This window comes from Curtobacterium sp. MCLR17_059 (assembly GCF_003234665.1).
GTDB classification, from domain to species: domain Bacteria; phylum Actinomycetota; class Actinomycetes; order Actinomycetales; family Microbacteriaceae; genus Curtobacterium; species Curtobacterium flaccumfaciens.
Map to the genome: position 1 here is coordinate 1 of NZ_QKSU01000009.1, position 56411 is coordinate 56411.

Annotated in this window: 54 protein-coding genes (1 of these 54 running past the window's edge); 22 read left to right on the forward strand and 32 right to left on the reverse strand. The window is 70.7% G+C overall.

The window, feature by feature from the left end; all coding sequences use genetic code 11:
• Positions 1–398, reverse strand: a 398-nt coding sequence (locus DEJ12_RS12720; protein ID WP_111030362.1) for a co-chaperone YbbN, incomplete at its 3' end; no start/stop codon positions are given.
• A gap of 91 nt (positions 399–489) precedes the next feature.
• Positions 490–1242 (reverse strand): hypothetical protein, encoded by a 753-nt coding sequence (locus tag DEJ12_RS12725; RefSeq protein ID WP_146245602.1) that lies wholly within the window; start codon positions 1240–1242, stop codon positions 490–492.
• 91 nt (positions 1243–1333) lie between these two features.
• Here DEJ12_RS12725 and DEJ12_RS12730 point away from each other — a divergent pair, with 91 nt between their 5' ends.
• A complete protein-coding gene (locus DEJ12_RS12730; protein ID WP_258370626.1) occupies positions 1334–1561 on the forward strand; it encodes a DUF1653 domain-containing protein in 228 nt (75 codons plus the stop codon).
• A gap of 24 nt (positions 1562–1585) precedes the next feature.
• Here DEJ12_RS12730 and DEJ12_RS12735 read toward each other — a convergent pair whose 3' ends face one another.
• A complete protein-coding gene (locus DEJ12_RS12735) occupies positions 1586–3382 on the reverse strand; it encodes a hypothetical protein (RefSeq protein WP_111030273.1) in 1797 nt (598 codons plus the stop codon).
• Between the two features lie 30 nt (positions 3383–3412).
• On the reverse strand, positions 3413–3646 hold the full coding sequence (locus DEJ12_RS17845) for a hypothetical protein (RefSeq protein ID WP_111089906.1): 234 nt from the start codon (positions 3644–3646) through the stop codon (positions 3413–3415).
• Between the two features lie 295 nt (positions 3647–3941).
• Between DEJ12_RS17845 and DEJ12_RS12745 the strand changes: the two genes are divergently transcribed.
• From DEJ12_RS12745 to DEJ12_RS12770, 5 genes are all read left to right on the forward strand, one after another.
• Positions 3942–7439 (forward strand): TM0106 family RecB-like putative nuclease, encoded by a 3498-nt coding sequence (locus DEJ12_RS12745; protein WP_111030275.1) that lies wholly within the window; start codon positions 3942–3944, stop codon positions 7437–7439.
• 224 nt (positions 7440–7663) lie between these two features.
• Complete coding sequence (locus DEJ12_RS12750; protein WP_258370625.1) at positions 7664–9187, forward strand: AAA family ATPase; 1524 nt, start codon at positions 7664–7666, stop codon at positions 9185–9187.
• A gap of 1 nt (position 9188) precedes the next feature.
• Positions 9189–9617 carry a hypothetical protein gene (locus DEJ12_RS12755; RefSeq protein WP_111030277.1) on the forward strand — a complete coding sequence of 143 codons (429 nt, stop codon included), beginning with the start codon at positions 9189–9191 and terminating at the stop codon, positions 9615–9617.
• Positions 9618–9822: 205 nt separating this feature from the next.
• A complete protein-coding gene (locus DEJ12_RS12765) occupies positions 9823–10650 on the forward strand; it encodes a helix-hairpin-helix domain-containing protein (RefSeq protein ID WP_111030279.1) in 828 nt (275 codons plus the stop codon).
• The gene (locus DEJ12_RS12770) at positions 10647–11246 is read left to right on the forward strand and encodes a 4Fe-4S single cluster domain-containing protein (RefSeq protein ID WP_111030280.1); all 600 of its coding nucleotides are present in this window, start codon (positions 10647–10649) and stop codon (positions 11244–11246) included. The genes DEJ12_RS12765 and DEJ12_RS12770 overlap by 4 nt, the downstream gene beginning before the upstream one ends.
• 352 nt (positions 11247–11598) lie before the next feature.
• Here the strand turns inward: DEJ12_RS12770 and DEJ12_RS12775 are convergent, their stop codons facing one another.
• The gene (locus tag DEJ12_RS12775; RefSeq protein ID WP_111030281.1) at positions 11599–12285 is read right to left on the reverse strand and encodes a hypothetical protein; all 687 of its coding nucleotides are present in this window, start codon (positions 12283–12285) and stop codon (positions 11599–11601) included.
• Positions 12286–12868: 583 nt separating this feature from the next.
• Here DEJ12_RS12775 and DEJ12_RS12780 point away from each other — a divergent pair.
• Positions 12869–13726 carry a nuclease-related domain-containing protein gene (locus tag DEJ12_RS12780; protein ID WP_111030282.1) on the forward strand — a complete coding sequence of 286 codons (858 nt, stop codon included), beginning with the start codon at positions 12869–12871 and terminating at the stop codon, positions 13724–13726.
• A gap of 31 nt (positions 13727–13757) precedes the next feature.
• Here the strand turns inward: DEJ12_RS12780 and DEJ12_RS12785 are convergent, their stop codons facing one another.
• From DEJ12_RS12785 to DEJ12_RS12805, 5 genes are all read right to left on the reverse strand, one after another.
• Entirely contained in the window at positions 13758–14183 is a 426-nt protein-coding gene (locus DEJ12_RS12785) for an SseB family protein (RefSeq protein WP_146245601.1), read from the reverse strand.
• A 95-nt stretch (positions 14184–14278) separates the two neighbouring features.
• Complete coding sequence (locus DEJ12_RS12790) at positions 14279–15082, reverse strand: glucose 1-dehydrogenase (protein ID WP_111030284.1); 804 nt, start codon at positions 15080–15082, stop codon at positions 14279–14281.
• A 160-nt stretch (positions 15083–15242) separates the two neighbouring features.
• Positions 15243–15908 (reverse strand): GPP34 family phosphoprotein, encoded by a 666-nt coding sequence (locus DEJ12_RS12795; RefSeq protein WP_111030285.1) that lies wholly within the window; start codon positions 15906–15908, stop codon positions 15243–15245.
• Positions 15909–15985: 77 nt separating this feature from the next.
• On the reverse strand, positions 15986–16777 hold the full coding sequence (locus DEJ12_RS12800; protein ID WP_258370624.1) for an HNH endonuclease family protein: 792 nt from the start codon (positions 16775–16777) through the stop codon (positions 15986–15988).
• 53 nt (positions 16778–16830) lie between these two features.
• Positions 16831–20259, reverse strand: coding sequence for a DEAD/DEAH box helicase (locus tag DEJ12_RS12805; RefSeq protein WP_146245600.1), 3429 nt, complete (start codon positions 20257–20259; stop codon positions 16831–16833).
• Positions 20260–20381: 122 nt separating this feature from the next.
• On the opposite strand from DEJ12_RS12805, the gene DEJ12_RS12810 reads away from it, so the two are divergent.
• The gene (locus tag DEJ12_RS12810) at positions 20382–20579 is read left to right on the forward strand and encodes a hypothetical protein (protein WP_027465181.1); all 198 of its coding nucleotides are present in this window, start codon (positions 20382–20384) and stop codon (positions 20577–20579) included.
• Between the two features lie 116 nt (positions 20580–20695).
• Entirely contained in the window at positions 20696–21697 is a 1002-nt protein-coding gene (locus DEJ12_RS12815; RefSeq protein ID WP_111030287.1) for an AraC family transcriptional regulator, read from the forward strand.
• Between the two features lie 43 nt (positions 21698–21740).
• Here DEJ12_RS12815 and DEJ12_RS12820 read toward each other — a convergent pair whose 3' ends face one another.
• A complete protein-coding gene (locus tag DEJ12_RS12820) occupies positions 21741–23153 on the reverse strand; it encodes an amino acid permease (RefSeq protein ID WP_111030288.1) in 1413 nt (470 codons plus the stop codon).
• A 76-nt stretch (positions 23154–23229) separates the two neighbouring features.
• Here DEJ12_RS12820 and DEJ12_RS12825 point away from each other — a divergent pair, with 76 nt between their 5' ends.
• Positions 23230–23730 (forward strand): DUF427 domain-containing protein, encoded by a 501-nt coding sequence (locus DEJ12_RS12825; RefSeq protein WP_111030289.1) that lies wholly within the window; start codon positions 23230–23232, stop codon positions 23728–23730.
• Positions 23731–23823: 93 nt separating this feature from the next.
• Here the strand turns inward: DEJ12_RS12825 and DEJ12_RS12830 are convergent, their stop codons facing one another.
• The gene (locus tag DEJ12_RS12830) at positions 23824–24156 is read right to left on the reverse strand and encodes a hypothetical protein (protein WP_146245599.1); all 333 of its coding nucleotides are present in this window, start codon (positions 24154–24156) and stop codon (positions 23824–23826) included.
• A 90-nt stretch (positions 24157–24246) separates the two neighbouring features.
• On the opposite strand from DEJ12_RS12830, the gene DEJ12_RS12835 reads away from it, so the two are divergent.
• The 3 genes from DEJ12_RS12835 (at position 24247) to DEJ12_RS12845 (ending at position 25628) form a co-directional block, all read left to right on the forward strand.
• On the forward strand, positions 24247–24627 hold the full coding sequence (locus tag DEJ12_RS12835) for a hypothetical protein (RefSeq protein ID WP_071404200.1): 381 nt from the start codon (positions 24247–24249) through the stop codon (positions 24625–24627).
• On the forward strand, positions 24627–25097 hold the full coding sequence (locus DEJ12_RS12840) for a DUF6264 family protein (RefSeq protein WP_220034812.1): 471 nt from the start codon (positions 24627–24629) through the stop codon (positions 25095–25097). Before DEJ12_RS12835 ends, DEJ12_RS12840 begins: the two co-directional genes overlap by 1 nt.
• Before the next feature lie 96 nt (positions 25098–25193).
• A complete protein-coding gene (locus tag DEJ12_RS12845) occupies positions 25194–25628 on the forward strand; it encodes a hypothetical protein (RefSeq protein WP_071404198.1) in 435 nt (144 codons plus the stop codon).
• A 4-nt stretch (positions 25629–25632) separates the two neighbouring features.
• On the opposite strand, the gene DEJ12_RS12850 is transcribed toward DEJ12_RS12845, so the two are convergent.
• Together DEJ12_RS12850 and DEJ12_RS12855 are read right to left on the reverse strand one after the other, a co-directional pair.
• Positions 25633–26253, reverse strand: a complete 621-nt coding sequence (locus DEJ12_RS12850) for a hypothetical protein (RefSeq protein WP_071404197.1) — start codon at positions 26251–26253, stop codon at positions 25633–25635.
• A 305-nt stretch (positions 26254–26558) separates the two neighbouring features.
• Positions 26559–28013: an APC family permease gene (locus DEJ12_RS12855; RefSeq protein WP_071404196.1), complete on the reverse strand. Its 1455-nt coding sequence runs from the start codon at positions 28011–28013 to the stop codon at positions 26559–26561.
• 97 nt (positions 28014–28110) lie between these two features.
• On the opposite strand from DEJ12_RS12855, the gene DEJ12_RS12860 reads away from it, so the two are divergent.
• Positions 28111–28539, forward strand: a complete 429-nt coding sequence (locus DEJ12_RS12860) for a DUF6892 domain-containing protein (RefSeq protein WP_111023826.1) — start codon at positions 28111–28113, stop codon at positions 28537–28539.
• A gap of 49 nt (positions 28540–28588) precedes the next feature.
• On the opposite strand, the gene DEJ12_RS12865 is transcribed toward DEJ12_RS12860, so the two are convergent.
• The 3 genes from DEJ12_RS12865 to DEJ12_RS12875 are packed head-to-tail and all read right to left on the reverse strand — an operon-like array spanning position 28589 to position 31245.
• Positions 28589–29200: a uracil-DNA glycosylase gene (locus DEJ12_RS12865; RefSeq protein WP_111030292.1), complete on the reverse strand. Its 612-nt coding sequence runs from the start codon at positions 29198–29200 to the stop codon at positions 28589–28591.
• Complete coding sequence (locus DEJ12_RS12870) at positions 29197–30399, reverse strand: glycosyltransferase (protein ID WP_111030293.1); 1203 nt, start codon at positions 30397–30399, stop codon at positions 29197–29199. Before DEJ12_RS12870 ends, DEJ12_RS12865 begins: the two co-directional genes overlap by 4 nt.
• A gap of 9 nt (positions 30400–30408) precedes the next feature.
• Positions 30409–31245: a DUF429 domain-containing protein gene (locus DEJ12_RS12875; RefSeq protein WP_111030294.1), complete on the reverse strand. Its 837-nt coding sequence runs from the start codon at positions 31243–31245 to the stop codon at positions 30409–30411.
• A gap of 153 nt (positions 31246–31398) precedes the next feature.
• Here DEJ12_RS12875 and ligD point away from each other — a divergent pair, with 153 nt between their 5' ends.
• Positions 31399–32421: a non-homologous end-joining DNA ligase gene (ligD, locus tag DEJ12_RS12880; RefSeq protein WP_111030295.1), complete on the forward strand. Its 1023-nt coding sequence runs from the start codon at positions 31399–31401 to the stop codon at positions 32419–32421.
• A gap of 61 nt (positions 32422–32482) precedes the next feature.
• Here ligD and DEJ12_RS18065 read toward each other — a convergent pair whose 3' ends face one another.
• From DEJ12_RS18065 to DEJ12_RS12885, 3 genes are all read right to left on the reverse strand, one after another.
• Positions 32483–32626 (reverse strand): hypothetical protein, encoded by a 144-nt coding sequence (locus DEJ12_RS18065; protein ID WP_155896788.1) that lies wholly within the window; start codon positions 32624–32626, stop codon positions 32483–32485.
• The gene (locus DEJ12_RS18070; protein WP_163343780.1) at positions 32623–32784 is read right to left on the reverse strand and encodes a hypothetical protein; all 162 of its coding nucleotides are present in this window, start codon (positions 32782–32784) and stop codon (positions 32623–32625) included. The genes DEJ12_RS18065 and DEJ12_RS18070 overlap by 4 nt, the downstream gene beginning before the upstream one ends.
• A 143-nt stretch (positions 32785–32927) precedes the next feature.
• Positions 32928–33971, reverse strand: a complete 1044-nt coding sequence (locus tag DEJ12_RS12885; protein ID WP_111030296.1) for an ATP-dependent DNA ligase — start codon at positions 33969–33971, stop codon at positions 32928–32930.
• A gap of 203 nt (positions 33972–34174) precedes the next feature.
• On the opposite strand from DEJ12_RS12885, the gene DEJ12_RS12890 reads away from it, so the two are divergent.
• Positions 34175–35218 (forward strand): MBL fold metallo-hydrolase, encoded by a 1044-nt coding sequence (locus DEJ12_RS12890; RefSeq protein WP_181433172.1) that lies wholly within the window; start codon positions 34175–34177, stop codon positions 35216–35218.
• 21 nt (positions 35219–35239) lie between these two features.
• On the opposite strand, the gene DEJ12_RS12895 is transcribed toward DEJ12_RS12890, so the two are convergent.
• From DEJ12_RS12895 to DEJ12_RS12915, 5 genes are all read right to left on the reverse strand, one after another.
• Positions 35240–35872, reverse strand: coding sequence for an FMN-dependent NADH-azoreductase (locus DEJ12_RS12895; RefSeq protein ID WP_111030297.1), 633 nt, complete (start codon positions 35870–35872; stop codon positions 35240–35242).
• Positions 35873–36013: 141 nt separating this feature from the next.
• A complete protein-coding gene (locus DEJ12_RS12900) occupies positions 36014–37624 on the reverse strand; it encodes a putative Ig domain-containing protein (RefSeq protein WP_111030298.1) in 1611 nt (536 codons plus the stop codon).
• Positions 37625–37877: 253 nt separating this feature from the next.
• Positions 37878–39236 (reverse strand): hypothetical protein, encoded by a 1359-nt coding sequence (locus DEJ12_RS12905; RefSeq protein ID WP_111030299.1) that lies wholly within the window; start codon positions 39234–39236, stop codon positions 37878–37880.
• A 227-nt stretch (positions 39237–39463) separates the two neighbouring features.
• Positions 39464–41080 (reverse strand): hypothetical protein, encoded by a 1617-nt coding sequence (locus DEJ12_RS12910; RefSeq protein WP_111030300.1) that lies wholly within the window; start codon positions 41078–41080, stop codon positions 39464–39466.
• A gap of 167 nt (positions 41081–41247) precedes the next feature.
• Positions 41248–42150 carry a LysR substrate-binding domain-containing protein gene (locus tag DEJ12_RS12915; protein WP_111030301.1) on the reverse strand — a complete coding sequence of 301 codons (903 nt, stop codon included), beginning with the start codon at positions 42148–42150 and terminating at the stop codon, positions 41248–41250.
• Positions 42151–42255: 105 nt separating this feature from the next.
• On the opposite strand from DEJ12_RS12915, the gene DEJ12_RS12920 reads away from it, so the two are divergent.
• Both DEJ12_RS12920 and DEJ12_RS12925 read left to right on the forward strand, forming a co-directional pair.
• On the forward strand, positions 42256–45738 hold the full coding sequence (locus tag DEJ12_RS12920; protein WP_111030302.1) for a bifunctional proline dehydrogenase/L-glutamate gamma-semialdehyde dehydrogenase: 3483 nt from the start codon (positions 42256–42258) through the stop codon (positions 45736–45738).
• A gap of 247 nt (positions 45739–45985) precedes the next feature.
• On the forward strand, positions 45986–46426 hold the full coding sequence (locus DEJ12_RS12925) for a VOC family protein (protein ID WP_111030303.1): 441 nt from the start codon (positions 45986–45988) through the stop codon (positions 46424–46426).
• 5 nt (positions 46427–46431) lie between these two features.
• On the opposite strand, the gene DEJ12_RS12930 is transcribed toward DEJ12_RS12925, so the two are convergent.
• Together DEJ12_RS12930 and DEJ12_RS12935 are read right to left on the reverse strand one after the other, a co-directional pair.
• Complete coding sequence (locus DEJ12_RS12930; protein WP_111030304.1) at positions 46432–46875, reverse strand: thioesterase family protein; 444 nt, start codon at positions 46873–46875, stop codon at positions 46432–46434.
• Positions 46872–47480, reverse strand: a complete 609-nt coding sequence (locus tag DEJ12_RS12935) for a QsdR family transcriptional regulator (protein WP_071247243.1) — start codon at positions 47478–47480, stop codon at positions 46872–46874. Before DEJ12_RS12935 ends, DEJ12_RS12930 begins: the two co-directional genes overlap by 4 nt.
• Positions 47481–47539: 59 nt before the next feature.
• Here DEJ12_RS12935 and DEJ12_RS12940 point away from each other — a divergent pair, with 59 nt between their 5' ends.
• The gene (locus DEJ12_RS12940; RefSeq protein WP_111030305.1) at positions 47540–48721 is read left to right on the forward strand and encodes an acyl-CoA dehydrogenase family protein; all 1182 of its coding nucleotides are present in this window, start codon (positions 47540–47542) and stop codon (positions 48719–48721) included.
• Between the two features lie 39 nt (positions 48722–48760).
• On the opposite strand, the gene DEJ12_RS12945 is transcribed toward DEJ12_RS12940, so the two are convergent.
• Entirely contained in the window at positions 48761–50833 is a 2073-nt protein-coding gene (locus tag DEJ12_RS12945) for an alpha/beta fold hydrolase (RefSeq protein ID WP_111030306.1), read from the reverse strand.
• Positions 50830–51726, reverse strand: a complete 897-nt coding sequence (locus tag DEJ12_RS12950) for a patatin-like phospholipase family protein (protein ID WP_111030307.1) — start codon at positions 51724–51726, stop codon at positions 50830–50832. The genes DEJ12_RS12945 and DEJ12_RS12950 overlap by 4 nt, the downstream gene beginning before the upstream one ends.
• A 113-nt stretch (positions 51727–51839) precedes the next feature.
• Between DEJ12_RS12950 and DEJ12_RS12955 the strand changes: the two genes are divergently transcribed.
• Together DEJ12_RS12955 and DEJ12_RS12960 are read left to right on the forward strand one after the other, a co-directional pair.
• Positions 51840–52649 (forward strand): GAF domain-containing protein, encoded by an 810-nt coding sequence (locus tag DEJ12_RS12955; RefSeq protein ID WP_071247251.1) that lies wholly within the window; start codon positions 51840–51842, stop codon positions 52647–52649.
• Between the two features lie 41 nt (positions 52650–52690).
• Positions 52691–52876 (forward strand): hypothetical protein, encoded by a 186-nt coding sequence (locus DEJ12_RS12960; protein ID WP_027465208.1) that lies wholly within the window; start codon positions 52691–52693, stop codon positions 52874–52876.
• Positions 52877–52979: 103 nt separating this feature from the next.
• Here DEJ12_RS12960 and DEJ12_RS12965 read toward each other — a convergent pair whose 3' ends face one another.
• Positions 52980–54011, reverse strand: coding sequence for an NADPH:quinone reductase (locus tag DEJ12_RS12965; protein ID WP_111030309.1), 1032 nt, complete (start codon positions 54009–54011; stop codon positions 52980–52982).
• A 50-nt stretch (positions 54012–54061) separates the two neighbouring features.
• A complete protein-coding gene (locus DEJ12_RS12970; RefSeq protein ID WP_071247254.1) occupies positions 54062–54424 on the reverse strand; it encodes a helix-turn-helix domain-containing protein in 363 nt (120 codons plus the stop codon).
• A gap of 108 nt (positions 54425–54532) precedes the next feature.
• Here DEJ12_RS12970 and DEJ12_RS12975 point away from each other — a divergent pair, with 108 nt between their 5' ends.
• Positions 54533–55180 (forward strand): NAD(P)-dependent oxidoreductase, encoded by a 648-nt coding sequence (locus DEJ12_RS12975; RefSeq protein WP_111030365.1) that lies wholly within the window; start codon positions 54533–54535, stop codon positions 55178–55180.
• 177 nt (positions 55181–55357) lie between these two features.
• On the opposite strand, the gene DEJ12_RS12980 is transcribed toward DEJ12_RS12975, so the two are convergent.
• On the reverse strand, positions 55358–56411 hold the 3' portion of the coding sequence (locus tag DEJ12_RS12980; RefSeq protein ID WP_111030310.1) for an MFS transporter. Its footprint extends 269 nt past the window's final position; only the last 1054 of its 1323 coding nucleotides appear in the window; its start codon lies off the right edge, out of view — the gene reads right to left on this strand; it ends in the stop codon at positions 55358–55360.

A 56411-nucleotide genomic window follows, 5' to 3' on the forward strand; every position in this document is an offset into this window, starting at 1 on the left:
TGTGTATAAGAGACAGGGCCTCCGAAGCGGGTGTGGACCGAGCGGTCGGCGTCGAGCAGCAGGACCGTCGGGGTCTGCAGGACTTCGAAGCGGCTCGCGAGTTCGGGTCGCTCCGCGAGGTCGATCTCGATGCGGCGAACGCCCTCGTGTTGACCGGCGACGGCGGCGAGCAGCCGGCGCGTGGCCGGGCAACGAGCACACGTCGGCGTCGAGAACTGGACGAGGGTCGCGGCCGCGCCGTAGTCGTTGTCGAGCGCGAGGCCGTCTGCGTCCTGCCTCGACGACGTGGCGGTGCCCACCGGTCGGGCTCGTCCGGTCCGGTGGCGGAGCAGGAGACCGAGGACCGTCGCGAGCGCGAGGACCCCCACGAGCACGGCCACTGCGGTTCCGACGTTCACACGGCGACGATACGCCCGGCTGACGAACTGCTGTCGAACGTGACCGGATGTGACCGCGAGGTGTGCGCGTCTCGCCGGGCTTGGCGGGTGCTCAGCCCTCGGGGAGCGTGCGGACCCACTGCTCGAACGCGGCGGCGTCGTCGTTGCTGAAGACGGCGGAAGGCCGCGACTCGTCCTTCGCCGAGTGCAGGAAAAGCATGCCGTCGGCGATCCCCGGCGTCGCGTCGTCGAGGACGGACGACTTCGCCGCGACGCCCTTCCTGGTGAGGAAGGTCAGCTGTTCGCCGTTCGTCGATTCTGCGATCGCCGATTCACCGTCGAAGAACGAGGCGAGCTCCATCACCAGGAACGCGGTGGCCCCGTCCTGCGTGGTGAGGGCGACGGCTGGCTTCGTCCGGCTCTTGCCGAACGGATGCTCGACCACCGTGGCCGTGACTCCCGACCCGGTCCACGGTTGCACCTCGGTCAGGGGGAGCCTGGCGGCGACCCGCGCCGCGGGTCGTTTCCGCGGGAGGGCGGCCTGGAACAGCAACGACCCGATCACGACCGCGAGGAACCAGGCGTACGGCGAGAACGTCTTCGTCGCGATGAGGACGAGGAAGCCACCGAGGAACCCCGCCCCGACCAGGTTCGGCCACCACCTCGACTCCTGACGCAGGCCGAGCGGCCACACCACGGCGCCGTACACGAGTCCGACGACCGTGGGGACCCAGAAGGCCGAGGGGCGGATGACGCCGGCGTGGAAGTGCAGCCAGACGTCCACCCCCGCCATGACGACCGCCATCACGACGAAGAAGACGCGCTGTGCGCGACGGTCCCGCTCGCGCGTGCTCAATGTGGTCATGTCGTTCCCCCGTGGTGCTCGTTCCCCGTGCTGTTCAGTCAAGCAGAACGCGGGGTCGTGGTCCCTCCGCTCGCGCCGTACCCTCGGTCGGGTGACTGACGACGTGACCGCGGGCCGCTACCGACACTTCAAGGGCAACGACTACGAGGTGCTGCTCGTCGCCCGGGACGTCGAGACCGAGGAGCCCGTGGTCGTGTACCAGGCGCTCTATGGCGAACGCGGGCACTGGGTTCGCACGCTCGCCGACTTCACAGCACACGTGACACGTGACGGGTACGACGGGCCGCGGTTCGTGCGTGTCGAGACCGCACAGGTCTGAGCGCCCCAAAGACGTTCCTGCAGTTCAGTTGACTGGGTCGAGGCCGTGCTCTCGCATGTATTCGAGCGCTCGCTCGATCGCCAAGATTTTCCGCTGCAGCTCTTTGAGTGACGGTGCCGAAGGGTCCGAGAACTCATCGAGACGTTCGTGTTCTCGACGGACTTGACGCTCCGTCTCTGCGAGCGCTCGCCAGACCGCGGGATCTTGCTCGAGTCCGGCTTTTTGTCGGAGGACCACCGCGGTGAGCTGTCGGGTGACGATGGATTCGAGCGCCTCAGCGGAGGTGTCAGGGCTGGCGAGTCCGGCGGCGAGGCTGCTGCTGCCGACCGCGATGCCTCCGCCACCAGCTGCGATGAGGCTTCCAGCGGTGACGAGGCCGCCGATCATGCCGCCGGGGCCGAACGCGGCGAGGGCGCTCGTGACAGCGGCCGCTCCGACGACACCGGGCGCAGCCGCGAGTGCCAGCCCGCCAGTTGCGACCACCAGCGCTGCCGCACCGACGCCGATTGCGCCGAGCTTCCACCAGGCAGCACCACGGCCAGGGTTGAGCACGTTCTGAGCGGTTGTGGTGGCCTCGAGCACGAGATCTCCGAACGGACTCCCCAGACCTGACTCCGCAGCGAGGTCGCGCATCGCCTGTTGGCGGACCTTCTTCGAAACATCAATCTCGAACGGCCGCAGGACGTTTCCCGAAGTGAGCACGATGAGCGGGACGACCGCCGCGCTCCGGTCACGCAACGTGACGACGGGAGGCTCCGGAACGGCAGCGTGCACGTCGGCCAGGTCGAACGTGAGCTCAGTGATGCGCGCGGGGGCGGGGCGACCTTCGGCTGCGCGACGGGTCAACATGCCCTGCGCGACCGTGGATTGCACATGACGAAGGGCACCTTCGAAACGCTCGCGGTCGTCGCCGTCGAGCCCGTTCCGGAGATGCGTGGCGTACCGCAATGCGAGCAGGCCGAGCAGTTCAGTCTCATCGACCGGGGTGTCCACTCCGCGGGCAGCCGGCACGAGCTCCTGCGAGTGGGAACCGAAGAGTCCGAAGCCGATGGCAGTCGCGACGGCGGGGTCGCTCAGGTACTCGACCGCATCGTGGACGTGCACATTCGCTGCCGTCACGACTTGGTGGTCGAGGAGCCACGGGAACACCGATGACAGACCGCGGTGTGAGGCCACCGGGTCCAGGCGGTTCCAGAAGTTCACCCACCACCCCAGGTTCGTCGGCGGCTCGTCCATCGCATTGGTGAGGTCGTCGATCGAAAAACGTCGGCTCGCCAAGGGGCTGCCGATCGTGACCATCCCGACGACCTCGATCGCAGGCGGTAGCCGTCTGACGATGTCTGCCGCCACAACTGATCCCAAGCTGTGCCCGACAATCAGCAGCTGTCCTGTCTTGGGGAGCGCTTTGAGTACTCGGACGAGAACGCTTGCGCGGATGTCATCATGCTCCAGGTAGTTCCTGGCCTGTTTGAACTGCGGCAGCTCGGTCGCAGCCCCGATGACCGCCTCCGCCTGGTCGTAGCCCGTTCCGAGATCGTTCTGACCGACGCGGAACTCCATCGCCGCAGTTCGGCCTTCGAATTCCCGCCGGTTTCTCCGCGCATCCTCGCGCCGGAGTGGCTTGCTCGTGATCGGCGGGACACGATCGGCGTCGTCAGTGCCGTTCAGGAGGTGCGCGTAGCGCGGCGCAATGTAGGCGTCCGCTCCGATCGCCGGGTAGCCGAGGCGCACCAGTGCGCCCGAGAGGGCCACGCGCCAAGCGCCGTCAGGGTCTCCCTTCCCGACACCGTGGAGGAAGAGCAGGGTCGGGCGTTCTGGCATCTGTGTCCTCGCGGTCGTGGCTAGCCGCGGTCAGCCTACGGAGTCATGAGCGTCCGTCGGTGCGACAGCGTCCCGTCGGAAGACGTACACGCCGACGACTCGCCCGCTCGAGAACACCTGATCGAGCTGGTTCTGCGTGTTGCTGAGTGACGAGATCGACACCTTATGGACGTACCCGGTGTGCTGCAGCCGCCAACCGATCGCCTCGATGTCGCTGAGCGTTCGGCCGTCGTCGCTCTCGACGGGCAAGGAGAGCTCGAACAAGGCCTTCCCTGCGGCGAGTGCGAGTTCTGCGCGTCCGATCGGGGATTCGTCGTGACGTCGCTGTGCGGCTCGCTCCGCGTCCGTTGCCTTCTTCGCGACAGCCTGCGCTCGGGCTCGCTCCTTTTCCTCTGCGGTCTTGAACAACCCCACCGTTCAGCCCTTCGGTCCGTCGCGACGTCACCTGTCGTCAGCGGGACAGTAGCAGCAGCCCGCTCGTCGTTCGTGACGTCGATCGCCGACCGTGTCGGCGGCCGCCCCTAGGCTCGCAGGGCACCACACGAGACGGGGGAGCAGGATGCAGATCACGAGTGACGGTGGCGTCGTCCTCAGCCCCAGCGACTTGTCGACGTGGTCGGCCTGCGAGTGGGCGTTCCTCCGCCGCCTCGACGCCAAGCTCGGCCGCGGGGAGGCCCTGCCGGACACGCACGACGACATGCTCGAGCGCACGGCTCGGCTGGGGGACCAGCACGAGCTCGACTACCTCGACATCCTCAAGCAGACCCGCAACGTCGTCGAGTTCGACCGCCCCGCCCCGCCGGACTACGCACGCGCCGCAGCCGAAGCACGACAGGCCTTCGCCGACGGTGCCGACGTGCTGTACCAGCCGACGTTCCACGCAGCACCGTCCGCAGACGCCCCCGGCTTCATCGGCTTCGCGGACTTCATCATCCGCAACGACCGCGGCGAGTACGAGGTCTACGACACCAAGCTCGCCCGGCACGCCAAGATCAGCGCCCTGCTGCAGCTCGCCGCGTACGCCGAGCAGATGCAGGCGCACGGCATCCCCACCGGGCAGCAAGTGCACCTGGTGCTCGGCGACCGGACGACCACCACGCACGACCTCGCCGACATCGCGCCGGTGTACCGCACGCAGCGCGCCGAACTGCAGCGGGTCATCGCCGAGCGCATCGCCGCCGACGAGGCCCTGCAGTGGGGTGACCCGCGCTACTCGTCGTGTGGCCGATGCGCCGTCTGCTCCACACAGGTGGCCGAGCACCGCGACCTCGTCCTCGTCGCGGGCATGCGCCTCGACCAACGAGCGAAGCTGATCAAGCACGAGGTGCGGACGATCGACGACCTGGCGGTCCGCACCCGGGCAGTACCGGGCTTGTCCCGCGCGACGCAGGATCGGCTGGTACGTCAGGGGAGCCTCCAGATCGAGTCGGAAGACGCCCGACGGACGGGTGCCGACGCGCCGGGCCAGCCCGTGAAGCCGCGCTTCGAGGTCCTCGATGCCCGTGCGCTCGACGCGATCCCGGCACCCGACCCGGGCGACGTGTTCTTCGACTTCGAGGGCGACCCGCTGCACACCGAGGACGGCGTGCACTGGGGCCTCGACTACCTGTTCGGCCTGGTCGACGACCGCGCGGAGTTCACCGCGTTCTGGGCGCACACCATCCGCGACGAACGAGTCGCGCTGGAGCAGTTCCTCGAGTTCATCGAGGCCCGGCGACAGCAGTACCCGGGGATGCACATCTACCACTACGCGGCCTACGAGCGGACGCACCTGCTGTCGCTCGCCGCCCGGCACGGGGTGGGTGAAGAGGCCGTCGACGACCTGCTGCGTGCCGGCGTCCTGGTCGACCTGTACCCGATCGTCCGCAAGGCCCTGGTCGTCGGCAGCCACAGCTACTCGATCAAGAAGCTCGAACCGCTGTACATGGGCTCGGACCTGCGCGAGAGCAACGTCACGAACGCCGCGGACAGCATCACCGCCTACGTCGACGCGATCGAGGAACTCCGGAACGGCGACGCCGCCGAAGGGCAGCGGATGCTCGACCAGGTCGCCGACTACAACGCCTACGACTGCCGCTCGACCCTGCGCCTGCGCGACTGGCTCCGCTCGCTGCGTCCCGACGACCCCGATGCGGCCGACCCCGCGCTCGAGCTCGAGGTCCCGCCGATCCCCGTCGAGCGCGAGCCGAACCCGGTGTCCGTCGCGTTGGCCTCGCAGCTCGAGGACGTCGACGCCCTCGACCGCACCCCTGACCAGACCGCGTTGGCGCTCGCCGCAGCCGCGATCGACTACCACCGCCGCGAGGCCAAGACCTTCTGGCAGGACCACTTCGACCGCCTGCGGAACCCGGTCGACGACTGGGCCGACACGCGTGACGTCCTGGTCGTGGAGCGTGCGTCCGTCGAGCGCGACTGGGACACGCTGCCGCGTGCCCGTTCGCAGTCGCGGGAACTCCGGTTGTCGGGGACGCTCGCGCCCGGCTCGCGGCTCCGGCCTGGAGGCACGCCCCACCTGGTGTACGACGACCCACTTCCGCCATCGGTCGCCTCACCGGGCCCCGGGTCGAAGGGCGCGTCGTCGCGCGCCGTGATCGTGGACGTCTGGGACAACGGAGATGCCGTCGAGATCCTGCTGAAGGAGGGCCTGCCCGTCGGTGGCGAGCCGCACCATGAGTTCCCGGTGGCCCTCGCCCCGTCGGCACCGCCCCGAGCGAAGCCCCAGCCGGAGGCGATCGCCTGGTGGGGTCAGGCCGTGCTCGACGAGCTGCCGGCGATGCTGCCCGACCCGGCGCTCGACCTGCTGCGTCGGGTGCCCCCGCGTGGCCCGATCGTCCCGGTGCAGGGCGACGACACGGTGTCGGCGGTGGTGTCAACGTTGCTCGACCTCGACCGGTCGTACCTGGCGATCCAGGGCCCTCCCGGCACGGGCAAGACCTACGTCGGCTCGAACGTCGTCGCCCGGCTCGTCCGCGAGTACGGCTGGCGCGTGGGGGTCGTCGGGCAGTCCCACGCGACGTCGGAGAACTTCCTGGCCTCGGTGGTCAAGGCCGGCGTCCCCGCGGACCGGGTCGTGAAGGTGCCGAAGTCCGGCGCGACCGAGGACGAGCTCGAATCCGCAGCCTGGACCCCGGTGAAGAACGGTGCCGCGGTCGCCGCGTTCCTGTCCTCGTGCGAGGCCTCGGGCACCGGCGGTGTCGTCGGGGGCACGGCGTGGACCTTCGCGAACGAGTCGACGATCGAGCGCCGTTCCCTCGACCTGCTCGTGGTCGACGAGGCCGGGCAGTTCTCCCTCGCCCCGACCATCGCGTCGTCCGTCGCCGCCACGCGGTTGCTGCTGCTCGGAGACCCCCAGCAGCTGCCCCAGGTGTCCCAGGGCTCCCACCCGGAGCCCGTCGATGAGTCCGCGCTCGGCTGGCTCGCCGACGGCCAACACGTCCTGCCGCCCGAGTTCGGCTACTTCCTGGCCCGCACCCGCCGCATGGAGCCCGCGCTGACCGAATCCGTCTCGGCCCTGTCCTACGACGGGCAGCTCGCCTCGATGGTCTCCGGGCGGCACCTCGACGGCATCGACGCGGGTGTGCACCCCGTGCCGGTCCTGCACGCGGGCAACACGACGTCCTCTGCTGAGGAGGCCGCCCGGGTCGTCGCCCTCGTCGGCGACGTCGTCGGTCGCACCTGGACCGACGGTTCCGACACCCGCGCCCTGACCGACGAGGACGTCATCGTGGTGGCGCCGTACAACGCGCAGGGGGCACTGATCCGGCAGGAACTCGACCGCGCTGGCTTCACCGGCACCCAGGTCGGCACAGTCGACCTGTTCCAGGGACGAGAAGCCGTCGTGTCGATCGTGTCCCTGGCAGCGTCGAGCGCAGCGGACATCCCCCGCGGCCTCGACTTCCTGCTCATGCCGAACCGGTTGAACGTGGCGATCTCGCGGGCGAAGTGGGCGGCCTACCTCGTGCACTCGCCGGCGCTGACCACCGGACTGCCCCCGTCGATCGCGGGCCTGTCCCTGCTGTCCCGCTTCATCGAGCTCGTCGAGCCAGCACAGCGGTGAACCCAGCCAACGAACGCTAGGACGCGGAAAACCGCATCATTCGTTCGCCCCCGGTCTGGGGTGCGCGTCGCACTAGAGCAGAGCAATGGTTGTCCAATAACCTCCGAGCGTGGAAAGGGGACCTCGAATTGCAAGCTGACGGAGCCGTCTTCAGAACGAAGCTCATTGATCTCATCAGGGCGAGACATGCGGTCCTGCTGGTCGAGAGTCACGAGGCCGAGCGCGTGACCGCCGAGATCGAGCGCGTCGCACTCGCCAGCGAGCTGAAGCGTCCTCGGCAGGTCGTCCACTTCACCCTCTCGAAGGGGCTTCATGTGGCGGGCGAGCGCGGGAAGCCGCTTCCTGCGCAAGAGGGTCTCGCAGCCGCAATGGATGCTGCCGAGCCCACCATTTTCGTGTTCCACGACCTCCACCATTTCCTCGGAGCAGGCGGTCGTCCTGCCGAGCCCGGCGTCGTTCGCGCGGTACTGGACGTGGCCGCTCGTTTCAGAACCGGGGACGTGCCGCACACACTCGTGATCGTTGCTCCTGCGCTGGCACTCCCTGTCGAGCTGGAGAAGGCTGTGACGGTCGTGGATCTTCCGCTCCCGGGACCCGCCGAGATCGACGGCGTGCTCGAGGAGATCGTCGCGGCCAACCGAAACAGCATCACGGTCGCGTTGTCAGCGGAGGAGCGGCACCGCCTCATCCAGGCGGCGCAAGGCCTCACGCTCGGAGAGGCGGAGAACGCATTTGCACGCGCGATCGCCTCGGACAAGGTACTCGACGCAGAAGACATCAAGCTCGTGCTGGACGAGAAGCGGCAGACGATCAGGAAGTCCGGACTTCTCGAGTTCATCGCGCCGTCGCGAACGTTGGACGATGTCGGTGGGCTGGACAATCTGAAGCGTTGGCTCCTCAAGCGGAACGGAGCCTGGCTCGGTGAGGCCGCGGAGTGGGGGGTGCCCGCTCCGAAGGGTGTCCTCATCACCGGGGTTCCCGGATGCGGGAAGAGTCTGACAGCGACCTGCATCGCGAGCGCATGGGGGCTTCCGCTCCTGCGTCTCGATGTCGGCAAGATATTCGCTGGACTGGTGGGGTCCAGTGAGCAGAACATGCGAAAGGCCCTCAGCCTCGCCGAAGCAGTTTCGCCGTCCATCCTCTGGATCGATGAGATTGAGAAGGGGTTTGGCACCGGAGCGGGAGATTCCGGTACCAGCGGCCGAGTCCTGGGCACCTTCCTGACCTGGATGCAGGAGAAGGCGTCGAACGTCTTCGTGATCGCAACGGCCAACAAGATCGATGGTCTTCCGCCTGAGTTCCTCAGGAAGGGGCGTTTCGACGAGGTGTTCTTCGTCGACCTGCCCACCCGTTCTGAACGAGCCGACATTTGGAAGCTTCACATCGAGAGTCGCCTCCGCAGCGGTCCGAAAGCTGCTGGAGCCTTCACTCTCGATAAACATGCAGTGGACGAACTCGCAGCAGCGACGGACGGGTTCTCCGGCGCCGAGATCGCAGAGGCCGTCATTTCCGCGTGTTTCGACGCCTTCGCGGATCGTCGTGCAGTCGTCCTCGCTGACTTCGCACGGGCCGTTCGGAACACCGTCCCGCTCTCGGTGACGCAGGCCGAGCAGATCAGCGCCGTTCGCGATTGGGCGGCGACGCGTGCGGTCGCAGCCACACCACCGGAAACCGCGGCGCCGCTCTCGCCCGTACTCGTCACGCATTCCAACCAGTTGCCACGTGGCGGCCGAACGATTGAGTTCTGACATGAGCCTTGAGGTCCTCCTGATCCCGCTCGGCATCGCCGCCTACGGCGCGTGGCGCGAGAGTCGCAGCACCGACCTGTGCGAGAAGTGTCAAACGACGCGGCTCACTGATCAGCGTCTCCTCGTAGAGGCGGTCGTTGCCCTCGGATCGGCGCACGTCGAAGAAGGCGACGGCCGCGTGACCGGTACCATCGGCGCCAACACGTTCACCTTCCAGCGTGTCGGTGAAGTGTTCCTCGGTCGCATCGACGGTGTCGCTGATGATGTGACCGCAGCGTTCCTGGCCCACCTTGAAAAGCGGGTCGGGTCCATCGTCCAGGCGCGAAACGTAGAGCTCATCAGGGAGCGTGCTGCTCAGATGGGTTTGAACCTCGTGAGCGAAGTTGCAGCCGACGGTTCAGTGCAAATGGTCTTCGAGGAGCGCGCATGACAAAACGGATAGTCGTGACACTCGATGCCGACGGCTCGATCGTGAGCCGGGCCGCCGGGGTCTCGGGACCAGCGTGTCTCGACGAGATGAGCACTCTGACGTCTCTTACGCCGCACGCGGTTCTCCAGGAGTCCAGGTTGACGGCGGAGTACGAACAACCGGCAAGCGTCTCGGAAATCACTACGAGGAATCTTGAGGACCGGGCATGAACACCCCCGAGGAACGCCTTTGTTCGCGATCGTGGCGTCTCCGACACAGTTCGTGGGTTCTCTGGTCCGTTCTCACCTTCGGGCTGGTGAACGCTGTGGGCTTCTGGATTGTTGCCGCGAAGACGAAGCGTCTCGCTTGGATTCTCATCGCAGTGGGGTGGACGGTCATCGATGTACTCGTCTGGGTGCTCTCCTCCGTCGTAGACACGGGGACGAAAGCTGATCCATCAGATTCGATTGAATCGACCCTGGTTGGCTTGTTCGTCCTTGCAAACTGGGCTGGCGGGATCGTGCACGCGTTTCTTCTTCGGAAGAGTTGGCTGCGCTGGCGCGCACACCACCAGCCTGGAGCCTGGTACGCAAGCTCGGACCGGAGCGAAGGGGCCCCAACTCATCAGCCGATGCCGATGTCTCGCCAGCAAGCCGATTCCGTCCTGCGTAATCCCGAGGCAGCGGACTACCGCTTGCGGTCTGCGCCGCCCGCTCCGGAGGGCGGGGGAAGGCACGCGGACGCGCCGCCGTCGGGCGCTTGGCGACCTCCGCAGCCCGTCGACGTGAATCGAGCAGGCGTCGACGCTTTCCGCTCGTTGGGCCTCACGCCGCAAGACACACAGCACATCGTGCTCGCTCGTGATCGGCTGGGCGGCTTCAGGTCGAAGGATCAGCTGATGACCGCTGCCGGCCTGCCGCCGCATGTCTACCTCAACCTGCAGCACCTCCTTGTTCTCGGAAGCCAGATGCAAGGTGACCCATCGACTGCCGGGGCGGCGACCGAAACCCACGGTGGTCCCGGAGCGACCACCGGTCGACGGCTCGACCTTTGACGAGACTCCAGGTCGGGAGACTCCTGTCGGGAACCACCGCCGAGGGTCCTGGTCGGCGCACCGCTGTCTGGACACAGGGCTGTAGCATCCGTTGCGCCGGGTGTATCAACCCCCATTTGTTCACCACTCGTGGCGGGCGCGCGGTCGCAATCACGACCATCGTCGAAGCTGCACTCGCTTCAGGAGACGAAGGGCTCACACTCCTTGGAGGCGAGCCCTTTGACCAGGCCGAAGCCGTCAGCGAGCTGTCTGCAGCGGCCCGACGGGCAGGTCTCGGCGTAATCGCGTTCTCCGGGTACACCCACGCGGAGCTTGCAGCTCGTGTCGATCTCAGCAACGTGGACTTGTTGGTTGACGGACCGTACATGAAGGAGCGACCCGAAGGCCGCCGGCCGCTCGTGGGATCGGAGAATCAGCGATTCATCCACCTCACCGATCGGTACGTCGGGCAACTTCCGTGGTCGAACACAGTCGAGGTGCGAGTCGGACCGGATGGTTCGATCGACCTAGCCGGTTTCTTGCGTGACGACGATCTCGCTAAATTCTCCCTTGGCATCGGACGCCGCCGATTCGGAGGCGACGGTGCTTCGCGGTGAACTGATCCGGTCTCAGCCGGGCTAGAAGGCGGCGCACTGCGTGGCCGGAGAGTCAAGTTGCCACCGACTCATCGCTGCAACATCGGCGTCGATCTCCCTAGGACCCCGTGCACAGTGGCCGCGTGAAACTGTCTTTTCAGGCGAAGGATTCTTCGTCGGGTTCGACAGCGAGGTCCCCGATGCCGTGACGAGCGGCGCGAGGGCCTGGACCGCTCCTCCGTGCGAGCCTTTGCGGGCGGCTCACTCGCACACTTAACGGCGCCGACTACGGGGCTTCCGCCGTCGATCTCAGGGCTCTCGCTGTTGTCCCGCTTCATCGAGCTGGTCCACCCCCGTCGCTGAGCGGCGGGGATCATCCCGACTCGACGGTGCCGATGGTCGAGCTGTAGGTCGCCACCGCCCCGAACTGTGCTCCGATGATCGTGACGGTCCACGCGGTGCCGTCCGGGGCGACGGAGTACAGGACGCGTGCGCCATCAGGAACGGCAGCGAGCCCGGTGCCGTCGGGCAGGAGGATCCGCTCCGGCGCGGTCAGCCCGACGGACAGAGTCGACGGGTACGGACCGATGCCGAACCTCTGCTCCATGACGAAGGCGAGCGTGCCGGCGCTCTGTACGACGGCCGACCGCTCGGTCTCGACAGTCGCCGGAGCTGGCGGCGCGGCAGGTTCCGGCGTCGCTGCCGGAACAGCAGACTCCACCGGAACAGCGACGGCCGGGCGTTGCGGGACCGCAACCGGTCCGACGGCAGCGCTCCGGCCATCGAGGGGGAGCGAGAGTGCTGGCAGGTGGACACCGGTACCCGCCAGAGCAGACCCGATGACCGCGTAAGCCATGAGCGCCGTCCCGACGCTGCCGAGGATCGCACCTCCGCGACCGAACGCCCGCGCAGTGGCCGAGTCCCATCGTGCGGTCTTGATCGCCTGCACGCCGAAGACGATCGCCGAGATGCCGATCGTCGAGACGATGAAGCCCGTCTGGATCCCGGACTGTTGCGGCTCGACGAGTGCGACGACCACGCTGCCGAAGCCGAGCAGCATCGCAAGGGTCGCGAACGCCCAGGGCCTCGTGCGCCGGCGTGGCTTTGCATTCAGCAGCGGTGAGGGTGCGTGGAGTGTCGGCAGCCGGCGAGCACCGCTTCGCGAGGGTCCTGACGAGTACTCCGGAGGGGACCAATCTCGTGGTCCTGGACCGCCCAACGGCATCGTCGTCCCCCGTCCGCTCAGTACGACGGACCCATCTTGATCGGCTACGCCGACGTGAGCGATCCCCAGAACTGGGTTGACGGGCTGGCCAGGAGTGAAGGTGGCAGACCGCTACGATCACGCGGACATCGGCACAGGACGCCCCTCGGCCTCGGGCAGGACATTCGTCGGACGAGGCCGCAGGGATGGGCGGTCGCTGTCGGCACCGCGACCGTCATGGCGATCGTGGTGTCCGCGACCTGGGTGGTCGTCGCGGAGCATGCCGGATGAGTCAGCGCTGCGTGACGGTTCTGGTTCGCGAATACCGAGGATCGTGAACCAGAACCGTCAACCGCGAGAAACCATGGGCCCGCCCGCCGCGCTGTGACGCCAGAACGAGGGCTGGCCGGACCAGGCGCCGTCCTGGAACGGTGGAGGCATGGGGGAGCACACGATCACCGCGGACCGTCCGAGCCCGAAGGGAACGGCGCCGCTGACACTCCGCGCCCGCAAGCCCGGGTACGCCGTGATGCAGCAGTGTCTCGCGATCCAGGCCGACGGCCCCGCGCTGACGACCTGGCAGCGGTTCTGGGGGCACGACCCGCTCCGGCCGGAAGCCTGTTCGTGGTTCAAGGGGGCGATAGGCGAGCGGCAGGTCGCGGCACAGCTCGAGGAACTCGGCCCGGACTTCACGGTCCTGCACGCCGTCCCGGTCGGGGCGGGTAGCACGGACATCGATCACGTCGTCGTCGGTCCGACCGGTGTCTTCTCGATCAACACGAAGAACCACTCCGGTCGCGCGGTCTGGGCGGGCGGACGCACACTGATGGTGAACGGCCAGCGGACGCCGCACCTGCACCGCGCGCTGGCCGAGGGGGAGCGTGCGACTGCCCTGCTGTCGGCCGCAGCGGGCGGTCCGATCCTCGTGCAGCCGATCCTGGTGGTCGCGGCCGCCGAACTCCGGTTCGGCAAGAAGCCGCCGGCAGCCGCGGTCCTCGAGCCCGAGCGTGTGGGGAGCTGGATCCGCGGCCTCCCACGTGCGCACTCCGACGAAGCCGTGCGCTTCCTGTCGATGCTGGCGGAGGAACGGGGCACCTGGCACGTCGATGCCGTGGTCATCAACGACACACTCCGCCACGTCCAGCGCTTCGAGCGACTCGAACGCGAGATCGCCGACGCTCGCTCCCGCCGCAGCCTCATGCGCCGGGCTCGGGTCCTCGCGGTCCTGGCCGTTCCGGCGGGTGGTCTGCTCGGGTACTGGTGGGCCGTCGCTGTCGCGGCGATGGCGGCTGGCTGACGACGAAGGCTGCGCGCCTGTGACGGAGCGATCAGTCGTCGCTGGTCGGGACGCCGCTCTGCATCTGCGCCCGCATCTGGGCGAGGACATCGGCGTGCAGGAAGTTTGCCTCGGCCGCACTCGTGGGGTCGACCACGATGCCGAACTCCTCGGGGAGCGCGGACACGAGCTCGGACATCGGCACCGGACGCCCCTCGGCGTCGGGCAGCCCAGCGGCGAGTTCGCCCGGGTCGGTGAAGACCGGCACGAACGGCTTGTCCCGGATCATGACGTGGGCGACGCTGCCGGCCTCCGGGGTACCCGCCGCCTTCCAGGGGACCCACGCCGCGCTGCGCAGGAAGCCCGCAGGCGAGGCCGCCATCCTCCGTCGGAGTTCGGCAGCAGCGGTCGGCGGGGCCTTGTCGACGCCTCGGCCGAAGGCTGACCCGTTGGTCTGATCGGTACTCACACCAGCCATGCTGTCACGGTCGGCGGACACGGCGGGGCCGAGCCGCGCCTCCAGGCCGACGCCCGGCGCACGCGGACGTGCGCCGGGCGTCGGAGGTGACGGTCTCAGTACGCGGCCGACTGCCCGCCGTCGATCGGGACGACCGTGGCGTTGACGTAGGACGCGTCATCGGACAGCAGGAAGGCGACGACGGCGGCGATCTCGGGGGCCTCGCCGTAGCGCTTCGTCGGGTTGACCTGGATGAACTCCTCGGCGGCCTTGCGGGGGTTCTCCGCATCGAGCTGCTTCATCGAGTTCTCGACCATGGGCGTCCAGATGGCGCCGGGGGCGATGGCGTTGATGCGGATGCCGTAGCGGCCGTACTCGACGGCCGAGTTGCGGGTGAGGCCGACGACGCCGTGCTTGGCAGCCGCGTACCCGGACTGGTTGCCGATGCCGCGGATGCCGCCGACGCTCGCGGTGTTCACGACCATGCCGGAGCCCTGCTCACGCATGACCTTGAGCACCTTCTCGAGGCCGAGGAACACGCCGCGGAGGTTGATCGACACGACGCGGTCGAACTCGGCGGCGGTGAAGGACTCCGTGGGGTTCTGCTTGCCCTCGATGCCGGCGTTGTTGAAGAAGCCGTCGATGCGGCCGAAGCGCTCGGTGGTGGCGGTGACGTAGGCGTCGACCTGGGCCTCGTCGGACACGTCGGCGACGGTCGTCAGGACCTGCGCGTCCGGGGCGGCCTCGAGCACGGCGGTCTTCGTCGCCTCGAGCCCCTGCTCGGAGACGTCGACGAGGGAGAGCGCAGCGCCCTCGGCTGCCAGGCGGACGGCCGTCGCGCGGCCGAGGCCGGAGCCGCCGCCGGTGATGAGGACGACGCGGTCGGTGAAGCGGGTGGTGCCGGTGGTGGTTTCGGGCATGGTGGGAGGCCTCCTGAGGTCTTCGACGGTGAAGGGCTCGGGGTCCGCGGTGGGGCAGCGAGTCCGATCGATGCATCTGCATCGAGATGCCTAGACTACACCTGTCGTTTAACCGCGGAGTCAGCAGGCGTCCAGCACCCGCACCATCGCGCTGCCTGCCTCAGCTCGTGACGATCGAGGTCGTCGTTGCCATGGTCGCAGCCATGATCACGACGATCGTCGCGGCCTCGATCTGCTCGAGCACGGCCTTCACCGCCGGGCTCGCCCAGGTACCCGAGGTGATCCCCTTCACCAGGTCCTTGTCGACGGCGCCGAACTGCTTGCGCAGGGTGTTCGTCGCGTCGAGCAGGCCGATGACCGCGGCGGAGAACGGCGTGGGTCCTGCTCGGCCAGCCAGCACGTCCCCGATGCCGGAACGCAGCAGTGCCTCCGGGGCTCCGTCCCGCTCCGGGTGCTTCGTGGTGGGGAAGAGGCCGAGCGCCTTGCCCTGCTCGACGCTGATGATGCCCCTGGCGACGAGGCCGGCGAACACGTCGTCGCGCAGCCGCTGCTTGCCGAGTCGGCTCACCCACCACTTCGCCTTGCGCGGTGCACCGGATGCCGCGATCGACCCAACGACGCCGTCGAGCACCGGGTCGCCCGTGGCGGCGCCGTTGACGACGGTGACCAGCCCGCCCTGCAGCGAGAGGACACCGCGGAGTGCGAGGTCAGCGAGGACCGCGCCCGCGAGACCGGTGTCCAGCGTCTGCCCGTCGAGGGACTTGCGGCCGTCGGGCTCGACCTGCAGGAGCGCGAACGCCTGTGGGACCGTGAGTTGCTCAGCCATGCCCGCAGCCTGCCACGCGGGGCGGAGGTGCGCCGGGCCTCCGAGCCGACACCCAGCGGCGCCGGACCCGCCCGACGTCAGCAGGCGTCCAGCACCCGCACCATCGCGTCCCGTTCCGCCGGAGCCACCCACAGGTGGTACTTCGCCTTCACCGTGACCTGGTGCTCGATGTAGGTGCAGCGGAACGCCTTGTTCGCGGGGAGCCAGGTCGCCGCGTCGCCGGAGCCCTTCTGCGAGTTGGACCGGCCGTCGACGGCGAACAGGTTCACCGGGTCGTTCGCCAGCGCCTGCCGCTCGGCCTCGGTGAGCCGCTGCGCTCCGGTGCGCCAGGCGTTCTCGAGCGCGACGACGTGGTCGATCTGCACGAGGGTCGAGGTCGTGTTGCCGCGCACGAAGTCCACCGTCGCACCCGTGTACGGCGAGACGAGGGTGCCGGTGAGCACCTTGCAGCGGCCCTCGCGGGTGATGTCGGCGAGGTCGCGCGCGAGGACGTCGTTCCGGGTGTCGCACCCGTTGTGGTCGACGTCGAGCCAGGCGCTGCCGAAGTCACCGGTGCGGTCGTAGCCGGTGCCGGCTGCCTTGCCCTTGACGGGCAGGTCGGCGAGCTGGGTACGCGCGCGGACCGCGTCGGCGTCGGTTCCGCGGCTGACGGTCGGACTGGAGGCGGGGCTCGCCCCCGACGACGCCTGCTGCGGTCCGATCGTGGTCGTCTCCCCGGCCGTGGGACCGCCCGCAGCGGTCGTGCCCGCCGCGTCGGCGTCCGGTCCGAGGACACCGGTGGCGTCGAGGGCGTAACCACCCACGGCGAGGGCCAGGACGACGAGGACGGAGGTCAGGGTGATGCGGCTGCGGCGTCGACGGGACGTCATGCGGTGGGACTCCAGGTGGTGCGGGCGGAACGTGGTGCGGGTCGAACGGGGGATCAGGTCAGCAGGGAGCGGATGTCGTCGGCGGTCAGGTCGTCGGCGAACAGGGCGTCGTCGTCGATCATCGTGGCGAACAGCTCGGCCTTGCGGGCGGCGAGGGCGAGGACCTTCTCCTCGATGGTGTCCTCGGCGATGAACCGCTGGACGCTGACCGACCGGGTCTGCCCGATGCGGTGCGTGCGGTCCACGGCCTGGGACTCGGCGGCGGGGTTCCACCACGGGTCGAGGACGAACACGGTGTCCGCCTCGGTCAAGGTGAGCCCGAACCCGCCGGCCTTCAACGAGATGAGGAACGCCGGAGCGGTGCCCTGCCGGAAGCGCTCGATGACCTCCGGGCGCTTGCGGGTGGAGCCGTCGAGGTACTCGTAGCCGATGCCCCGGGCGTCGAGGGCGTCCGAGACCATCCGCAGGAACGAGGTGAACTGGCTGAACACCAGGGCGCGACGGCCCTCTGCTGCGAGCTGCTCGAGTTCGTCGAGCAGCAGGTCGAGCTTGGCGGAGGGGATCGGGGTCGATCCCGACGTGACGTCCGAGTCCGACGACGACCCGGACGACCCGGACGACACCAGCGCCGGCGACAGCGCGAGCATCCGCAGCAGCGTCAGCGACCGGAACACGATCATCCGGTTCTTCGACAGGTCGTCGATCAGGTCGAGGACCTTCAGGCGCTCCCGGTTCAGGGTGCGCTCGTACAGCTCCCGGTGCGCCGGGTCGAGCGTGACCCGGACCACTTGTTCCTGCTTCGGCGGCAGGTCGGCCGCGACGGCTTCCTTCGTGCGGCGGAGCATGAGCGGCCGGATCCGTCGGCGCAGCCGCCCGGTGAGCTCTTGCCGGGCCTCGCCGCGGAGCTCGGGCGAAGCGAGGGGCTTCACGTAGTCGTCGCCGAACCGGGTCCAGGTCGACAGCAGTCCCGGCGCGACGATGTGGAACAGTGCCCACAGGTCCGTCAGGCCGTTCTCGAGCGGTGTGCCGGTGATCGCGAACTTCACCGGTGCCTGCAGCTCCGAGGCCACACGGTGGGTCTGGGACTGCGGGTTCTTCACGAACTGGGCCTCGTCGAGCACCAGCGCCGACCACGGCAGGTCGGTCCAGGCGCGGGCGTCGAGCCGGAGCAGCGCGTACGAGGTGACGACGATGTCCGACGCAGCGGCGGTCCGGGCGACGAGCCCCGGGTCCTTCAACGACGTCGAGGTCACCGTCGCAACCCGCAGCGACGGCACGAACTTCGCCGCCTCGGCGGCCCAGTTGCCGACGACCGAGGTCGGTGCGACGACCAGGAACGGGGGCGCGTCGGGCTCCGCGGCACGGCGGGCGGCGACCATCGCGAGCACCTGCAGTGTCTTGCCGAGCCCCATGTCGTCGGCGAGCACCCCGCCGATGCCGTGCGTCACCAGGAACGACAGCCACGCGTACCCGGCGTGCTGGTACGGCCGCAGGTCGGCGTGCACGGTGTCCGGCACGGGGACGTCACCCGGGGGAGTCGCCCCGAGCAGCCCCGAGGCGATCGCCTGCCACCGCTCGTCGTGCGAGGTCTCGTCGGCCAGTAGATCGAACTCGGTCCACAGCCCGGCGTGCAGGGGCGTGACGGCGATCGGCTGGTCGGGCTCCCACTCGTCCAGGTCGCGGGCCTCGTCGATGAGTTCCTTGAGCCGGTCGAACGCGGGGTCGGCCAGCGACAGGTACGAGTTGTCGACGAGCTTGAGCCGTCGCTGCCGACCCGCGAGCGCGGTGAGCAGCGGCGTGAAGGGGATCTGCTTGCCGTTGACGCTGACGATGATGCCGAGGTCGAACCAGTCGTGCTTGTCCGACGGCATCGTCGTGACACGGATGTGCGGCCGCCCGCTCAACCGCTCGTAGTCGAGCCGCTCACCCTGCACGACCGTGCGGACGCCGAGCGACGGCAGCTCGGGCAGGAACTCGTTCGCGAACACCGCGACGTCGGCCCCGTCGATGGTGCCGTCCTGGAACCAGTCCAGTCCGCCACCGGGTCCGGCAGGGCGGACGGGAGGCCCGGCCTGCGTCACGTCGTCGGCCGGCGTCGTCGACGTGGTCGGCTCCACCGCCGCGGCCGGGTCCGCGACGGGAGTGTCGTCGGTGCCGGCCGGATCGTCGGCGGCACGGAGCCCGGACAGGTCGGGGAGCGGGCCGTGCAGGGACACGGGGTCCTTCCGGCCGTCGACGTGCCAACGCCAGTGCAGGTGCACGCGGTCGTCGGTGCGCGGGGCGCGGGCCGGCTCGAAGGTCGCGGTGAGCACGAGCTCCGGCGGGGTGCGCTCCGGCAGCTCCACCGAGCCGTCGGAACTGACCAGGCCGAGGGCACCGCGCAGCCGGGGTGACCAGTCGGCCAGGAACTCGTCGACCTCGGCGGTCGGCACGGTGATCCGGGTGCCCTCGACGAGCATGCGCCGCTGGTCCTCGGGCACCGGCGCCGGGGTCGGTGCGACGGCCACCGTGAACTCGGGGCTCTCGCGGAACACGTAGACGCCGTGGTCGCCGATCATCCGCGCCGCTCCGGGCACCACGGGCCGGCCGTCGAGCACGGCACTCGCGCCGATCACCACGGCGTCGTCGTGCCGGGCGACGTCGAGCAGCACCTGGGCCTGCGTGCCGAGCACAGCACCGCCTTCGCGCTTGCCGGTGACGAACGCGATGTCGAGCGCCGCTGCCTGCTGCAGGAGCGGCCAGAGCAGGGGGCTCCGGAAGTCGTCGAGGTGCAGCCAGTCGCTCTCACCCGGCAGGCCCGCGAGCTGCCCGGCGCGGTGCAGGGCGGCGAGCTGCAGGAACCAGGCGTGCTGCTCGGCACCGACGCCGAGCCGGTTCTGCGAGTAGGGGAGTGTGCCCCAGGTCAGCTGCCCGCGGACCCAGTTGCCGGCGTCGCTGCGGGTCACCGGCCGGACGCCGAGCCGCACGCTGCGGGACGGCGCCGGCAGGGCGCGGCCGGCGGCACGGGCGCGCGAGGCGAGCTTGGCGGGGACCGCGTCACGCAACTCGAACTGCAGTCCCATCCGGGTGCCCTGCGGGGTGGGCGCCCGCTCGTCGTCACCGGCGAGGCGGGCGAGGTCGTGCCTCCAGTCCGAGGGCGGCGGAGCCGGCGTTTCCGGACGTGGGCCGGCGTTCGCGGCGAGGGCGCGGGCGTTGATGGTGAGGAGCGCGGCCGCGACGTGCTTGCAGTCGCCGCCGAGCGGGCAGCTGCAGGTGCTGCGGACCGGGCGGACGAAGTCGCCGCGCGCCGGGGTGGTGTCGACGCGGAGTTCGTAGGGTTCGTCGGCGGTGCCGGACACGACCGCGGTGACCGTGCCGTCGTCGTCGTGCCAGGTGGCGTCGTCGACCAGGCCGGCGCGGACGACGTCGCGTGCGCGGCCGAAGGTCTGCGGCCCGACGAAGCGGATGACGTCGACGGCGTCGATCATCGGGGCAGCAGGCACGGGACCATCGTGCCAGTCACCACCGACGATCCCCGCCGCCACCCTGTGCGACGAACATCTGACAGGACTACCGTCCAACTCGGAGCGCGACGACTGCGGTCCACGGAACCGATTGGAAACGCATGCCGGACCGACTGCGGTGGGTACGCGACTCAGCCGACCACTGGAACGGGTGGATCGACGCCGAGGTCGTGTGCGACATCACCCGGACCGACACGTACACCGTCGATTCCCCGGACCACTCGTTGACCGGCGGGCACTCGTCCTTCGAGAGCGCGGCGGCCCAGGTGCACGGCTGGGTGCGCTGGACCGGCCGTTAGGCCGCAGAGCGCAGCCTGGTTGTACGACCACCCGCTGCTCCCTAGCGTGAGAGGGCAGGTCGGCAACACAACGCACGTGATCACACCGCTCTGCTCCAGGAGAGAGAGGTGTTCCCGTGACCGACACGACCGAGTCGCAGACGCCCGCTCCGGGGTCCGATCCTGCTGCACGCCCCGCCCAGCCACGTTCGCTCGTCGCCGTGGCCGGCCAGGACACCGACGAGGCCATCAGCTCGCTCGCCGGCATGTACGCGGGCAAGGCCTGGTACTCCCGGGCCCTCGACCAGGACTACTGGTTCAAGTACGTCGGTGTCGGTGACGAACGGCTGAGTGTCCGCCGTTCCCAGATGCACGGGTACCTGCGCGGTGACGTCGCCACCGAGGGTGAGGTCGTCGTCCAGTGGCTCGAACGCGGCGAGGCCCGCGTCGACGTCGGTCGCGACGAGGTCCGCATGCAGCCCGGCGTCCCGACGCTGTTCCCCGTCGAGCGCCGGTTCGAGATGGAGTACCAGGACTGGGACCAGCGCCTGGTGCACCTGCGCCGTGACCTGGTGCTCGACGTCGCCGCCGAGGACCACCTGGTCGACGGCACCATGGCGTTCGACACCACGACGACGCCTGACTCCGCAGCGCTGGGCCAGTGGCGGACCGCCGTGTCCGGCGCGCTCCGTGCGCTGCGCGAGGAGGGCGACGAGTCCCTCGCCTGGCACGAGGCGCAGCGTGACGTCGCCCGGGCCCTGTTCCGCATGTACCCGCTGCAGGCCGAACGGTTCCCCGCGGGCTACGGCACCCGCAGCGACGGACGGCTCCGCGCCGCGGTCGAGTTCATCCAGGCGCACGCCCACCAACCGCTCACCGTCGCCGACATCGCGCAGGCGGCGGGGCTGAGCATCCGGGGGATCCAGGAGTCGTTCCAGCGGGCGTTCGAGCGCTCGCCGATGACGTACCTGCGCGAAGTGCGGCTCGGACGGGTGCACGAGGAACTGCGGATCCTCGACCCGCAGGCGACCTCGGTGGCGGACGTCGCGCGGCGGTGGGGCTTCGCGCACATGGGGCGGTTCGCCTCGGTGTACGCGAACCGGTTCGGGGAGTACCCGCGGGAGACGTTGCGGCGCTGAGGGGCGTGGGCGTCGGCTGTGCTCGGCGCTTTGTGGCCTGTGCTCAGCGCTTCGCCGGCTCGGCGAGCTTGCTGTGCTTCCGCGAGTACCCGAAGTAGACGCCGAGCCCGATCGCGAACCAGATCGCGAACCGCACCCACGTCTCCCACTGCAGGAACGTGACGAGCCACAGCGACGCGATGACGCCGATGATCGGGATGACGGGCATGAACGGCAACCGGAACTGGCGGTCCAGGTCGGGCTGCCGGTAGCGCAGCACCACCACGGCCGAGCACACCACCACGAACGCGAGCAGGATGCCGATGTTCGTGAGCTCCGCGACGACACCGATCGGCAGCACCCCGGCCAGGATCGCCGACGCGATGCCGAGGATCCAGGTCACCCGGGTCGGCACGTGCCGCTTCGGGTCGGTCTTCGCGAACCACTTCGGCATCAGGCCGTCGCGGCTCATCGAGAACCAGACGCGCGAGGCACCGAGCATGAACGTCACCAGCACCGTGACGATGCCGACGATGGCACCGATCGCGATGACGTTGGCGACACCGCCGAGCCCGACCGACGCGAACGCCGACGAGAAGCCCGACGCCGGGTCGATGTCGGTGTACTTCTGCATCCCGGTGAGCACGAGCGTCGCCAGGACGTACAGCACCATCGAGATGCCGAGGGACAGCAGGATCGCCTTCGGCATGTGCTTGCGGGCGTCGGTGGACTCCTCGGCGGCGGTGGACATGGCGTCGTAGCCGAACACGGCGAAGAACACGGTGGCGGCACCGGTCATCACGCCGCCGAAGCCGAACGGGAAGTACGGGGAGTAGTTGGCGCTGTTGATGTGGAACACGCCGAGCACGACGATGAGCACGACGAGCGCCACCTTGATGCCGACGGCGACGAACTCGAACCGTGCGGCGCTCCGGATGCCGCGTGTGAGGACGAACGCGGTGAGCAGGCACAGCGCGATCGCGAAGACGTCGATCACGTGGCCGTCACCGGTGCCCGGGGCGCCGAGCATCCATGCGGGCAGGTCGATGCCGAACTGACCGACCAGGAACCCGACGTAGCCGGAGATGCCGATCGCGACCACCGCCACGATCGCCGTGTACTCGAGCAGCAGGTCCCAGCCGATGAACCACCCGACGATCTCGCCGAGCACCGCGTAGCCGTACGTGTACGCGCTGCCCGCCTTCGGGATGAGCCCCGCGAACTCGGCGTACGACAACGCGGCGGCTGCGCTCGCGACCCCGGCGACCAGGAAGCTGATCAGCACCGCGGGTCCGGCGACGCCGTTCGCGACGGTGCCGGCGAGGGTGAAGACGCCGGCGCCGATGATGCCGCCGATGCCGATCGCCGTGAGCTGCCACAGGCCGAGGTGCCGTTTCAGGCCGCCCTCGCCCCCGGCCTCGTCATCGATCGTGTCGATGGGCTTCCGTCGGAACAGGGTGCGTGTCGTCGTCGTCACCCGCCCATGGTGCACCCGGAGGCGATTCCGCGCACGCACGCGGCTGCACCGCAGGCACCGGGCGTACACCTGGAGCATGCGCCACCCGAAGAGGACCGAGCCCGGCCCCGGCCAGGAGTCCGTCTGGGACTACCCCCGCCCGCCCGCCGTCGAGCGGGTCACCGCACGCGTCGTCGTCCGTCTCGGCGGCACGGTCGTCGCCGACACGACCGACGCCGTCCGCGTGCTCGAGACCTCACACCCGCCGGTCTACTACCTGCCGATGGCCGACCTGGTCGAGGGGGCGTTGGTCAAGGCGTCCGGCTCGAGCATGTGCGAGTTCAAGGGCCTGGCGCGCTACTTCGACGTCGTCGGCGGTGACGGGACGGTCGCGAGCCGTGCCGCCTGGAACTACCCGACGCCCGTGCCCGGCTACGAGTCGCTGCGGGAGCGCGTCGCGATCTACCCGTCGGCGATGGACTCGTGCGAGGTCGGCGGAGAACGGGTCCAGGCGCAGGACGGCGACTTCTACGGCGGCTGGATCACGGCGGACATCGTCGGGCCGTTCAAGGGCGCGCCCGGCACGCTCGGCTGGTGACCCGGCTTCGTCCGGCGGGGCGGCCCTGACCCGGGGTGTCTCGTTTCGTGCGCGACGGGGCGGACCCGACCCGGGCCTCCCGGCCGGACCGCGTCAGCGGTTGGCGTACGGCGACCAGAACGGCGGCGGGAACGCGCCCCCGGTCACGATCACGAGCACCTGCCAGACGAGCATGACGAGCCCGACGGTCCCGATCACGATGCCGATCCACGACCACACCTGCACGGCTCGGCGACGACCGGCGATCCGGATCGCCCGCCAGCCACTGAGCACGCACACCAGCCCGAACACCGCACCGAGCAACACGTGCTGCACGGTCGACTGTGCGGGCACGATGATGCCGAGGTAGAACGCGACCGGTCCGAGCACCACCGCGAAGGTCGCCGGGGCTGCCGGCGGTTCGTGGTCTCGAGCGACTGCTCCCATGGACCGCATGTTAGCGAGTGAACCTCGCTTCGAACACGTCCGAGTCGCGCAGCGCGGGCACCCGGTCGCGGGAACGGGCACCATGGAGGCATGCGTTCCTTCTTCCGCGTCCTGCTCGGCCTGGCCCTCGTCGTCGCGGGCACGAGTCACCTCACCTTCGCGCGCAAGGAGTTCACGGCGCAGGTCCCCGAGTTCGTCCCGCTGGACGACGACACGACGGTGCTCGCATCGGGGGTCGCGGAGATCACACTCGGCTCGGCCCTGGTGCTCGCTCCGAAGCCGGCCCGCCGCTTCGTCGGCTCGGTCGCGGCCCTGTTCTTCACGGTGATCTTCCCCGGCAACCTGTCGCAGTGGGTCAACCGGCGCGACGCCTTCGGTCTGGACAGCGACGAGAAGCGCTTCGTCCGCCTGTTCGGTCAGCCCGTCCTCATCGCGCTCGCCCTCTGGTCGACGCGCGGCCGGCGCTCCTGATGGGCGCGCCCGCGCGGCAGTCCGGCCCGGCCCCCGGGACGGGTCCTGGGGCGGGTCCTGCGTCGGGTCCGGATCCGCTCGGGTCCGGTCCGGCGCGTTTCGGTCGGGAGGCCCGGCACCCCCTGGCAGGACGCGCTCGCGTCGCGGACGTGGTCGCGTCCACGGCGCTGCTCGTCGTGCTCACGGTCGGTGCGTTGGCAGCGGGGTGGGGGATCAGGCTCATGTCGCTGGCGTTCGTGTCGTGCGCGGCGCCGGGCAACACCTGCAACGAGACGCTGGGGGACTCGGTCGTCGTCGTGGGACCGATCGTCGTGGCGGCGGTGCTGGTCGCGACGATCGCGGTCTGCGTCCTGCGGCTCGTGCGGCGTCGGCTGACCTGGCCGGTGGTGCTCGTCGGCATGGCGGCCATCGTCGCGGTGTTCTTCGCCTCGCTGCTGCTCGTCGACAGCTCGGTCACGCACGGCATCTGAGGGACTCTTCCTCCACAGGCTGGGTTCGTGGAGCGGCTCTCCACAGAACCCGGACCGCGCCTCGGGTGGGGGCTTCCGGTTCGCCACGCTGGAGCCATGCCTGACACCGAGATGCTCGACCGCCTGATCCGTGAACCCGTCCGCACCGACGACGACGTCGTCCGACTCGTCGAAGCCGTCGTCGAACGGCCGCTGCGCCGGCAGTGCTGGGTGCTGTTCCTCGACGACCGCGGGATGTCGATCCCGTTCCTGCTGCCGATCGCCGACCTGCCGTACTCCCCGGACGAACACGTCGACGACTTCGCGGCCCTGATCGCCGACATCGTGGCGCAGCTCGGGGCCGTCGACGTCGTGCTCGTGTGGGAACGCCCCGACGCCGACCGGCTCTACCCGGTGGACTGGGAGTGGGTCGACGCCTGCGCCTGTGCCCTCGACGAGCAGTCGGTCCGGCTCCGCGCCCAGGTCGTCGTGCACTCCGGCGGAGCCGCGATCGTCGAGTTCGACGAGGAGACGCAGGCGGTGGCCTCGTGAGCGGTCAGCCCTGGGGAGCGGCGTCCGGCACGTCCTGGCCGGTGAGCTCCTCGACGATCGCCTTCGCCTGCGGCCACGACTTCGCGTAGTGGTCCGGGTCGGAGTTGATCTGCACCGCGTGCGCCATCTGCGTCGGGCTCATCGTCTTCCAGCCGGGGACCTTCACGAGCTTCGTGTAGAACATCGTCGCGGCCGTGTACGGGTCCATCCGCTGCTCGTACGTGCCCCAGGCGCCGTTGTCGCGCTGCTGGAACAGGCCGCGGCTGTCCGGGCCTGCGGCGTCGCCGTGGTCCAGGTTCACCAGGCTCGACTCGCCGATCGCGGTCATCACCCCGACGGCCTGCGTGTGGGGGCCGATGCCGAGTGCCTGGGCGGCTTCGATCACGTGTGCGGCGTTCACCAGGCGGTCCTGGCAGAAGCCGCCGACGGGTCCGGCCGGCACGACCATCCCGCCGATCGTCTTCGAGGCGACGGCCGGGCACGCGGGCGTCGGGGTGGCGGCGCTCGACTTCGCGATGCCGGCGAGCGAGTTGACCGCGATCACCACGAGGACGACCACGCCGATGCCGACCGCCACGATCCCGGCGCCGAACACCGAGGCGAGGGTGATGCCGACACGGCGCATGACGGGACCTCTCGAGGGGCTGGGCGGGTGCTGGGCGGGCGGAGCGGGAAGAGCAGCACGAGCGTACGGGCGCCTCCTGGGAAGCCTGCGGCGGCCCGCCGTGGTTGCACGCTTCACGAGTGACGGTTCTGGTTCACGAAGCGGGGGCTTCGCGAACCAGAACCGTCACGGGTCGTTCGTGCACCGCAGTCAGCGCTCGCGTCGACCGTCCTGTCGACCCCGACGCAGGCGCCAGCCTCCGGCGGACAGCGACAGCGCGGCGATCACCGCGATGACGACGGTCCAGATGACACTGGTCGCGTCCATCAGACGTCGCGGTGGTCGTGCGGCGGGCGCTGCACCTTCGTCGGCTCCGTCACGAGTCCGGTCGGGGCCTTCTCGGCCTGCTTCCGTCCGTGGGTGAACCAGGTCAGGATCCAGAGCAGCACGCCCAGGGCCAGCAGCGCGCCGGCGATCTGGTACTGCTGCGGGTCACGACCGGACGAGAACGGCAGGACGAGCCAGAGGCACGTGATGATGCCGATGACCGGGATGATGACGCCCGCGCGGAAGTGCTTGTGGTCGACCTTGTCGCGGCGCAGCACGAGCACGGTCACGTTCACGACGGCGAACACCGTCAGCAGCAACAGCGAGGTGGTGCCACCGAGGACGACGACGATGGGGGAGTCCGGGTCGAGCGAGACCCACCCGATCAGCAGCAGCGAGATGAGCGTGGTGAAGACGATCGCGGTCGACGGGGTGCGACGGGCGGGGGAGATGCGGGACAGGAAGCCCGGCAGCACGCCCTGCTTGCTCATGCCGTAGAGCAGGCGCGACGCCATCATCATGTTGATCAGGGCGGTGTTGGCGACGGCGAACATCGAGATGAAGGGCAGTAGGTCGGCGATCGGGAAGTCCGGTGCGGCGGTCTGCACGACGGTGACGAGCGGGGTCTCGTTGCCGGCGAGCTCACCGATCGGCACGACGGCCACGGCGCAGATCGACACGAGGACGTAGATCACGGCGGTGATGCCGAGGCCGGTGAGCATGATCTTGGGGAAGATGCGCGAGGGGTCCTTGGTCTCCTCGGCCATGTTGACCGAGTCCTCGAACCCGACCATCGCGAAGAACGCCAGCGACGTCGCGGTGCTGATCGACAGCAGCAGGGACTTGTCCTCCGGCGTCTCGAACATCACGACCCGCGAGAAGTCCGCGTTGCCGCCCGCGATCGCCCAGAACCCGATCAGGATCACCATGACGAGACCGGACAGCTCGACGAGGGTCAGCACGACGTTCGTCTTGACGCTCTCGCTCACCCCGCGGAAGTTGATGAACATCACCGCGAGCATGAAGCCCATCGCGATGAGCATCACCACGCCGTTCGGCAGCTCGATGCCGAACCCGGCGCCGAGGTTCGCCGCGAACGCCCGCGATGCCGTCGATGCCGACGTGATCCCGGAACACATCACGATGAACGTCACGATGAAGGTGACGAAGTGGATGCCGAACGCCTTGTGCACGTAGAGGGCGGCACCGGCGGTCTGGGGGTACTTCGTCACGAGTTCGAGGTACGAGAAGGCCGTCAGCAGCGCGACCGCGAACGCGATGAGGAAGGGGAGCCACGCTGCCCCGCCGACCTCGGCCGCGACCTGGCCGGTGAGCGCGTAGACACCCGTGCCGAGGATGTCGCCGACGATGAAGAGCAGCAGGAGCTTGGGACCGATGACCCGGCGGAGCTCGTGCTGCTCCTGCTGTGGGCGGTCCGTCTTGGTGGTGGCCATGCGTCACCCTTGCGCGCGGAATGCCTTTCTGTCCAGTCCCACAGGAAGGTTTCTCGCGATCGCAACACGGTCGCTCGGCGACGGATACGCTCCGGCCATGGACCAGCAGTCGAACACCACCGAGGAGCCCATCGAGTTCGCGGACTTCAACGCGAAGCTCCTGGTGCTCGACGTCCTCTGCTACGACCTCGACGTCCTGGACCCCTACGACCCGGACGCCGAGGACGAGACCGACGAGGACCTCGACGTCGACGGGCAGGACGACCGGGCGCGCGAGTACTACGACGACCTCGACCTGCTGCCGTCGCACCTGTCGCTCGTCACCGAGATCACCGTGGACTCCGACCTCGAGGTCCTGCAGGACGTCCACCCCGGCTGGGACGGCTCCGACGACCGCTTCGACCCGCAGAACTGGGACGACCTGCTCGACCTGCCGGAGCTCCGCACCGTGTACGCCGCCGCACCACTGCCCGCCCACGTCGCCGAGCGGCTCGCGACCAAGGGCATCGAGGTCCGCTCCGCCTGAGCGGGACGCGACCGGGACGCGACCTGGACGCACCGGGGCGGACGGACGGCTAGCGGTCCAGCGCCCGCAGCTGCTCGGTGAACTGCGTCGCGCCGCCCTGCGCCGGGTGCCGCACGGCGGTCGCCTCGATGCCGGCCAGGGCGAGCGCTCCCTGCGCCTTCCGACCGACGGCGACCACCCGGACACGGTCCACGCCGCCGAGGGCCTCCAGCAGCGCAAGCGCGACGGGCGCGCCCGAGCGGACCTCGGAGGGCCGTGGCGTCCGGTTCGTCAGCCGGTCCGGTGCCACGAAGGGGTGGTGCGGGAAGATCGCCCACGCGACGGGGAGGGCACCGCGCCAGCCCTCCAGCGCAGCGTGCACGACGCGCGACGAGGCCTCCCACGGCGCCGTGGGCTCCGGTGGCACGCCGTACCCCGGTCCGAGCTCGCACATGCTCGTGAACGGCACACCCGTGTTCGTCATGCCGCGCCACCCCGGTGCCTCGGCCACGAGCAACGTGTCAGCCCCCGGCCCGGACTGCTCCAGGTACCGCGTCAGGTTCGCTCGCCGGAGTCGTCCCTCGGGCGATCCGACGTCGTAGAGCGCCTCGGCGTCAGACTCGATGGGCACCGCGTCGAGCGCCGCCCAGAACGCGGCGAACCGGCCGCCCGTCCCGCTCACGAGCGCCCGAGCACCCGGCGGTAGACGTCCTCGAGCCCCGCGGCCGACCGCTCCCAGCTGAGGCGCTCCGCGTGCTCCCGCCCTGCAGCGGCGAGCCCGGCGGCGTACGGCGCATCCGTCAGGATCCGCTCGATCTCGGCCGCCCACTCCTGCGGGTCACGGGACTCGAGCACGACGCCCGTCTCCCCGTCGACCACGGCCTCGCGCAGGCCCCCTGCAGCGGCGGCCACGACCGGGACCCCGGAAGCGGAGCCCTCGAGCGCGACGAGCCCGTACGTCTCGGAGTGGGACGGCACGAGCACGGCTGCCGCGCCACGGAACAGGAACGCCAGGTCGGCACGCGACTGCGGCCCGATGAAGGTGACGTGGTCGGCGATGCCCCGCGCGTCGGCGAGCCGACGCAGTTCGTCCACGTAGTCGCCTGCCTCACTCGAGACGTCGCCCGCGATGACCAGGGTGGGGCGGGCCTCCAGGCTGATGTCCGCGATCGCCTCGATCGCCAGGTCCAGGCCCTTGAGGGGTTGCACGCGCGCCGCCGCGACGACGTAGGGGGTGGCGGCGCGGCGCGCACCGACGGCGGCGGGGCGGAAGACGGACCCGTCGACCCCCGGTGGCACGATCCAGATGCGGGCGTCGTCGCCGCCGAGCCGGGTGCGCACGGTCGACGCCTCGGCTTCGGACACCACGACGACGGCGTCCGACTCGCGCGCGAGCAGTTCCTCGCCGGCGATGCGGCCGGCGGACTCGGGACGTTCGCCCTCGGACAGCGGCGTGGCCGGGTCGGCGGCGATGGAGTGGAACGACTGCACGTGGGGGATGCCGCGCTCGCGGGCGACGGGCAGCGCGGCCGCGCCGGAGAACCAGTGGTGCGAGTGCAGGACGTCGAACGGCCCGAGCTGCTCCAGCTCGTGGCGGAACGGTTCGATGAACGCGTCGTGCTCACCCTTCGGCACCGGCTCGGCCGGCCCCGCGGACAGGAACCGCAGGCACACGCCCGGCACGAGCGACACCGAGTCCGGCTGCGTCGGGGCGGACCGGCGCGTGATGATGTCCACGTGGTGGCCCAGGTCGGCCAGTGCCTCGGCCTGGTGCCGGACGACGACGTTCATGCCGCCGACCTCGCCCGAACCGGGTTCGTCTCCGGGGGAGGTGTGCAGCGACACCAGCCCGATGTGCAGGGGTTCGGTCGTCGTGCTCACCGCTCAACCCTAGCCGCGCGGCCCCCGCTGCGACGGGCGTGCGGGCGCCACCACGACGGGCCGGCGGCCCGCCTCGTCCAACGGGTCGCACAGGAGGGCCGGATCACCTCCCAGGATCTGCACGCGCTGGTCGCCGTGTCGCTCCCAGAACGCCGCCGTCCACGCGCACAGCGCCCCGTCGAGCAGGTCCTCGCGGTGCTTGTGCGTCGGACCGTGCAGCACCGACGGGTCGGCGAGCCGCCGCGTCAGCGGGTGCGACTTGAGCAGCAGCGGCGGGTCGAGCGGGGTCTCGCGCAGCCGCCGGACCAGCTCGTCGAACGCCTCGGCGCGACGGGCACGCGCCTCGGCGGCGGGGATCCGCAGGTCGAGTCGCTTGTAGCGGGGGCGTTCGACGTCGTAGCCGAGTTCCTCCACCCCCACCAGCGTCGTGTACGGGTAGCACTCGAACATCGCCGGACCGGTCCGTGCCCGCATGGCGTCCGTGTCGGAGACGTACCCGACGCCCAGTGCGGTCAGCCGGTCGAGCAGCGCTGAGCCGGCGCTCGCCGCAGATGCCTGGTTCGTCGGGTTCGCCGCGACCTTCCACCGGCCGTACCGCTGCCCGACCTGTCGTTCGGACTCGCGGATCCCCGTCGGGTTCGTCACGACGAGCGACGCGTCCACGGCAATCAGGGATCGTTGCCCCAGGTGCGCGGCGACCCAGTCGGCCACGGCGTCAACCCCGCGGGCCCACCCGGCGTCGGTGATCGTGCCGTCGGAGTCCATCGCGACCAGCCCGGTCTCGTTCGCGGCCTTCCGATCCGAGCCGAGTCCCCACGCCAGGTCGATGCCGAGGTACGCGTTCACCCGCCCATCCTGCCGACCCTGGCCGCAAGACACCGGTGTCCGCGCGCTGAACACCGGCGTGCGCGTGTTCGACCAGGGAACACCGGTGTCTTGCGGGAACAAGAGCGGTCCCGGCTGCGGGCGGGCGGCCGGCACGCGTGTACGGTCCGCTGCATGGCGAGCGAAGCGACGACGGTGCGGGTGCCGGGGCCCGACGGTGACCGCGAGGTCCGGATCAGCAGCCCCTCGCGGGTGCTCTGGCCCGAGGCGGGCATCACGAAGCTCGACCTCGCGGAGTACCTCGTCACGGTGGGCGACGCCTTCGTCCGGGCGAACGGGGACCGGCCGATCTCGCTGCAGCGGTTCCCGGGCGGCGTCGACGGTGAGCAGTTCTTCTCGAAGAACCCGCCCAAGGGGGCGCCCGACTACGTCCGCTCGGTGACGGTGACCTACCCGAGTGCCCGGTCACACCCGCAGCTCGTGATCGACGAGCCGGCCGTGGCGGTGTGGGCCGCGCAGATGAACACGGTGGTGTTCCACCCGTGGGCTTCTCGTGCCGAGGACAGCGACCACCCGGACCAGCTCCGCATCGACCTCGACCCGCAGCCCGGCACCGACTTCGGCGACACGGTGCCGGTGGCCGAGGAGCTCCGGAAGGTCCTCGGCGAGGTCGGTCTGACCACCTGGATCAAGACGAGCGGCAACCGTGGCCTGCACGTGTTCGCACCGATCCGCCCCGAGCACGAGTTCCTCGAGGTGCGGCATGCAGTGATCGCTGCGGCGCGCGAGCTCGAACGACGGATGCCCGACCGGGTCACGACGGCGTGGTGGAAGGAGGAGCGGGGGCAGCGGATCTTCGTCGACTTCAACCAGGCGAACCGCGACCGCACGATGGCCGGTGCCTACAGCCCCCGGGCCCTGGCGCACGCCTCGGTGTCGACGCCGATCGGGTGGGACGAACTGCGCACCGCGGACCCGACAACGTTCACGATCCGCACGGTACCGGAGCGGCTGCGGACCACGGGCGACCCGTGGGAGTCGATGGGGGAGCAGCCGGGCAGCATCGCGCCGCTGCTCGAGTGGTGGGAGCGGGACCTGGCGAACGGCGAGGGTGAGCTGCCGTTCCCGCCGGACTTCCCGAAGATGCCGGGGGAGCCGCCGCGCGTGCAGCCCTCACGGGCGAAGAAGCCGAGCTGAGCCCGAGCGGCCGAGGGACCGAGCAACCGGCGGCCGAATGCCGAACAGCCGCGGCCGAGCCTCAGGCTGCGGAGGAGACGTCCCGCTGACGGTCCGGGTCCTCGACGCGCGTGGTGTGCGTCGGCAGCCCGATGCTGGCGGTGTGCAGGCGGGTCAGCCGCGACCAGGTGCCGCGGTGCACGTCGGTGATGCCGTCGACGATCACGAGCCGAGTCCGACCGTGACGAGTGCGAGCGCCGTGGCGGTCACGCCGGCGATGGCGCTGATGACCGCGCTGAGCTGCAGGACGCGCTGGCGCCGTGCCTCTCGGACTTCTGTGAAGGGGCTCCGCCGAGGGTGGCGGACAAGCGTGCTGGTGCTCATGTCGACCGCTTTCGATCCGGGCGCCCGGACTGGACGCCTCGTGCTGCTGAGATCATCCTGGCACGGCTTCGCTAGTTCGGCTAACTACTTTTCCGCGAACGTGACAGAACAGCGACAAACGGACACCGCAGTGCGTTCCGTCGTCAGGACAGCACGTCGCTCAGGTCGTAGGCACTGGGCACCTCGAGCTGCTCGAACCCGCACGACGTCGCCTCGCGGTCGGGCCGCCACCGCTCGAACTGCACGGTGTGCCGGAACCGGTCGCCCTCCATCTGGTCGTACCGGACCTCGAGCACCAGCTCCGGCGCCAGCCGGACGAACGACGTGTCGCGACCCGACGAGAACCGCGACCGTTCCCCGTCACCGGTGACGGGCCTCCCGTCCGCATCGCGGAGCACGACGGGCTCGAGCTCGTCGATCAACGCGGCCCGGCGCTTGTCGGAGAAGGCGGAGACGCCGCCGACCTGGCGGAGCTCGCCGTCCGCGTCGTACAGGCCGACCAGCAGCGACCCGACGCCGGAGCCGCTCTTGTGCACGCGGTAGCCGATGGCGACGACGTCGGCGGTGCGGTGGTGCTTGATCTTGAGCATCGAGCGCTTGTTCGGTTCGTACGGCCGCGCTCGCGGCTTCGCGACGACGCCGTCGAGCCCGGCGCCCTCGAACGTGGTGAGCCACTCGCGCGCCTGCTCGACGTCGAGCGTGGTGCGGGTGACGAAGAGCGGGTCGGTCATCGCGTCGCCGAGCTGCTCCAGGCGCTCGCGGCGCTCGTCGAACGGGCGGTCCACCAGCTCTTCGCCGTCCACCGCCAGCAGGTCGAAGGCCACGAACTGCGCCGGCGTCTCGACGCTGAGCTTGGCGATCCGCGAGGCCGCCGGGTGGATGCGCTGTGACAGGGCCTCCCAGTCGAGGCGCTCGGCACCGGGCTCACCGGAACGCAGGATCACCTCGCCGTCCAGGACGACCGGGTGGTCGCGGCCGCCGAACTGCGCGCGGAACGCCTCGACGAGCTCGGGGAAGTACCGGGTGAGCGGCTTGGCGCCGCGGCTGCCGATCTCGACGTCGTCACCGTCGATGGTCACGATGCCGCGGAAGCCGTCCCACTTCGGCTCGTACCGCAGCCCGCCCTTCGTGCTGTCCGGATCGGGGACGGTGGCGACGGCCTTGGCGAGCATCGGTGCGATCTCCATGGGTCCTGTCTACTCGCGCGCGTCGGCGGGGCTGTCGGCGCGGCCTGCGCCGTCTGCCTGGAGACCCGTGCTCCGCCCGGCACGTGCGTTCGGTGAGCAGAAATGGTCGGGTCCAGTGCCCGCACCCGACCATTTCTGCTCACCATGCGTCGGGAGCAGGGCCGTCGCCGGGCAGGTCGGCGCGCGTCGGTAGGGTGGCCAGCGTGACGACCGTGCCCCCGCCGGCAGCGCCGGCCCCGGAACCGATCAGCCCCGTGCAGGCCGCTGCGCTCCGCGACGGCGTCCTGCCACCCGTCGAGCAGGTCCGGCCGGGCATCTGGACCCTCGCGGTGCCGTTCCGGTTCGGGGTGCCCGACGCGACCCTGGTCTACGTCGTCGAGGGGGCGGACGGCTCGCTCGCGGTGATCGATCCCGGGTGGTCTGCCGACGGCGGGCTCGCCGAGCTGCGGGACGGTCTCGCCACGATCGGTCGGACCCTGGACGACGTGTCGCTCGTGGCCGTGACGCACCTGCACGCCGACCACCTGGGTGCCGCGGCGGCCATCCGCCGGGCGACGGGTGCACGTGTGGCGATGCACGGCCTCGAGGTCCGTGCGCTCGAACGGGAACGCGCCGACGCCGAGCGGAACGACGCCGACATCGCGACGTGGGGGCTGCCCGAACACCTGCGGGCCGGGGTCGTCGAGGCGTGGGGCAGCGGACGCCGGATCGGGATGGGCCGGATCGAGGCGCCGTACGCGGACGTGCTGCTCGAGGACGGCGACCTGCTGCCGATCCCCGGTCGGACGATCCGCACGCTGTGGACCCCGGGGCACACGAGCGGGCACGTGTGCTTCCTCGACGAGGCCGATGGCCTGCTGTTCTCCGGCGACCACGTGCTGCCGCGGATCAACTCCGGCATCGGACTCGGCGGCCGGACCAGGACGAACCCGCTCGGCGACTACCTGGCGTCCCTCGCGCGGCTCGACCCGTACGCCGACCTCGAGGTCTGCCCGGGGCACGAGTACCGGTTCCGGGACGTCGTCACCCGCGCGCAGACCCTGGCCCGGCACCGGGAGGAACGCTCGCTCCACGTCGCCGCGGCCCTCGACGCACTGGACCGTCCGACGCTGTTCGAGGTCGCCGCCCGGGTTCCCTTCAGTGGCGGGATCGAGTCGATGACCGGGTTCCTGCTCGCGAGCGCCCTGACGCAGACGGCCTTCCACGCGGAGCTGCTCGGGCGGGCCGACGAGGTGCGGCCCGCCTGACGAACGCCGCGGCCGCGGGGGTCAGCCGAGCGTCGTCGCCAGGCGCTCGATCGTCGTCTTCGCGTCGGCGAGTTCCGCGGCGGCGTGGTCGGCCAGCGGTGCGAGGTCCGGCAGCCGGTCGGCCAGGGTCGCGCTGACGGTGATCGGGTACAGCTTCATGCCGAGCGCGGTGCCGAGCACGATGTGCAGGACGGGGGAGCCGTGGTCCCAGCCCTCGGTCGGGGTGCCGGCGTCGTAGGTGGCGCCGCGGCTCACCACGGTGACGACGGGGCGTCCGGCCAGGGGCTGCACGCCGCCGGTCAGGATGCCGGGCACGTGGATGCGGTCGATCCAGGCCTTCAGGGTCGACGGCACCGTGTAGTTGTACAGCGGCGCACCCACCACGACGACGTCGGCGGCCAGGAGCTCGTCGATGACCGCTTGACGAAGGGCCTCGGCCTCGGGCGCGACGATCTCCTCGGTGGTGCGGTCGGCGGCCGCCCAGTGCAGCGCCGAGCTCTCCAGGTGGGGGAGCTGGTCGACGTGCAGGTCCCGCCGGACGACCGTGTACTCCGGGCCGCGGGCGCGCCAGGCGTCGGCGAAGGCCGCGGTCAGTGCGCGCGAGCGGGAGTGGGACAGGTCGGCCGAGGAGTCGATGTGCAGCAGCGTGGGCATGTCGCCAACGCTACCGGCGCGGACCCGGCCGGGCGCGGATGCGAAACGGCCCCGCCTGCTCCGGTGGAGGAGCAGGCGGGGCCGTCACGGGCCTCCCGTCCACCGCGCGGGCACGCGACGGACGGGAGACGTCTCAGGGTGTCAGCGCTGGGCGCGACGACGACGCGCGAAGCGGGCGCCGATGAGGCCGGCACCGGCGACGAGCAGGCCCAGGGCCCACGGCAGCGCGTCGGTGGTGTCCGAACCGGTGTAGGCGAGCTGACCGCCGGTGTTGACCGGGGCGACCGGGGCCGCTGCCGGCGCGACCGGGGTCGGGTCGGCGATGCCGGCGACCGCGGTCGGCTGGACATCCACGGCGAACGAGGTGGCGAAATCGCCGGCGGCGACCGTGAGGTTGTGGATCGAGGCGTGCGGGAACGTGACGCCGATGAAGCCGAACTCACCGATCTCGGGGTCTGCGGCGATGACGTCGGTCGAGACGTCCGACGTCACGGTGGGCGTGATCGACTCGTCGTCCTCGCCCAGGACCTCGTTGCCGAACCGATCGACGACCGTGCCGGTCACGATGAGCGTCCCACCCTGCTTGATCGTGGGACGACCGCCGTCGACCTCGGTGCCGACCTGGCCACCGTCGCCGTCACCCTGCGTGATGACGGTGTAGACCTTGCCGTCCGGGTCGATGATCCACGTGGTGCGCTTCTTGGTGTCGTTCTCGTCGAAGTCGAAGTCGAAGGCTCCGGCGCGGTCGGTCGTGTAGACGAACAGGCCGAGCGGCGCACCGGCCTCGACGTTGAGCGAAACGTACTGCGTGGTCGTCTCGGTGCCGCTGGTCGCCGTGACGGCGAAGGTCCAGTCCCACGCCTCGGTCGTGACCCCACTGAGCTCACCGGTCGACGCGTCGAAGGTGAGGCCGTCGGGGAGCTGGTCCGCGGGGGACATCTCGTCCTCCGGGAACTCCTCGGCGTACTCGGCGTCGTCCTCGTCGAACCAGGCGAGGCTGTACTTCGGCTCCGGGAAGCCCTGCGCACGGAAGGTGTGCGAGAAGGCGTCACCGGCGGCGGTGCTCAGCTCGAGCGGGCTGTCCTGCGTGGCACCGGCCTTGGTGGGCTGGCCGTCCTCACCGAGGAACGCCGGGGTCTGCGTCACGGCGGCGGTGGCCTCGGACTCGACCGTGGAGGTCTCGGTCGCGCCGGGCAGCGTGCCCGTCACGGCGACCGTGATGGTCTTGCGGACGTCGGTCGGGTCGACGACGTAGCTCGCGGCCTTCGACAGGACGTTGCCGTCCTGGTCGGTCCACGAGTACTTGTACCCCGCCTCGTCGTCGAAGCCGGTGACGACGGCGACGAGTCGGGTGCCGACCTTGGCCGTGCCCTCGATGGTGACGGTGGCGTCGGCGGCCTTGGTCGTGACGTCCGGCTTCGGGGTCTCGGTCGGCTTCGGAGCCTCGGTGGCGGCCGGCGCGGTGGTCTCCGGCGCGGCGGGCTCGGTGGCCTCGGGGGTGGGCGCCGGGGCTTCCTCGGCCGGAGCAGGGGTCTCGGGCGCGGTCTCGACGGGCGGGTCCGTCGGCGTGGGCGTCTCGTCGGAGACGACCGGAGCGGGCGTCTCAGCGGCCACGATCGGCTGCGTGGTGTCGAGCGTCTCGGCGTTGGCGGCCGTCGCGGTCATGATGCCGAGGCCGGTGGTCAGGCCGACCAGGGCGACGGTGGTGCCGACGGCGCAGGCGCGACGGACAGTGGAGGTGCTGCGGTGCACGGGATCCCCCAGGGATTCGGTCCGGGCTCATCGCCCAGATCATGTGAATTTGCCGAGAATGTCGGCGTTCTCGGATCGTAGCGGGATGACGTTGCCGGGCTGTGACGATTCACCGGAATGTGACCCGGGTTGGGGGTGCGTGCGGGAAACCGCCGGACCCCCGCACGCGCGGCGCACCCTGTGGGCGCGGAAGGACGGACGGGAGGCGCGGTGCGGGCCCGCACCGCGCCTCCCGTCCGTCCGGGGCCGCGTCTCAGGCGCGACGGCGACGCAAACGGTGGACCAGCAGACCGCCGCCGGCGGCGAGCAGGCCGAGCGCCCACGCCAACGGCGTGGTCTCGTCGGCGCCGGTGTAGGCGAGCGTGCCGCCGGTGCCGCCGGTGCCGCCGGTGCCGCTCGTCGTGGTCGCGACCGCGGCGGTGGCGACGGGACGGACGGCGACGACGAACGTGGTCGAGGCGCCACCCTGGGTGATGGTGAGACGGTGGTCCGAGGCGTGCGGGAACGTCACCTTCGAGGCGTCGCCCCGGGGATCGGTGACGACCCGGTCCGACGCCACCGAGCTCGTCACCGTCGCGCCGAACCCGGTGCTCACGGAAGCCGGCGCGGTCGCGTTGCCGAACCGGTCGACGGCGAGGCCGGACACCACCAGCGAGCCGCCCTGCTGGACGGGGATGGACGCGACGGTGCCGAGGGGCTCGCCCCCGCCGGAGAACGCGCTGATGACGCCACCGGGTGCGACCGACCAGACCGTTGCGCCGGGTGTGCCGGTGTCGACGATCGCGCGGACCCCGATGGGTGCGGCCGGCAGGACGGTCAGGCGCACGTACTCCGTGGCGGTCGCGGTGCCACGGAGGGCGACGACCTCGAAGTCGTACGTGCCAGCGGTGGTCACCGTGCTGGTGAGCACCCCGGTCTCGACGTTGACGGTCAGGTCGGACGAGGGCGCGTCCTGGATCGCGTACGCCAGCGATCCCGTGCCGCCCGTGGTGCGGAACGTGTGCGTGAAGGTCGCGCCGGCGGTGGCGGTGAGGGCGAGCGGCTTCGCCTTCGTCGAGGGCTCGGTGAAGACGACCGGCGACGGTGAGACGGTCAGGCGGACGTACTCGGTCACCTGTGTCGAGCCGCTGAGCGCCACGACCTCGAAGTCGAACGTGCCGGCGGTCGTCGGCGTGCCGCTCAGCACGCCGGTCTCGACGTTCACCGTGTAGTCCGTCGACGGGGCGTCCTGGATGGCGTACCCGACGGTGCCGTTGCCGCCCGTGGTGGTGAACGTGTGGCTGAACGGCGTGCCGACCGTCGTGGTGAGGGCGATCGGGGCGGCCTGGGTCGACGGCTCGGTGAACGCGAGGTCGCTGCCGTCACCCGGTGCTGCCGTCGGGGTGGCGCTGTCCGTGGCCTTCGCGGCGGGGCCGGCGCCGGGCGTCGGGCCGGCGCTCGGTGTCTCGGCGGCCGTGGAGGTCGCCGTGGTGCTCGTCGGTGTCGTCGTCCCCGTCGGCGTCGCCGCCGTCGCGGGCGCGCCGACGCCGATGACCGAGCCGATGGCGGTCGCCGCGACGACGATGCCGATCGTCGCCGCGCGGCGGACGGGCGGCTTGGTGGACTGGTGCATGGTTCCCCCTCGGGAGTCTGGTGGTGAGCACGCGGTGCCCGCGCGCTCCTCGGTGCTGACGTTACGGTTCGCGGACCCGTTCCGACCCCTGCCGGAGATCACGGTTTCATCTCGGTACTACCGGCTCTCATCTGGGGTTTTTCACAGAATCGCGCAAAGACGAACCGGAGGTGCGGGGCGGTCCTGCCCCGCGCCTCCGGTCCGTCAGGCGGTCGCTCCTACGTGCCTCAGCCGAGTCGGCGACGCAGGCGCCAGACGAGCAGGCCGGCGCCCGATGCCAGGAGGCCGAGGGCCCACGCGAGCGGGCCGGACTCGTCGGCGCCGGTGTACGCGAGGCTGCCCGATGCGGTCGGCGTGTGGGTGGTCGTGACCGTGGTCGTCGCCGTCGGCTGCACCTCGAAGCGGATGGTGCTCGTCACGTCTCCGGACGCGACGGTGACCGTGTGCGGCGACGCGTGCTCGAAGGTCACCCACGTGGCAACAGCCTCGGGGTCGTACTCGATGCGGTCACTGGCCACGTCGCTCGTGAAGGTGAGGTCGGTGTGGTCGCCGACCGGCTGCCCCTCGGCGTCCACGGCCAGGGCGCGGATCTGCACCCGGTCACCCTGTCGGGCCGGGACCGCGTCGACCTGCTGCGGGTCGCCGTCCGCCGGGTAGTAGGTGATCACGTCGCCCTCGACGCCCCACCGGTCGCCGGTCGTCCCGTCCGCGGGGAGCACCCCGATGGTGATGCCGGCGACGGCAGCGGGGGCCTCGGAGACGCGGACCGTGAACGAGGTCGAGACGCCGCCCTCGGACACCGTCAGTGTGCGGGTGCCCGGCTCCGAGAACGTCACCGTGTTCGCCGACCAGTTCGGGTCCCAGACCACGCCGTCGGACGCGGTGGTGCTCGTGACGGTCGAGCGCGGGTACTCGTCGCCCGGGGTGGTGCGGTTGCCCAGCGCGTCGACGGCCAGCCCCGCGAGGGTCATCGAGGAGCCGACCGTGGCGGGGACCTCCGACACCACGGTGTCACCGGTGCCACCCGGCGCGTACTCCCGGATCGTCCCGTCGGCGTCGACCTGCCAGCTGACGTCGGAGTCCGAGCTGTCGACGCCGAACGTGACACCCACCGGGGCGCCGGGCTCGATGTCGACCCGGACGTACTGCACGGCGGTCTGGTGCAGGTCGGTCGCGGTGACCTGGAACAGTGCGGGGCCGTCGAACGTGCTCTTCGGGGTGGCGCTCAGGACACCGGTCTGCTCGTTCCAGGACCAGCCGTTGACGTCGTTGGTCGGGTCGAAGTTCAGCGGGTTGAACAGGTACTCCAGTGGGCCGTCGCCGCCCTGGGCGGTGAAGGTGTGCGAGAACGGCTGGCCGGCGGTCGCGGTGAGGACGATCGGCGCGTCCTTGCTCGACGGCTCCGCCCAGGTGACGGGCGTCGATGCCTCGGGGGCGGGCTGGTCTGCGGCGGCGGGGGTCGTCGTCGCGGTGCCCGCGGCGGGCGGTGTGGTCGCGGCCGGGGTGGTGTCCGGCGTCGCCGTCTCGTCGGTCGGTGCCGGTGCCGGTGCCGGTGCAGGCGCCGGTGCCGGGTCGGCGGTCTCGCCGTCCGGTGCGGCCTGCGCCGTGTCGGGAGCGGTGTCGGTGCCGGTGTCGGTGTCGGCCGCCGTGGTGTCGGTCGCGGCGTTCGCGGTGGTCGCGTCCTGCGGAGCCGACGTCGCGGTTGTGCTCGGTGCAGCGGTCTCGTCGGTCGCTGCGGAGGCGGCGCTCGCCCCGATGCCGAACGCCGACGAAGCGGTGACGATCGCGATCGCCGCTCCGATCGCCGCGCTACGGCGGAAGGTGTACCTGCAGGACTGGTTCACGGGATCCCCCTCGGATGCCTGGGTGGGACGCCGGATCAGCGTCCTCTACTCAGGGAATGTCGCCCGCTGACCAGTCCTGACGATCGCTCGATCACGGAATGATCACGATGGCGACGGAGCTCCGCAGCCGTCGTGCCGGACCCGCGCCGCGCCTCCAGACCGCCGTGTCACGCTCCGACGACGGACGCGGCACGTTCGAGCGCGTCGCGGAGTGCGCGCACGGCTGGCGACGACGCGCCAGCGGCGCGGACCACCGTGAAGATCGTCCGACGCGGGCGCTCGGGCAGCTCGAGCAGCCGGCACGTCGTCGTCCGACCGGTCCACATCAGGTCGGGCATCAGGCTGACGGCGTTGCCCGACTCGACCAGACGGATCTGCGTCTGCAGGTCCGCGGTCTCGTACCGGACGTCGGGCTCGAAGCCCCAGCGCCGACAGACCTGCTCGGCGAAGTGCCGCGACGCGGTGCCGCGGGGTTCCATCACCCAGGGCATGGTGCGGGCGTCCTCGAGCGACGACACCGGGCGCAGGGCCGTGTCGAGCGGGGGCAGGGCGAGCCGGACGGCGTCGGTCGTCAGGTCGGAGCGGTCGAGCCCGGGCAGGTGCGGAGCGGCGTGGGCCGGGTACTGCTCGGCGATGACCATGTCGAAGTCACGAGCCCACGTCTCGTTCAGTGCGGTCTCCGGTTCCCGCTGGACCATCTCGACCCGGACGTCGGGGTGTTCCGTGGCCATCTCGTGCAGGGCGCTCGGCATCAGGGCGAGGGCCGCGGACTGGAACACGGCGACCCGCACGCGCCCCTGCACGGACGACAGGGTGTCCTCGACCTGCGACTGCGCGTGCTCGAGGACGTCGAGCACCTGGCCCGCCGCGGCCACCAGCACCTCGGCCTGCGGGGTGAGCTGGAGCCGTCGCCCGGCCTTGCGGAGGAGCTGCACGCCGGCCTCCCGCTCCAGGGCGCTCAGCTGCTGCGAGACCGCCGACGGAGTGAAGTTCACGGCCTCGGCGACGGCCGCGATCGTGCCGCGGATGGACAGCTCACGGAGGAGCACGAGACGGCGGACGTCGAGCATGGTCCGACGCTAGCCGGATCAGGACCGGAACGGTAGCGCAACTGAACGGTATCCATCAGGAACGCTCACTTCCGCTACCGCATCCCCGACCTCCACACTGAACCCATGACGACGCTGCACGAGGACTCCGCCATCGACCACGACGCCCTGGCGGACCAGTCCGTCGCGCTCGTCCGACAGTGGCTCGCCGAGGCCGAGACCTACCCGGTCGACGGCTCCGCGAAGCAGCTCGCCGGCGTGCTCGCCGACCCCGCCGGACTCGACTTCGCCGTCGGGTTCGTCGACGGGGTCGTGCGACCGGAAGACCTCGCCGTCGCCGCCCGCAAGCTCCGCCAGATCGCCCCGGACGCCCCCGGGTTCCTCCCCGCCGCGCTCCGCGGACTCGTCCGGCTCGGCGGCGGCATGGCCCCGATGCTGCCGAACGTCGTCGTCCCCATCGCTCGACGGGTCCTCCGGAACATGGTCGGCCACCTGATCGTCGACGCCACCGACTCCAAGCTCGGCCCGGCCATCGCCGGCATCAAGCGCGACGGCGTCCGCCTCAACGTCAACCTGCTCGGCGAGGCCGTCCTGGGGGAGCGCGAAGCCGCCCGCCGACTCGAGGGCACGCACAAGCTCCTGGCCCGCGACGACGTCGACTACGTCTCCATCAAGGTGTCCTCGACCGTGCACCCGCACTCGCCGTGGGCGTTCGGCCACGCGGTGGACGACATCGTCGAGCAGCTCCGACCGCTCTTCCAGCGTGCCGCAGCCGCCACCCCGGCCAAGTTCATCAATCTCGACATGGAGGAGTACAAGGACCTCGACCTCACCATCGCGGTCTTCACGAAGCTCCTCGACGAGCCCGAGTTCCTCGGCCTCGAAGCCGGCATCGTGCTGCAGGCGTACCTGCCCGACGCGCTCGCCGCGATGCAGGAGCTGCAGGAGTGGTCCGCAGCCCGCCGCGCTCGTGGTGGTGCCGGCATCAAGGTCCGTCTGGTCAAGGGCGCGAACCTGCCGATGGAGCAGGTCGAGGCCTCGGTCCACGGCTGGCCGCTCGCCACCTGGCACACCAAGCAGGACTCGGACACCAACTACAAGCGCGTGCTCGACTGGGCGCTCACCCCATCGCGCGTCGAGAACGTCCGCGTCGGTGTCGCCGGGCACAACCTGTTCGACGTCGCGCACGCCTGGTTGCTCGCCGGTGAGCGCGGCGTGCGGGACGGCATCGAGTTCGAGATGCTGCTCGGCATGGCGCAGGGGCAGGCGTCGGCCGTGAAGAACACCGTCGGTTCGCTCCTGCTCTACACGCCGGTCGTGCACCCGGGCGAGTTCGACGTCGCGATCGCCTACCTGATCCGTCGCCTAGAAGAGGGTGCGTCACAGGACAACTTCATGTCCGCGGTCTTCTCGCTGGTGTCCTCGCCGCCGCTGTTCGCCCGCGAAGAGGAGCGCTTCCGTGCATCCCTGGTGCCGCTCGCGACGCCTGAGGGCCTCGAAGCGCCGGCCTCCCACCGTGTCGCCGACCGATACGCCGCCGTCGGCCGCCCCGGCCCCGGCCACTTCGAGAACACCCCGGACAGCGACCCGTCGGTCGGCGCCGTCCGCGCCTGGGGCGACGCCATCACCGCACGGGTCGCCTCGTCGACGCTCGGCGTCCGCGCCGTCCAGGAGGCCCGGGTCGACTCCGCCACGGCGCTCGACACCGCGCTCGGTCGCGCCAAGGCCGCCGGTGCGGTCTGGGGGACCTGGTCCGGTGGTGCACGTGGCGCCGTGCTGCACGCCGTCGGCGACGCACTCGAGGCGAACCGCGCCGCACTCATCGAGGTCATGGCGTCGGAGACCGGCAAGACCATCGACCAGGCCGACCCCGAGGTGTCCGAGGCGATCGACTTCGCGCACTTCTACGGCACCCTGGCGTCTTCGCTCGACGACGTCGACGGTGCGACCTTCACGCCCGCGGCGCTGACCCTGGTCGCGCCGCCGTGGAACTTCCCCGTCGCGATCCCCGCCGGATCGACCCTCGCCGCGCTGGCGGCCGGGTCAGCCGTCGTGCTGAAGCCCGCGCCGCCCGCCGAGCGCTCCGGCGCCGTGCTCGCCTCGATCATCGAGACCGCGCTCGACGCCCACGGGGCCCCGGCCGACGTGCTCGCGTTCCTGCAGGTGTCGGAGAACGACCTCGGGCAGCAGCTCATCGCGTCGCCGATGGTCGACCAGGTCATCCTCACCGGTGCGTACGAGACGGCCGAGCTGTTCCGCTCGTTCCGCCCCGACCTGCCGCTGCTCGCCGAGACCTCGGGCAAGAACGCCGTGATCGTCACGCCGTCGTCCGACCTCGACCTCGCCGTGAAGGACGTCGTCGCGTCCGCGTTCGGGCACGCCGGTCAGAAGTGCTCGGCCGCGTCCCTCGTCGTCATGGTGGGCTCGGTCGCGAAGTCGAAGCGCTTCCGGAACCAGCTGCTCGACGCGGTGGCCTCGCTCACGGTGGGGTACCCGACCGACGCCGCGACGCAGATGGGTCCCGTCATCGAGCCGGCCTCGGGCAAGCTGCTCGACGGCCTGACGAAGCTCGGCGCGGGGGAGTCCTGGGCCGTCGAGCCGAAGCAGCTCGACGAGACCGGCAAGCTCTGGAGCCCGGGTGTCCGACAGGGCGTCCGCCGCGGCTCGGAGTTCCACCGCACCGAGTACTTCGGCCCGATCCTCGGCATGATGACCGCGGACTCGCTCGACGAGGCGATCGACATCGTGAACGAGGTCGACTACGGCCTGACCTCGGGCCTGCACTCGCTCGACCCGGCCGAGATCGGCACGTGGCTCTCGCGGATCCAGGCGGGCAACCTCTACGTCAACCGCGGCATCACGGGCGCCATCGTCCGGCGTCAGCCGTTCGGCGGGTGGAAGAAGTCGGCGGTCGGCGCCGGCACGAAGGCCGGTGGGCTGAACTACCTGCTCGGGCTCGGGCCGTGGACGCCGGCACCGGCGGTTGCTGCATCCGGTGTCGCCGTGTCGGGTCCGGTCTCGGCGTTCGCCCGGGCTGCCGAGGTCGCGTCGCCGATGCTTGACCGTGCGCTGGCGTCCGACGAGCAGGCGTGGTCGACGCTGTTCGGCACCGTGACCGACGTCTCGGCGCTCTCCGCCGAGCGGAACATCGCCCGGTACCTGCCGTTCCCGTCGGTGCAGGTGCGGCTGGCCGCGGTTGCCGACTCGGACGCGGACGCTGACGCCTCGGTGGTCGAGCTCGTCCGCGTCGTCGCCGCTGCGCTCCGTGCCGGGACGACGATCGAGGTCTCCACGGCCGCGACGCTGCCGTCGTCCGTCGCCGCGGCGATCCGGTCGCTGCCGATCGTCCGCTCGCTGTCGCAGACGGTGTCCGACGAGGCCTTCGCGAGCTCGGTCGCCTCGGGGCCGTCGACGCGGGTGCGGCTCATCGGTGGTGACACCTCGGCGCTGTACTCGGCCGTCGGTGGTCGTCCGGACGTCGCGGTGTACGGCGGCCCGGTGACCGAGGCCGGGCGGCTCGAGATCCTGCCGTTCGTCCGCGAGCAGGCGGTGTCGATCACGGCGCACCGCTTCGGCACGCCGAACCACCTGACCGACGACCTGATCTGACCCCGGACTGCGGCGCTGGCGTTCGGGTCCTGCGCCGCTTGCACAACCGAAGTGCCCCCGAACCGCGCGATCGCGTGGTTCGGGGGCACTTCGGTTGTGTGGCGTGCGGAACGCCGTGCACGGGGCTGTCCGGTCGCCGCACCGCCTCGGGTGCTTCGGAGGGGCACAGCGTTGCCTCGGGTGCGCGTCGCAACCACGGCGCGCAACCGACGGCCCTGCGTCGGGTCGAACCCGGAGGAGCTCCACCATGACCGAACCGTTCGCACGCCCGACCGCCCTCGCCCACGTCCGCGTCACCGTGACCGACATCCACCGCAGCAAGGCGTTCTACCAGCAGCTGCTCGGCACCGACCCGGCCATCGACTTCAGCGACCAGGTCGACGAGCCCGGCGTGCGCGAGGACCGCGAGCGTTTCTACGGCGGCTCCGTGTTCCGGCTCGGCGATCAGGTCTTCGGTCTCCGCCCGGTCGCTCCGGCGGGGCAGACGTTCAACCCGAACACCGTCGGGCTCGACCACGTGAGTTTCGTCGTGGGGTCGGTCGACGAGCTGCACCAGGCGGCTGCACGTCTCGACGCCGCAGGGGTCGAGCACGGCGAGGTCACCGACCTCGGTGACGCCGGCATGGTGATCCTGTCCGTGCAGGACCCCGACGACATCAACCTCGAGCTGGCAGCCCTCAAGGGCTGAGGTCGTCAGTCGGCGACGGCGGCCTGCTGCGCGACCATCGAGCCGGTCACGAGCTCGCGGAGCTCGGCGGGCAGCGGGATCGGTCGGCGGGCGCCCTCGCGGTCGATGATGACGTGCACGAACTCACCGGTGGCGAGCAGGGCGCCGTCGGACTGCCGGAACAGGCCGAACTCCCACGACAGGCTCGTGGTGCCGAGGTGCTTCGAGCGCATCCCGACCTCGATGACGTCCGGCCAGACGGCCGACTCGACGAACCGGCAGCTCGACGACACCAGCACGGCGATCCACTCCGACGAGAACGGGTCGAGCCCGGCGGCCTCGCGGAACCAGTACGTCGACGCGTTGTCCATCGCCGAGTAGTAGATCGTGTTGTTGACGTGCCCGAACATGTCGTTGTCGTTCCAACGGGTGGGGTAGGAGCGGCGGAACGGGTACTCGTCGATGGTCATCGGTCTCCGATCGGTGGTGCGGGTGTGGCGTGCACCGCGTCGGGCCGCAGGACGTACTCGAACGCCGCACGTGCCCGGTCGGGATCAGGGGTCTCACCGGAGATGAACTCGGCGTAGGTGAACGACTCGGAGATCCGGACGAGCAGCCGTGCGAGCTCCTCAGCCGACAACGGTGCCGGATCGAACGTACCGGACGACTCCTGCTGCTCGATGAGAGCGGTCACCCGGGCGACGAAGCGGCTCTGCACGTCGCTGTCCGAGGTGGTGAGCAGACGCATCGCCCGAGCGGGTTCGCGCGTCAGGAACGCCCGGAAGTACGGGGCGTCGATCAGGTCGGCGGTGAACCGGTCGAGCACGACGACGAGCCGGGCTGCTCCGGTCGCCCCGATCTCGTCGGCGGCGTGGGTGGCTCCGTCGAGGGTCGGGACTGCGAGGGACCACAGGATCTCGGACAGCAACCGGTCACGGTTGCCGACCCACCGGAACAGCGACGTGCGGTCGACGCCGAGTGCGGCAGCCAACGCCCCCATGTCGATCCGTGAGCCCGCGATGAAGGTGTGACGGGCCTCCCGGAAGGCGCGCAGCGCAGAGTCTGATGTGTACACGCGATCCTCTCTTGCAACGTTTTCGAGAATGATGCATCGTGGTTCCCATGTCAACGACGATGCCCGCGACGCCCCTGCTCGAATCGGACTTCTACGGCTTCCAGCAACAGCTCACCGAGCAGGAGCGCGCGTCGCTCGGGCAGCTCCGGCAGTACCTCGAGCGCGAGGTCGCGCCCATCGCCGACGCGTACTGGGCGCGCGCCGAGTTCCCGATGCAGGTGATCGCGCCGCTCGCCGAGCTCGGCATGTACGGGCCCGGCGTCCCGCTCGTGCGGCAGTTCGAGAACTCGGCCGTGTACCGCGGCTGGGCGGCCCTCGAACTCGGACGCGTGGACGCGAGCGTCGCCACCTTCATCGGCGTGCAGTCCGGCCTGGCGATGAACTCGATCGCGGTCGCCGGCAGCGACGAACAGCAGCGCGAGTGGCTGCCCCGTATGGCCGCGGGTGCGATCGTCGGGGCGTTCGGGCTCACTGAGCCGTACTCGGGCAGCGACTCCGCGAAGGGCCTGCGCACCACTGCCCGGCGCGAGGGCGACGAGTGGGTGCTCGACGGCGAGAAGCGCTGGATCGGCAACGCCACCTTCGCCGACGTCGTCGTGATCTGGGCGAAGGACGTCGCCGACGGTCAGGTCAAGGGCTTCCTCGTCACCACCGACACCGCGGGCTTCACCGCGACGAAGATCGAGGACAAGATCGCGCTGCGCGGCGTGCAGAACGCCGACATCGTCATGCAGGACGTCCGGGTGCCCGAGTCGCGTCGGCTGCAGAACGCGACGTCGTTCCGCTCCACCGCCGAGGTGCTCCGACTGACCCGCACCGAGGTCGCCTGGCAGGCCGTCGGCATCGCGGTCGGTGCGTACGAGGCCGCGCTGGCCTACGCCCGCGAGCGGATCCAGTTCGGCAAGCCGATCGCCGCGCACCAGCTCGTGCAGGACCTGCTCGTCAAGTCGCTGTCGAACATCACGGCCTCGATCGCACTGTGCACGCAGGCCTCGGCCATGCAGGACGCCGGGGTCGGTGGCGACGAGCACTCCGCGATGGCCAAGGCGTTCGCGACCGCGAAGATGCGGGAGACCGTCGCCTGGTGCCGCGAGGTGCAGGGCGGCAACGGCATCGTGCTCGACAAGGGCGTGGCCCGGTTCTTCGCCGATGCCGAGGCGATCTACTCGTACGAGGGCACGCGCGAGGTCAACACCCTGATCGTCGGGCGGGCGATCACCGGGCAGGCCGCGTTCGTCTAGCGGCCCGCCCGGCTCGCCCCGGTTCGCCGGACGGGTGCGCTACCCGAGCAGCGCCGGCCGCTCCCACTCCTGGTCGAGCACGTGCTGCCCCAGGAACGCGAACACCGTCTCGTACCAGACCACCGCGTGCTGCGGAGCGAGCACCCAGTGGTTCTCGTCCGGGAAGTACAGGAACCGGTGCGGCATCGAGCCGTCCGGCGCCGCGTGGTGCTCCGCGAGTTCGGACCAGAGCCGCAGCCCCTCGCCGATCGGCACCCGGTAGTCCTTGTCGCCGTGGATGACGAGCATCGGTGACGTGATGTCACCCACGAACCGGTGCGGGTCGTTCGCCGCGATCCCGTCGGCGTCGAAGATCGACGACCAGTACTGCGACGAGTCCGTCGTGCCGTTGAACTGGTCGAGCGCCCACAGGCTCGCGTGGGTGACGATCGCCCGGAACCGGTCGGTGTGCCCGGCGACCCAGTTCGCCATGTACCCGCCGAACGACCCGCCCATCGCGGCGGTGCGGGTCGCGTCGATGTCCGCCCGCGCCTCGACCACGTCGGTGATCGCCATCAGGTCGGTGTACGGCGCCTGCCCCCAGGCGTTCCAGCCGCGGTTCACGAAGTCGAGTCCGTAACCGGTCGAGAGCGCGGGGTCCGGCAGCAGCACGGCGTAGCCCCGGGCTGCGAGCAGCATCGGGTTCCAGCGCCACGACCATTGGTTCCACGAGTTGAGCGGTCCGCCGTGGATCCACAGGACGAGCGGGTGCGGCCCGTCGCCCTCGGGCACGACCAGCCAGCCGCGCACGCGGGCGCCGTCGGCTGCGGTCGTCTCGACCTCTTCCAGGTGGGCGGGCACGTCCGGCAGGGGCGCCGGCGTCGCCAACGGGGTCACCGTGCCGTCCGTCGCGATGCGCACCGGGTGCAGCGGGGCCGCCCAGGAGGCCCGGAGCGCCACGACCACGCCCGTCGCCGCCGCCACGCGCAGGCTCGAGTACGCCCAGTCGTCGTGCGTCAGCTGCTCGACGGCGCCGCCGTCGAGGGGGATGCGGAAGACCGGCGCGCGGCCGTCCTGGTCGGCGACCGCCAGGAGCGCGCGGTCGCCGTGTTCGAACACGAGCTCGCTCGGCCAGCGGTCCCAGTCGGTCGCGACACGGCGGGCGTCGGAGCCGTCGATGCCGGCGACCCAGACCTCCTGCTGGTTCGCGCCGGCCGGGGTGGAGCGGACGGTGCGGACCCAGGCGATCGTCCGGCCGTCGTGGCTGAGCGCCGGCATCTCGTGGTCGACGTCGACGTCGTCGAACAGCACCGCGCGGTGGCCGCTGGACAGGTCGATGGTGACGAGCGTCGAGCGGTCCCCACGGGCCTCCCGGACGCCCACGGAGGCCAGCAGGACCGAACCGTCGGGCGTGAGCGCCCCGCCGACGTGGTCGAGCGAGCGTCCGGGGGCCGGTGTGCGGTCGACGGGCTGGACGGGTTCGGCGCCGCCGTCGGCGGCGCCGCCGTCGGTGCCGATGCCCGCCGTGTCGAGGGTCAGGACGTGCGTCTGTGCCGGGCCGAGGTCGTGGTCCCAGTACCGGACCGGGTAGGTCTCGTGCAGGATCGCGCGGACCTGCTTGTCCTTCCGGCTCTTCCGGAGCTCCGCGTCGGCCTCGAGCACGGTCGCGGGGTCGGAGCCGGCCCCCGGCAGCAGGTCGGCGGTCAGCGCCAAGACGTCCGACGAGGCCGCGGTGGCCAGGACCCCACCGACGCCCCCGGCCAGGCGGGTGAGCGGACGGGCCTCGCCACCGGTCGCGGGCAGCACCCAGAGCTGGGCTGTCTCGAGGTCGGTGGCGTCGGCGTCGGGCCGGGCGGAGACGAAGAGCAGGTCGCCGGTGCGGGTGAAGGCGATGCCGCCCTCGCCCTTGGCGGAGCGCGTGAGGCGGACCGGGCGTGCGGCGGGTGTGCCGGCGTCGTCCGCGTCCTCGGCCGGGGCTGCTGGTACCTGCCAGATCGACCGGCGGTACCCGGTGCCGTCCGGGTCGAGGGCACTGACCGTCAGGGCGACGCGGGTGCCGTCGGGGCTGATGTCGATGCCGTCGACACGGGGGAGCGCGATGTACTGGTCGAGGTCGGAGAACGGGGTGCTCATGCGTGCACGCTCGCCAGGTCCTCGGCCCAGAAGGCGGCGACCTGCTCGGCGACCGCGGTGCCCTGGGCGTGGCCAGCCTCGGCCGAGGGTGCCTGGGTGGCGAGCGAGAGCGAGTTCGTGCCGAAGGCCTGCTGGGAGGCGCTGTCCGCCACCACGACCTCGACCGACGAACCACCGGCGCGCAGGGCCTCGACGGCGACGTCGAGCCACGGCCCGCACGGGGACGGGCCCTCGGGGCCGCAGGCGATGACGAGTACCCGCTCGTACCCGGCGGCGGCGTCGGCGTTCGTGCCCGAGCGGACACCACCGTCGACGTACGGGCGGCCGTCGATGGCGACCGGGGTCCAGACGAAGGGCACCGAGCAGCTGGCCGCGACCGCACGGGGGAGCGGCACGCCGTCGGCCGCCGTCAGCAGGCGGAAGGTGCCGTCGGTGGCGTCGACCGCGGTGACGGCGAGCGGCTTCTCCGGCCACTCGGTGGACGGGAGCGTCTCGCCGAAGGTCGCCGTCCGCTCGTCGTCGCTCTGCCCGCCGACGACCTGCTGAGCGGCCTGACCGAGTCGAGCCCGGGCGTCCTGCTCGCCGGTCGCACCCTGCAGTGCTGCGCCGATGTGCTGCTGCACGGCCTCGACGTCGATGGGGGCCGGCTCTTGGTAGGTGGTCGGCGCAGGGGTGTGCTGCTGGTCGTAGGCCTGCTGGACGGCACCGTTCCGGACGAACGCGCCGACGACGCTGCCGGCGCTGGTGCCGACGACGAGGTCGGCCGCGTCGAGGTCGACGCCGGCTTCCTGCAGGGCGACGAGCACGCCGACTTCCCACGCGATGCCGGCGACACCTCCGCCGCCGAGGACGAGGGCTCTGGATCCGGGAACGGGCGTGCTGACGTCGGTCATGGGTCCTGCTTACCAGCTGCGTGCGACGGGCCGGTGGAGGCCGATGGATCCTGTGGAGAACCCGCCTGTGGACAACTCCGTCCGCGTCGGTGGCGTGACCTAGCGTCGTGGTCATGGGGAACCAGCGTTCAGGACGGGTCGGCACGGTCGTGTGGCCGATCGTGGTGGCTGCTGCGCCCACCGCGGCGTTCCAGCTGCCGAACCTGTTCGTCACGCCGGCGGTCCGGCTGTCGCTCGTCGCGTTCGGGCTCGTCGTGCTCGTCGGCGCCGTGACCGTGCAGGTGGTCCGGACCCGGCGCAGCGACGCCGCTCGGTCGGTGGCCGAGGACAACGCCACCGCGGCGGAGCTCGAGCAGTCGACGGCGGTCCGGTACGCGTTCGGCCAGATCGCCACCCGGCTCGTCCGGTTCACCGAGCTGCCGCGGTCCGATCGCCACGGCGAACTCTCGGTCGTCGCCGATCGCGTCGCCGTGGCCCTGGCGTTCTACCTGCTGCCGAAGGTGCCCGACGTCCGCGCGAACGTGTACCAGCTGTCCACCGATCTGCGTGCCCTCGAGCCGATCGGTCACGGCGGGGCCGGCGACACCGCCGGGGTCTTCCGAGCGGGCACGCCCTACGGCGACCGCAACCTCGAGTGGGTGCTGGTCGGCGGATCACCCCGGATCGTCGGTGACCGCTCGGCCGACGTCGACGTCGACCAGGACCTGCCGGGCTTCGAGCCGCGGTACACCTCGTACGTCTCGGTGGTGATCCGGTCCGACCAGTACTCGTTCGGCATGCTCACCGTCGACTCTCCGGTCCCCGACGCCTTCACCGAACTCGACGCCAAGAACATCGCGATGATGGCGTCGTTCATGGCCGTCGCGTTCTCGTTGACCTACTCGTTCCCCGAGCGCGACCGCAATCCAAGGAAAGGCCCGTGATGCTCACACGCTCTGTCGGACGCTCGACGTACGATGCCCCCATGACGACCGTGAACCCTGCTCCGCCGTCGTTCGGGCGTGCCCGGATCTCCTCGCCGAACTGGAACGACACCACCACCGACGCCGACTACGAAGACCTCGACGTCATCGCCGCCAACATCGAACGCGAGCGCGTTGCAGCCCGGCTCCGGGTCACCGCAGCGATCGCCGCGCGTCTGGGTCGCTGACCCCTCCCGCATCGTCCACGACGAACGGCTCCCACGCGTGCGTGGGAGCCGTTCGTCGTCTGCGGAGCCCGAGCCCGAGCCCGAGCCGGCCCCGGTGTCGCAGCTACGGCGCCTCGGTCACGTCGATGAGCACCTTGCCGACCGTGTCCTGCTCGACCGCGTCGTGCGCCTGGGCGGTCTGCTCGAGCGCGAAGCGGGTGAGCGGGAGCCCGGCGTCCTCGCCGACCGGCAGCACACCGTCGTGCAGCGCCTCGGTGACGTCCTCGGCCGCCGCGGACAGCGCCTCGTCGCCGATCGTGTAGAGCAACAGGAACTGGTAGCGGGCGTTCACGCTCATGTTCGGGCGGATCGGCAGGCTCGCCTCGTCGCCGCCGTTGTTCGCGTAGATCGACACGACACCGTGGTTCGCCAGCACGTCGGCGACCAGCGCGGCGTTCTGCGGGATCGACACCTCGACGACGATGTCGACACCGTCCGGCGCGATCGCCCGGATGCGCTCGGCGGCGTCCTCCTCGCGGTAGTTCACGACGTGGTGGGCGCCGGCTGCCGTGGCAAGGGCTGCCTTCGCGTCCGAGCTGATCGTCGTGATGACGGTCGCTCCGGCCCAGCGGGCGAGCTGGATCGCGGCGTGCCCCACGGCACCGGCACCACCGGCGACGAGCACGGTGAAGCCGTCGAGGGCTCCGGGCCCCAGGCGTGCGGGGCCGTCCTCGTGGGTGGTGAGGGCCCGGTGCGCCGTCATCGCGGGGACGCCGAGCGAGGCGCCGACGTCGAACGAGACGCCGTCGGGCAGCGGGACCACGCGCGACTCGGGCACGACCGTGTACTCCTGTGCCGTGCCGGTCGGCCGTGACGCCGCAGCCATGAACAGCCAGACGCGGTCACCGACGGTCAGCCCGTCGACTCCGGGGCCGACGGCGTCGACGACACCTGCGCCGTCCTGGTTCGGTGTGATCTCGGGGAACGGCAGTCCGTCGCCGTACGTGCCGCCGGCACGGGCCTTCCAGTCGGTCGGGTTGACGCCGGAGACGACGACGCGGACGCGGACCTCACCGGCACCGGGCTCCGGGATCTCCCGCTCGACGAGTTCGAGGACGCTGCTGGCACCGGGCTTCGTGTAGACGATCGATCGCATGTCCCCAGGCAACCACTCGTCGCCGTCGGGGATTCCGAGTGCGGGGTCGCTCAGCGCGCGTCGTACCCCTCGCGCGCCTCGGCGACGTCGGGCATGTGCGAGGTGGCCCAGTCCTCCAGCGGCACGAGCACCGTGCGCAGCGACCGCCCGAGCTCGGTCAGTTCGTACTCCACGTGCGGCGGGATCTCGGGGAACACCGTCCGCGTCACCATGCCGTCGCGCTCGAGGGCCCGCAGCGTCTGGGTGAGCATCTTCTGCGAGACCCCCTGCACCCGGGCCGCCACCGCCGAGTACCGTGCGGGACCGTCGGCGAGGGCGCCGATCGTCAGCACGCTCCACCGGTCGCCGATGCGGTCGAGCAGCTGCCGACTGGGGCAGTCCGCCGCGTAGGGGCTGTACTCGAGTGCTGACATGGTGTCCTCCGCAACGCACCGCCAGGTGCCTACTTACTCAAAGAGAGTAACTCTTGTACGGTGACTGTCAACGTCACCGACGCCCAGCACGTCCACGAAGGGAACACCATGACCAACATCGTCGTCTTCGGAGGCACCGGCTACGCCGGCTCCGCCATCACCCACGAGGCACTCTCCCGCGGCATCACCGTCACCGCGGTCGCCCGCGACACGAGCAAGCTCGAGCCGGCCGAGGGTCTCACCCTGGCGCAGGGTGACGCGTTCGACGCCGACTTCGTGTCCGAGGTCACCAAGGGTGCCGACGTCGTCATCGTCTCGCTCCACGCCGTGCAGGCCGACGGCAGCGAGCTGAAGGACAAGTTCCAGCACTTCGTCGACGCCGCCGCCGCAGCGGGTGCGCGGCTCGGCATCGTCGGCGGTGCCGGTTCGATGCGCGTGTCAGAGGACGGCCCCCGCCTCTTCGACACCGACGGCTTCCCGGACGCCTTCAAGGGCGAGGCGAAGAGCCACGCGCAGATCCTCGACGCCCTCCGTGCGTCGGACACCGAGGTCGACTGGTTCTACGTGAGCCCCGCCGCGGCCTTCGGCAGCTACAACCCGGGCGAGCGTCGCGGCACCTACCGCGCCTCGGACGAGGTCCTGCTCGCCGACGCCGAGGGCAACTCGGACATCTCCGGCGCCGACTACGCCATCGCGTTCGTCGACGAGATCGTCACCCCGGCGCACCACCAGGCGCGTTTCGGCGTCGCCTACTGAGGCACTGCCCCTCGCAAGACACCGGTGTTCACGCAACACACCGCGGGATCCCGCGGTGTCGAGCGTGAACACCGGTGTTTTGCACACCGCCGGACCCGACCAACGGGCGGACGGGAGGCGCGGGGCGGGGCCGCCACGGGCCTCCAGGCCGGCGGGTGGTCACCGCCAGGGCCCGCGTCAGTGCGCGACGATCGCCGGCACCGGCAGGTGGTGGCGCATCTGCACCGCCAGGTGCAGGCCGCCCCGGCGGGCGAGCACGAGCGCGATCACGGCGGCGGCCGCGGCCGGCACGCCTCCGGCGACCATCATCCCCACGTGCGCACCGAAGCGGTCGACGATCTGGCCCATCAGCGGCCCGCCGATCGCCTGCCCACCGAGCAGCACGAGGACGTAGAGCGACATCACCCGGCCGCGGATCGCCACGTTCGAGGACAGCTGCACGAGTGAGTTCGACGCGGTCTGGAACAGCAGCTGCGACATCCCGACAGCAACCAGCGCGACGGTGAACGGTGCGATCGCCGGGATCGACCCCGAGACGACGAGCAGCAGGCCCGTCCAGAACACCCCGCCGACGATGGTGCGGAGCCGGACGACGGCCCTCCGGGTGGAGAGCAGCGCACCGACCAGGGCGCCGATCGCCACGGCGGAGTTGAACACCCCGTAGCCGCCGGCGCCGACGTCGTACACCTGTGACGCGAAGGCGGACAGCAGCACGGGCATCGTCAGCGCGAACACCGAGAAGAACGCGACGAGGATCACCGGCACGATGATCGTCGGCTTGTGCACGGCGTAACGCAGGCCCTCCACGAGCTGCCCCTTGCCGCGGGGCGCCGGGGGTGTGCGGTGCAGTTCGGAGACCTTCAGGAACCCGAGCGTCACGACGACGGCGACGCAGGCGATCGCGTTCACCCCGAACGACCACCCCGCACCGACCGCGACGAGCAGGGCCCCGGACAGCGCCGGACCGATCATGCCGCCCAGCTGGAACACCGACGAGTTCACGCTGATGGCGTTCCGCAGGTGCTTGTGCCCGACGATCTCGGTGACGAACACCTGCCGTGCCGGGTTGTCGATGACGGTGACCATGCCGACCAGGAACGCGATCACCCAGATGTGCCACGCCTCGACGACGCCGGCGAGTGTCAGGACGGCGAGCAGCGCGGACAGCACCGCGAAGGCTCCCTGGGTGATCATCATGAGCGCGCGCTTCGAGAACCGGTCGACCAGGACG

Excerpts from the sequence above, each read along its gene's own strand:
- DEJ12_RS12780 (WP_111030282.1), top strand. The coding sequence starts at position 12,869 with ATGGGGGAGCACACGATCACCGCGGACCGTCCGAGCCCGAAGGGAACG.
- DEJ12_RS12850 (WP_071404197.1), bottom strand. The coding sequence starts at position 26,253 with ATGCGCCGTGTCGGCATCACCCTCGCCTCGGTGTTCGGCGCCGGGATC.
- DEJ12_RS12845 (WP_071404198.1), top strand. The coding sequence starts at position 25,194 with ATGCCTGACACCGAGATGCTCGACCGCCTGATCCGTGAACCCGTCCGC.
- DEJ12_RS12830 (WP_146245599.1), bottom strand. The coding sequence starts at position 24,156 with ATGGGAGCAGTCGCTCGAGACCACGAACCGCCGGCAGCCCCGGCGACC.
- DEJ12_RS12790 (WP_111030284.1), bottom strand. The coding sequence starts at position 15,082 with ATGCCCGAAACCACCACCGGCACCACCCGCTTCACCGACCGCGTCGTC.
- DEJ12_RS12840 (WP_220034812.1), top strand. The coding sequence starts at position 24,627 with ATGGGCGCGCCCGCGCGGCAGTCCGGCCCGGCCCCCGGGACGGGTCCT.
- DEJ12_RS12745 (WP_111030275.1), top strand. The coding sequence starts at position 3,942 with ATGCAGATCACGAGTGACGGTGGCGTCGTCCTCAGCCCCAGCGACTTG.
- DEJ12_RS12945 (WP_111030306.1), bottom strand. The coding sequence starts at position 50,833 with ATGAGCACCCCGTTCTCCGACCTCGACCAGTACATCGCGCTCCCCCGT.
- DEJ12_RS12915 (WP_111030301.1), bottom strand. The coding sequence starts at position 42,150 with ATGCTCGACGTCCGCCGTCTCGTGCTCCTCCGTGAGCTGTCCATCCGC.
- DEJ12_RS12905 (WP_111030299.1), bottom strand. The coding sequence starts at position 39,236 with ATGCACCAGTCCACCAAGCCGCCCGTCCGCCGCGCGGCGACGATCGGC.
- DEJ12_RS12855 (WP_071404196.1), bottom strand. The coding sequence starts at position 28,013 with ATGGCCACCACCAAGACGGACCGCCCACAGCAGGAGCAGCACGAGCTC.
- DEJ12_RS12765 (WP_111030279.1), top strand. The coding sequence starts at position 9,823 with ATGAACACCCCCGAGGAACGCCTTTGTTCGCGATCGTGGCGTCTCCGA.
- DEJ12_RS12955 (WP_071247251.1), top strand. The coding sequence starts at position 51,840 with ATGGGGAACCAGCGTTCAGGACGGGTCGGCACGGTCGTGTGGCCGATC.
- DEJ12_RS12755 (WP_111030277.1), top strand. The coding sequence starts at position 9,189 with ATGAGCCTTGAGGTCCTCCTGATCCCGCTCGGCATCGCCGCCTACGGC.
- DEJ12_RS12885 (WP_111030296.1), bottom strand. The coding sequence starts at position 33,971 with ATGGAGATCGCACCGATGCTCGCCAAGGCCGTCGCCACCGTCCCCGAT.
- DEJ12_RS12960 (WP_027465208.1), top strand. The coding sequence starts at position 52,691 with ATGACGACCGTGAACCCTGCTCCGCCGTCGTTCGGGCGTGCCCGGATC.
- DEJ12_RS12965 (WP_111030309.1), bottom strand. The coding sequence starts at position 54,011 with ATGCGATCGATCGTCTACACGAAGCCCGGTGCCAGCAGCGTCCTCGAA.
- DEJ12_RS12930 (WP_111030304.1), bottom strand. The coding sequence starts at position 46,875 with ATGACCATCGACGAGTACCCGTTCCGCCGCTCCTACCCCACCCGTTGG.
- DEJ12_RS12825 (WP_111030289.1), top strand. The coding sequence starts at position 23,230 with ATGCGCCACCCGAAGAGGACCGAGCCCGGCCCCGGCCAGGAGTCCGTC.
- DEJ12_RS12810 (WP_027465181.1), top strand. The coding sequence starts at position 20,382 with ATGCCGGACCGACTGCGGTGGGTACGCGACTCAGCCGACCACTGGAAC.
- DEJ12_RS12795 (WP_111030285.1), bottom strand. The coding sequence starts at position 15,908 with ATGGCTGAGCAACTCACGGTCCCACAGGCGTTCGCGCTCCTGCAGGTC.
- DEJ12_RS12775 (WP_111030281.1), bottom strand. The coding sequence starts at position 12,285 with ATGCTGCTCGGCTTCGGCAGCGTGGTCGTCGCACTCGTCGAGCCGCAA.
- DEJ12_RS12800 (WP_258370624.1), bottom strand. The coding sequence starts at position 16,777 with ATGACGTCCCGTCGACGCCGCAGCCGCATCACCCTGACCTCCGTCCTC.
- DEJ12_RS12920 (WP_111030302.1), top strand. The coding sequence starts at position 42,256 with ATGACGACGCTGCACGAGGACTCCGCCATCGACCACGACGCCCTGGCG.
- DEJ12_RS12970 (WP_071247254.1), bottom strand. The coding sequence starts at position 54,424 with ATGTCAGCACTCGAGTACAGCCCCTACGCGGCGGACTGCCCCAGTCGG.
- DEJ12_RS12950 (WP_111030307.1), bottom strand. The coding sequence starts at position 51,726 with ATGACCGACGTCAGCACGCCCGTTCCCGGATCCAGAGCCCTCGTCCTC.
- DEJ12_RS12895 (WP_111030297.1), bottom strand. The coding sequence starts at position 35,872 with ATGCCCACGCTGCTGCACATCGACTCCTCGGCCGACCTGTCCCACTCC.
- DEJ12_RS12925 (WP_111030303.1), top strand. The coding sequence starts at position 45,986 with ATGACCGAACCGTTCGCACGCCCGACCGCCCTCGCCCACGTCCGCGTC.
- DEJ12_RS18070 (WP_163343780.1), bottom strand. The coding sequence starts at position 32,784 with ATGAGCACCAGCACGCTTGTCCGCCACCCTCGGCGGAGCCCCTTCACA.
- DEJ12_RS12735 (WP_111030273.1), bottom strand. The coding sequence starts at position 3,382 with ATGCCAGAACGCCCGACCCTGCTCTTCCTCCACGGTGTCGGGAAGGGA.
- ligD (WP_111030295.1), top strand. The coding sequence starts at position 31,399 with ATGGCGAGCGAAGCGACGACGGTGCGGGTGCCGGGGCCCGACGGTGAC.
- DEJ12_RS12725 (WP_146245602.1), bottom strand. The coding sequence starts at position 1,242 with ATGACCACATTGAGCACGCGCGAGCGGGACCGTCGCGCACAGCGCGTC.
- DEJ12_RS12835 (WP_071404200.1), top strand. The coding sequence starts at position 24,247 with ATGCGTTCCTTCTTCCGCGTCCTGCTCGGCCTGGCCCTCGTCGTCGCG.
- DEJ12_RS12940 (WP_111030305.1), top strand. The coding sequence starts at position 47,540 with ATGCCCGCGACGCCCCTGCTCGAATCGGACTTCTACGGCTTCCAGCAA.
- DEJ12_RS12785 (WP_146245601.1), bottom strand. The coding sequence starts at position 14,183 with ATGGCTGGTGTGAGTACCGATCAGACCAACGGGTCAGCCTTCGGCCGA.
- DEJ12_RS12860 (WP_111023826.1), top strand. The coding sequence starts at position 28,111 with ATGGACCAGCAGTCGAACACCACCGAGGAGCCCATCGAGTTCGCGGAC.
- DEJ12_RS12975 (WP_111030365.1), top strand. The coding sequence starts at position 54,533 with ATGACCAACATCGTCGTCTTCGGAGGCACCGGCTACGCCGGCTCCGCC.